The 57,003-nt window shown below is 52.7% G+C and carries 55 protein-coding genes, 1 tRNA gene and 1 pseudogene; 37 read left to right on the top strand and 20 right to left on the bottom strand.

Going from position 1 to position 57,003, the window contains the following annotated elements:
- Positions 1-45: 45 nt before the first annotated feature.
- The 4 genes from DUE52_RS25570 to DUE52_RS25555 all read right to left on the bottom strand — a co-directional run bounded on the left by DUE52_RS25570 (position 46) and on the right by DUE52_RS25555 (position 4,105).
- Entirely contained in the window at positions 46-804 is a 759-nt protein-coding gene (locus DUE52_RS25570) for a LytR/AlgR family response regulator transcription factor (RefSeq protein ID WP_229312304.1), read from the bottom strand.
- A complete protein-coding gene (locus DUE52_RS25565; protein WP_114408920.1) occupies positions 795-2,420 on the bottom strand; it encodes a sensor histidine kinase in 1,626 nt (541 codons plus the stop codon). Before DUE52_RS25565 ends, DUE52_RS25570 begins: the two co-directional genes overlap by 10 nt.
- A gap of 206 nt (positions 2,421-2,626) precedes the next feature.
- Positions 2,627-2,710, bottom strand: a tRNA-Leu gene (locus tag DUE52_RS25560).
- 156 nt (positions 2,711-2,866) lie between these two features.
- The gene (locus DUE52_RS25555) at positions 2,867-4,105 is read right to left on the bottom strand and encodes an ABC transporter permease (protein WP_114408919.1); all 1,239 of its coding nucleotides are present in this window, start codon (positions 4,103-4,105) and stop codon (positions 2,867-2,869) included.
- Between the two features lie 96 nt (positions 4,106-4,201).
- On the opposite strand from DUE52_RS25555, the gene DUE52_RS25550 reads away from it, so the two are divergent.
- The 7 genes from DUE52_RS25550 (at position 4,202) to DUE52_RS25520 (ending at position 11,344) form a co-directional block, all read left to right on the top strand.
- Positions 4,202-5,464, top strand: coding sequence for an asparagine synthetase B (locus DUE52_RS25550; protein WP_114408918.1), 1,263 nt, complete (start codon positions 4,202-4,204; stop codon positions 5,462-5,464).
- Between the two features lie 175 nt (positions 5,465-5,639).
- A complete protein-coding gene (locus DUE52_RS25545) occupies positions 5,640-6,020 on the top strand; it encodes a cupin domain-containing protein (protein ID WP_114408917.1) in 381 nt (126 codons plus the stop codon).
- 111 nt (positions 6,021-6,131) lie between these two features.
- Positions 6,132-6,890, top strand: a complete 759-nt coding sequence (locus DUE52_RS25540) for a hypothetical protein (RefSeq protein WP_114408916.1) — start codon at positions 6,132-6,134, stop codon at positions 6,888-6,890.
- 32 nt (positions 6,891-6,922) lie between these two features.
- Entirely contained in the window at positions 6,923-8,248 is a 1,326-nt protein-coding gene (locus tag DUE52_RS25535; RefSeq protein WP_114408915.1) for a glycosyltransferase, read from the top strand.
- A gap of 113 nt (positions 8,249-8,361) precedes the next feature.
- Positions 8,362-8,901, top strand: a complete 540-nt coding sequence (locus DUE52_RS25530) for a hypothetical protein (protein WP_114408914.1) — start codon at positions 8,362-8,364, stop codon at positions 8,899-8,901.
- A gap of 112 nt (positions 8,902-9,013) precedes the next feature.
- On the top strand, positions 9,014-9,967 hold the full coding sequence (locus tag DUE52_RS25525) for a hypothetical protein (protein WP_114408913.1): 954 nt from the start codon (positions 9,014-9,016) through the stop codon (positions 9,965-9,967).
- 117 nt (positions 9,968-10,084) lie between these two features.
- Positions 10,085-11,344 carry a glucuronyl esterase domain-containing protein gene (locus DUE52_RS25520; RefSeq protein WP_114408989.1) on the top strand — a complete coding sequence of 420 codons (1,260 nt, stop codon included), beginning with the start codon at positions 10,085-10,087 and terminating at the stop codon, positions 11,342-11,344.
- Here DUE52_RS25520 and DUE52_RS25515 read toward each other — a convergent pair.
- Complete coding sequence (locus DUE52_RS25515) at positions 11,341-11,790, bottom strand: helix-turn-helix transcriptional regulator (protein WP_165841032.1); 450 nt, start codon at positions 11,788-11,790, stop codon at positions 11,341-11,343. The genes DUE52_RS25520 and DUE52_RS25515 overlap by 4 nt on opposite strands.
- A gap of 174 nt (positions 11,791-11,964) precedes the next feature.
- Complete coding sequence (locus tag DUE52_RS25510; protein WP_114408911.1) at positions 11,965-13,032, bottom strand: DNA/RNA non-specific endonuclease; 1,068 nt, start codon at positions 13,030-13,032, stop codon at positions 11,965-11,967.
- 107 nt (positions 13,033-13,139) lie between these two features.
- Between DUE52_RS25510 and DUE52_RS25505 the strand changes: the two genes are divergently transcribed.
- From DUE52_RS25505 to DUE52_RS25495, 3 genes are all read left to right on the top strand, one after another.
- Positions 13,140-14,375 (top strand): BaiN/RdsA family NAD(P)/FAD-dependent oxidoreductase, encoded by a 1,236-nt coding sequence (locus DUE52_RS25505; protein ID WP_114408910.1) that lies wholly within the window; start codon positions 13,140-13,142, stop codon positions 14,373-14,375.
- 188 nt (positions 14,376-14,563) lie between these two features.
- Complete coding sequence (locus DUE52_RS25500; RefSeq protein WP_114408909.1) at positions 14,564-15,379, top strand: purine-nucleoside phosphorylase; 816 nt, start codon at positions 14,564-14,566, stop codon at positions 15,377-15,379.
- 99 nt (positions 15,380-15,478) lie between these two features.
- Positions 15,479-16,204: a peptidase M10 gene (locus DUE52_RS25495; RefSeq protein WP_114408908.1), complete on the top strand. Its 726-nt coding sequence runs from the start codon at positions 15,479-15,481 to the stop codon at positions 16,202-16,204.
- 94 nt (positions 16,205-16,298) lie between these two features.
- Here the strand turns inward: DUE52_RS25495 and glgP are convergent, their stop codons facing one another.
- Positions 16,299-17,957: an alpha-glucan family phosphorylase gene (gene glgP / locus DUE52_RS25490; protein WP_114408907.1), complete on the bottom strand. Its 1,659-nt coding sequence runs from the start codon at positions 17,955-17,957 to the stop codon at positions 16,299-16,301.
- Positions 17,958-18,110: 153 nt separating this feature from the next.
- Positions 18,111-18,437: a tetratricopeptide repeat protein gene (locus DUE52_RS25485; RefSeq protein ID WP_114408906.1), complete on the bottom strand. Its 327-nt coding sequence runs from the start codon at positions 18,435-18,437 to the stop codon at positions 18,111-18,113.
- Positions 18,438-18,614: 177 nt separating this feature from the next.
- Here DUE52_RS25485 and DUE52_RS25480 point away from each other — a divergent pair, with 177 nt between their 5' ends.
- The 5 genes from DUE52_RS25480 (at position 18,615) to DUE52_RS25460 (ending at position 23,201) form a co-directional block, all read left to right on the top strand.
- The gene (locus DUE52_RS25480) at positions 18,615-19,352 is read left to right on the top strand and encodes an electron transfer flavoprotein subunit beta/FixA family protein (RefSeq protein ID WP_114408905.1); all 738 of its coding nucleotides are present in this window, start codon (positions 18,615-18,617) and stop codon (positions 19,350-19,352) included.
- 135 nt (positions 19,353-19,487) lie between these two features.
- The gene (locus DUE52_RS25475; protein WP_114408904.1) at positions 19,488-20,450 is read left to right on the top strand and encodes an electron transfer flavoprotein subunit alpha/FixB family protein; all 963 of its coding nucleotides are present in this window, start codon (positions 19,488-19,490) and stop codon (positions 20,448-20,450) included.
- A gap of 113 nt (positions 20,451-20,563) precedes the next feature.
- Positions 20,564-21,160: a bifunctional nuclease family protein gene (locus tag DUE52_RS25470; RefSeq protein ID WP_114408903.1), complete on the top strand. Its 597-nt coding sequence runs from the start codon at positions 20,564-20,566 to the stop codon at positions 21,158-21,160.
- Positions 21,161-21,224: 64 nt separating this feature from the next.
- Positions 21,225-22,958 carry a glutamine--tRNA ligase/YqeY domain fusion protein gene (locus DUE52_RS25465; protein ID WP_114408902.1) on the top strand — a complete coding sequence of 578 codons (1,734 nt, stop codon included), beginning with the start codon at positions 21,225-21,227 and terminating at the stop codon, positions 22,956-22,958.
- 39 nt (positions 22,959-22,997) lie between these two features.
- Positions 22,998-23,201, top strand: a complete 204-nt coding sequence (locus DUE52_RS25460; protein ID WP_114408901.1) for a hypothetical protein — start codon at positions 22,998-23,000, stop codon at positions 23,199-23,201.
- Here the strand turns inward: DUE52_RS25460 and DUE52_RS25455 are convergent, their stop codons facing one another.
- Positions 23,202-24,170, bottom strand: coding sequence for a YihY/virulence factor BrkB family protein (locus DUE52_RS25455; RefSeq protein WP_114408900.1), 969 nt, complete (start codon positions 24,168-24,170; stop codon positions 23,202-23,204).
- A 209-nt stretch (positions 24,171-24,379) separates the two neighbouring features.
- Here DUE52_RS25455 and DUE52_RS25450 point away from each other — a divergent pair, with 209 nt between their 5' ends.
- From DUE52_RS25450 to DUE52_RS25430, 4 genes and pseudogenes are all read left to right on the top strand, one after another.
- Entirely contained in the window at positions 24,380-24,850 is a 471-nt protein-coding gene (locus DUE52_RS25450) for a Dps family protein (protein ID WP_114408988.1), read from the top strand.
- 129 nt (positions 24,851-24,979) lie between these two features.
- Complete coding sequence (locus DUE52_RS25445) at positions 24,980-25,276, top strand: nucleotidyltransferase family protein (protein WP_114408987.1); 297 nt, start codon at positions 24,980-24,982, stop codon at positions 25,274-25,276.
- Positions 25,266-25,628, top strand: a pseudogene (locus DUE52_RS32860) (HepT-like ribonuclease domain-containing protein). The gene DUE52_RS25445 and the pseudogene DUE52_RS32860 overlap by 11 nt, the downstream one beginning before the upstream one ends.
- A 214-nt stretch (positions 25,629-25,842) precedes the next feature.
- Positions 25,843-26,907 (top strand): hypothetical protein, encoded by a 1,065-nt coding sequence (locus DUE52_RS25430; protein ID WP_114408898.1) that lies wholly within the window; start codon positions 25,843-25,845, stop codon positions 26,905-26,907.
- Positions 26,908-26,912: 5 nt separating this feature from the next.
- Here the strand turns inward: DUE52_RS25430 and DUE52_RS25425 are convergent, their stop codons facing one another.
- The 5 genes from DUE52_RS25425 to DUE52_RS25405 form a co-directional block, all read right to left on the bottom strand.
- Positions 26,913-28,778: a CocE/NonD family hydrolase gene (locus tag DUE52_RS25425; protein ID WP_114408897.1), complete on the bottom strand. Its 1,866-nt coding sequence runs from the start codon at positions 28,776-28,778 to the stop codon at positions 26,913-26,915.
- 40 nt (positions 28,779-28,818) lie between these two features.
- Positions 28,819-31,239 carry an ABC transporter permease gene (locus DUE52_RS25420; protein ID WP_114408896.1) on the bottom strand — a complete coding sequence of 807 codons (2,421 nt, stop codon included), beginning with the start codon at positions 31,237-31,239 and terminating at the stop codon, positions 28,819-28,821.
- Between the two features lie 121 nt (positions 31,240-31,360).
- Positions 31,361-31,645, bottom strand: coding sequence for a winged helix-turn-helix domain-containing protein (locus DUE52_RS25415; protein ID WP_114408895.1), 285 nt, complete (start codon positions 31,643-31,645; stop codon positions 31,361-31,363).
- A gap of 1 nt (position 31,646) precedes the next feature.
- Entirely contained in the window at positions 31,647-32,225 is a 579-nt protein-coding gene (locus tag DUE52_RS25410; protein WP_114408894.1) for a hypothetical protein, read from the bottom strand.
- Positions 32,226-32,243: 18 nt separating this feature from the next.
- Positions 32,244-32,759 carry a hypothetical protein gene (locus DUE52_RS25405; protein WP_114408893.1) on the bottom strand — a complete coding sequence of 172 codons (516 nt, stop codon included), beginning with the start codon at positions 32,757-32,759 and terminating at the stop codon, positions 32,244-32,246.
- A 231-nt stretch (positions 32,760-32,990) separates the two neighbouring features.
- Between DUE52_RS25405 and DUE52_RS25400 the strand changes: the two genes are divergently transcribed.
- Complete coding sequence (locus DUE52_RS25400) at positions 32,991-33,317, top strand: ArsR/SmtB family transcription factor (protein WP_114408892.1); 327 nt, start codon at positions 32,991-32,993, stop codon at positions 33,315-33,317.
- Here the strand turns inward: DUE52_RS25400 and DUE52_RS25395 are convergent.
- The 4 genes from DUE52_RS25395 to DUE52_RS25380 all read right to left on the bottom strand — a co-directional run bounded on the left by DUE52_RS25395 (position 33,311) and on the right by DUE52_RS25380 (position 36,982).
- Positions 33,311-34,774 (bottom strand): leucine-rich repeat domain-containing protein, encoded by a 1,464-nt coding sequence (locus tag DUE52_RS25395; RefSeq protein WP_114408891.1) that lies wholly within the window; start codon positions 34,772-34,774, stop codon positions 33,311-33,313. The two genes, DUE52_RS25400 and DUE52_RS25395, sit on opposite strands and share 7 nt — an antisense overlap.
- A gap of 100 nt (positions 34,775-34,874) precedes the next feature.
- Positions 34,875-35,036 carry an ABC transporter permease gene (locus DUE52_RS25390; protein ID WP_229312303.1) on the bottom strand — a complete coding sequence of 54 codons (162 nt, stop codon included), beginning with the start codon at positions 35,034-35,036 and terminating at the stop codon, positions 34,875-34,877.
- The gene (locus tag DUE52_RS25385; RefSeq protein ID WP_229312310.1) at positions 35,033-35,524 is read right to left on the bottom strand and encodes an ABC transporter permease; all 492 of its coding nucleotides are present in this window, start codon (positions 35,522-35,524) and stop codon (positions 35,033-35,035) included. The genes DUE52_RS25390 and DUE52_RS25385 overlap by 4 nt, the downstream gene beginning before the upstream one ends.
- Before the next feature lie 441 nt (positions 35,525-35,965).
- Complete coding sequence (locus tag DUE52_RS25380; protein WP_114408888.1) at positions 35,966-36,982, bottom strand: IS110 family RNA-guided transposase; 1,017 nt, start codon at positions 36,980-36,982, stop codon at positions 35,966-35,968.
- A 479-nt stretch (positions 36,983-37,461) separates the two neighbouring features.
- On the opposite strand from DUE52_RS25380, the gene DUE52_RS25375 reads away from it, so the two are divergent.
- The 8 genes from DUE52_RS25375 to DUE52_RS25340 all read left to right on the top strand — a co-directional run bounded on the left by DUE52_RS25375 (position 37,462) and on the right by DUE52_RS25340 (position 47,143).
- On the top strand, positions 37,462-37,851 hold the full coding sequence (locus DUE52_RS25375) for a BlaI/MecI/CopY family transcriptional regulator (protein ID WP_114408887.1): 390 nt from the start codon (positions 37,462-37,464) through the stop codon (positions 37,849-37,851).
- Positions 37,838-39,742 carry a M56 family metallopeptidase gene (locus tag DUE52_RS25370; RefSeq protein ID WP_114408886.1) on the top strand — a complete coding sequence of 635 codons (1,905 nt, stop codon included), beginning with the start codon at positions 37,838-37,840 and terminating at the stop codon, positions 39,740-39,742. Before DUE52_RS25375 ends, DUE52_RS25370 begins: the two co-directional genes overlap by 14 nt.
- A 174-nt stretch (positions 39,743-39,916) precedes the next feature.
- Entirely contained in the window at positions 39,917-41,296 is a 1,380-nt protein-coding gene (locus tag DUE52_RS25365; RefSeq protein ID WP_114408885.1) for a glycoside hydrolase family 88 protein, read from the top strand.
- A complete protein-coding gene (locus DUE52_RS25360) occupies positions 41,296-42,156 on the top strand; it encodes a sugar phosphate isomerase/epimerase family protein (RefSeq protein WP_114408884.1) in 861 nt (286 codons plus the stop codon). Before DUE52_RS25365 ends, DUE52_RS25360 begins: the two co-directional genes overlap by 1 nt.
- A 153-nt stretch (positions 42,157-42,309) precedes the next feature.
- Positions 42,310-43,455 (top strand): Gfo/Idh/MocA family protein, encoded by a 1,146-nt coding sequence (locus tag DUE52_RS25355; protein WP_222930325.1) that lies wholly within the window; start codon positions 42,310-42,312, stop codon positions 43,453-43,455.
- 111 nt (positions 43,456-43,566) lie between these two features.
- Entirely contained in the window at positions 43,567-44,337 is a 771-nt protein-coding gene (locus DUE52_RS25350) for a 3-ketoacyl-ACP reductase (RefSeq protein ID WP_114408882.1), read from the top strand.
- Between the two features lie 135 nt (positions 44,338-44,472).
- Positions 44,473-45,777, top strand: a complete 1,305-nt coding sequence (locus tag DUE52_RS25345; RefSeq protein WP_114408881.1) for a Gfo/Idh/MocA family protein — start codon at positions 44,473-44,475, stop codon at positions 45,775-45,777.
- Between the two features lie 121 nt (positions 45,778-45,898).
- Positions 45,899-47,143 (top strand): MFS transporter, encoded by a 1,245-nt coding sequence (locus DUE52_RS25340; RefSeq protein ID WP_114408880.1) that lies wholly within the window; start codon positions 45,899-45,901, stop codon positions 47,141-47,143.
- A 147-nt stretch (positions 47,144-47,290) separates the two neighbouring features.
- Here the strand turns inward: DUE52_RS25340 and DUE52_RS25335 are convergent, their stop codons facing one another.
- The gene (locus DUE52_RS25335) at positions 47,291-47,836 is read right to left on the bottom strand and encodes an acyl-CoA thioesterase (protein ID WP_114408879.1); all 546 of its coding nucleotides are present in this window, start codon (positions 47,834-47,836) and stop codon (positions 47,291-47,293) included.
- Between the two features lie 200 nt (positions 47,837-48,036).
- Between DUE52_RS25335 and DUE52_RS25325 the strand changes: the two genes are divergently transcribed.
- The 5 genes from DUE52_RS25325 to DUE52_RS25305 all read left to right on the top strand — a co-directional run bounded on the left by DUE52_RS25325 (position 48,037) and on the right by DUE52_RS25305 (position 50,820).
- On the top strand, positions 48,037-48,486 hold the full coding sequence (locus DUE52_RS25325) for a DUF2147 domain-containing protein (RefSeq protein ID WP_114408877.1): 450 nt from the start codon (positions 48,037-48,039) through the stop codon (positions 48,484-48,486).
- A 130-nt stretch (positions 48,487-48,616) separates the two neighbouring features.
- Positions 48,617-48,802 (top strand): CsbD family protein, encoded by a 186-nt coding sequence (locus tag DUE52_RS25320; protein ID WP_114408876.1) that lies wholly within the window; start codon positions 48,617-48,619, stop codon positions 48,800-48,802.
- A 362-nt stretch (positions 48,803-49,164) separates the two neighbouring features.
- Entirely contained in the window at positions 49,165-49,551 is a 387-nt protein-coding gene (locus DUE52_RS25315; RefSeq protein WP_114408875.1) for a hypothetical protein, read from the top strand.
- 35 nt (positions 49,552-49,586) lie between these two features.
- Positions 49,587-49,772 carry a hypothetical protein gene (locus tag DUE52_RS25310; protein WP_114408874.1) on the top strand — a complete coding sequence of 62 codons (186 nt, stop codon included), beginning with the start codon at positions 49,587-49,589 and terminating at the stop codon, positions 49,770-49,772.
- Between the two features lie 133 nt (positions 49,773-49,905).
- Complete coding sequence (locus tag DUE52_RS25305) at positions 49,906-50,820, top strand: EamA family transporter (RefSeq protein ID WP_114408873.1); 915 nt, start codon at positions 49,906-49,908, stop codon at positions 50,818-50,820.
- An 83-nt stretch (positions 50,821-50,903) separates the two neighbouring features.
- On the opposite strand, the gene DUE52_RS25300 is transcribed toward DUE52_RS25305, so the two are convergent.
- Positions 50,904-51,665 (bottom strand): SDR family NAD(P)-dependent oxidoreductase, encoded by a 762-nt coding sequence (locus tag DUE52_RS25300; protein ID WP_114408872.1) that lies wholly within the window; start codon positions 51,663-51,665, stop codon positions 50,904-50,906.
- A 187-nt stretch (positions 51,666-51,852) separates the two neighbouring features.
- On the opposite strand from DUE52_RS25300, the gene DUE52_RS25295 reads away from it, so the two are divergent.
- From DUE52_RS25295 to DUE52_RS25280, 4 genes are all read left to right on the top strand, one after another.
- On the top strand, positions 51,853-52,929 hold the full coding sequence (locus tag DUE52_RS25295) for a sensor histidine kinase (RefSeq protein WP_229312302.1): 1,077 nt from the start codon (positions 51,853-51,855) through the stop codon (positions 52,927-52,929).
- Positions 52,930-53,057: 128 nt separating this feature from the next.
- A complete protein-coding gene (locus tag DUE52_RS25290) occupies positions 53,058-54,125 on the top strand; it encodes a sensor histidine kinase (RefSeq protein WP_114408871.1) in 1,068 nt (355 codons plus the stop codon).
- A gap of 173 nt (positions 54,126-54,298) precedes the next feature.
- On the top strand, positions 54,299-54,841 hold the full coding sequence (locus tag DUE52_RS25285; RefSeq protein WP_229312301.1) for a gluconate 2-dehydrogenase subunit 3 family protein: 543 nt from the start codon (positions 54,299-54,301) through the stop codon (positions 54,839-54,841).
- Positions 54,842-54,873: 32 nt separating this feature from the next.
- Positions 54,874-56,577 (top strand): GMC oxidoreductase, encoded by a 1,704-nt coding sequence (locus DUE52_RS25280; RefSeq protein WP_114408869.1) that lies wholly within the window; start codon positions 54,874-54,876, stop codon positions 56,575-56,577.
- The last annotated feature ends 426 nt before the right edge of the window (positions 56,578-57,003 follow it).

Below are 57,003 nucleotides of genomic sequence, written 5' to 3'. Positions count from 1 at the left end.
AAGACAACCCGATTCCCTGTCATTCGACACGGCGTACGCCCGGTTTTATGACAAACGCAGTGCTTTTTTCAGGTCTTCTTTTTTAGCCCTCGAAATGGGCACTTCGGAGCCATCGGTCAATACCAGGAAGTCGCCGAACTCTTTTTTCCAACTCCTGATAAACTGTTTATTCACCAGGTGCGATTGATGGCAGCGCACAAAACCGTAGTTCTTCAACAAATCATCATACCCGAAAATGGGTTTACACACCAGCAGGGCTTCCCCATCAAGCAGGTAAAACATCGTATAATTGTTGGACGATTCGCAGCGGATGATTTCACTGGTTTTCACAAACCGCGTCTCCTTTGCCGTCGCCAAAGCAATTCGCGGCTCTTCGGGCGGCTGACCGGCTTTCAGGAAGTGCATCAGGTTTTGCAGGAGTTGGTTCTGTTCTTTCAACTGCCGTTGTTGGCGGGCTCTTTCCACAGCCGACTGTAATTCGTCAATCGCAATGGGCTTCAACAGGTAATCCACCGCGGCAAACCGCAGGGCCTGGATGGCAAATTGATCATAGGCCGTGACGAAAATCACCTCAAAGTCGTAGGCAGGCAGACTGCGTAACCAGTCGAATCCGTTTTGTTGGGGCATCTGGATGTCCAGAAATACCAGATCGGGCTGGAGAACGTGCAGCCGGTTGGTAGCCGTCTCCGCGTTCAGGGCCGTGCCGCAGACTTCCACCTGCGGACAATACGCTGCCAGCAGGGCCTGCAGGTTCTCCAGATTCGGTTGCTCATCGTCGATCAGCAGTGCTTTCATCAAAACCATGACCCAAAGGTAAGGGTAATCTGCGTTCCCGACGGGGTGGCTTTCTGAATGGCCAGGGCAATTTGCCAGTCGGAATGGAGTTTGTTCAAGCGCTCAATTCGGTCGCGGGTAAGGCTCAATCCCAACCCATTACCGGCTTTATCCTCCGTAAAACCGCTGCCATTGTCGGTAATGGCCACCGTCATGGCCTGTGCCAACCGGTTGAAAACCACAGTAATAATCCCCTTTTCCTGTCGGGAAGCGACACCGTGTTTGACCGCGTTTTCAATCAAAGGCTGTAGAAGCATCACCGGGATAGCCGTTTCATATACATTGATCGCAGCATCGGTGCGGATGGAATATTGAAACCCAAACCGGAGTTGCTCCAGCTTCAAGTAGGTGTCCAGCATCTGGATTTCTTCGTGCAGGGAAAGCTCGTCTTTGTGGGCATGATGCAGCGACTCCCGCAGCAGCCGGGCAAAATCAGACAGGTACCGGTTGGCCCCTTCAATGTCCTCTTTGTTGATAAGGCCCTGAATCGAGCTGAGGGCGTTGAAGACAAAATGCGGATTGAGTTGGGCGTGAATCGCCTTCAATTCGAGCTGCAAGCGGGTTTTATCGGCTTGTTCCTGCCGGGTTTTTCGCCGTTGCCGGATGAACAACAGCAGGAACGAACCCGCGCCCAGAAAGGCCGTCACAAACATGCCCGCTACCAACCGAAACCGGTTTGTTTGATACCAGGCCGGCTCGACGGCAAAGCGGTATTCCGCAACATGCTGCGGCTGAGCCGAATACCGAATCCGGATCGTGTACGCTCCGGGCGGATGTTCCTTGAGCCAGACAAAACTGTTGTTGTAATCATTGTCTCGCCAGGGGGTGTAAACGCTGCCGTTTCGGATCAATTCATACTGAATCTGTTTTTTACTGAACTGACCCTTTTCGAGCGCAAAAATCAGGTTTTCGTTCGTGGATGGCACCGTAAAAACCGGGGAAAAATTGCCGGTTGATTGTCGGTCGGGCAGCCAGGGCGATTGCAACTTCTGAAAAAAATCACCGATCGTTTCGGACGTATACACACTGGTAATCACCGGCTTGACCGGCTCCCAGGCCACCAGCGAAGTCGCTACAATCTGGTTCTGTCCGGTGTTTCTGACATCCACGATCAGCATCTTCCCCAGCCGGGTTCTGTAACCGCCCAGGTAAGCCATCAGCGGCATGCCCGAATCGTGGATCAGCGTTGAATCGGTAAACCGGTCGATGCCCTGCCAGGGAACCAGCACCCGATGTCCCGGATATTCCAGCACCCGAAACTGGTATTGCCGGGCCATTTGCGGCCCCACGCCGTGCAGAAAGAATTGCGCCCGCGCCGTATCGAACGTGGTGCGGGCTACAAAACCACGGGGCCGTTCGCGCAGAAAAACCGGGTCTTTTTCCAGGGCAACCACATGGTGGCTCTTGTCCCGGATTTCCCAAAATGCGTTATTTTCTTTCCGGATGGCCAGGATTAAGCCCACCGCTGCGGGCTTGTTTCCGACCTCAGCCGGAAAACTTTGGGAGTAGTCGCCCCAGTTGATTTGCGCCTGTAGTGAAGTCAGGGTCAGGCTCCCTGCGATGATGGCGAAGATGGTCTTTTTCATGTTGTCGAATTTGAGACTTCAAAAAAAGGATCTTTTTTAACCATCGTATTGGGCAATGTGAATTCGGTCAGTCTTGGTGTGAATTCGAACCAGCGATCAGATTACGCTACAACTTTTCGTGTTTATCCGCGAACTGTAATACACAGCAATAAACCAAAAACACCTTACAAATCACTGAAAATCAGCTTTTTGTAAGGTGTTAATTGTACCGGGAGCCGGACTCGAACCGGCATGCCCTTGCAGACATTGGTGTTTGAGACCAACGCGTCTACCGATTCCGCCATCCCGGCATTCCTACGGCGCGTGTCGCTCAAGCGAACGTGGGTGCAAAAGTAGGATTAATACTGAATAAAGAACCATTTATACTGAATATTTTTTTAGGGCTAGTCGCTTTCAATCGCCCATTTGACGCGTATTTGAGGGTTTTTATCCTCATTGACAGCCCGTTACTCATACCGCAGGGCCTCGATGGGGTCGAGACGGGAAGCTTTGAAAGCCGGGTAAATGCCCGAAAATAAACCGACGCTCACACACACCAGAATACCAATGGCCATCCAGAACCACGGCACCACGAAGCTGCCATTGCCCTGACTCACCACCGTCGAAATCAAGTTGCCAATCCCGATGCCCAGGATTATCCCGCCAATACCGCCCATGATGCAGATGACCACGGCTTCGATCAGAAACTGCTCGCGGATGCGTTTCGGGGTGGCTCCCAGCGATTTCCGAATCCCGATTTCGCGGGTGCGCTCCGTCACCGACACCAGCATGATGTTCATGAGCGCAATGGCCGCGCCCAGCAGCGTGATAAAACCGATGCCGAAACCGCCGATCCGGAGGTAGCTGGTGATGTTTTCAAAATCCTTCGCCAGCTCATCCGCCCGCTTGATTTCAAAGGTGTCGGGTTTGCCCAGCGGGTCCCGGCGAATCTGACGCATCAGCCCCCGCGCTTCGTCCACGGCCGTTTCGGCATCCCCCATGTTGGGCACCGAGCCGGTGATGTCGAAGGTGAGTGTGCGCGTGCCGGCCATGGCCCGGGCATTTTCCAGCGGCACCAGCACCATGCGATCGTCTCCCCCACCCGAAAAACCGCCTTTCTTTTCCAGCACTCCAACGACTTTGTATTTGCCACCCAGCACACTAATCTCCTTGTTGAGTGGATTCTGGCCTTTATCAAACAGGGTGGTTGCCACTTCGTTGCCGATAATGGTCACGTTGAGCGAATTTTCGAGGTCATTCGGTGAGAAATTACGGCCCGACTGCATCTTCAGGGCTTTGATGCCCATAAAATTATCGTCGATGCCGATCAACTGCACATTGGGATTGGTCTTCTTGGATGCGTATTTGATCTGGGCGGCTCCGGTCACGGCGGCATACACCGCAATGTTTTCGCCCTGCTGAAACCGCCGTTTAAAGGTCATCGCCTGGTGGTAGTCGATCGGTGGCACCCGCTTTTCGGACCGGCCGCCAAACCGCCGGTACATCTGCGGCCCCTGAATGTCGAAGGTATTCGCCCCCAGTCCGGCAAAACTGTTGTCAACCGAGCTCTGAATGCCGTCGATGGCCGTTAAAATCCCAACCAGCGACGTGATTCCGATGGCGATGATGAGCGAGGTCAGAATGGTTCGCAGACGGTTGGAAATGATGGAGCGCAGTCCTTCGCGGATATTTTCGAGGAGATTCATAGCGTGTCAGGGTGAAGATTTAGCATAAAATTTGCTTATCTTCGTTGAATACGAGTACGTACAAAGCTACTCAAAACAGCTAAAAAACGATTACCGATGAAAAGGCTGCTATTACCGCTCATCCTGATTTTGGCATTGACGACCCCGGTTTGGGCGTCGAAAATCCTGATTCCAATGGATGAAAGTCAGAAGAATCACCTGAAGGCCTACGGCATAGCGTACTGGGTATTACGCCAGTACGATACGGAAGTGGACTGGTTACTGAATTACCGGGGGGGCAGTTTCATGATGCCGCACACCCAGAAATTTGTCAACGAACTGGTGATCCGGGGCGTGAGCTACGAGGTCATTTCCGACGCGCAGGGCGGGCAGATCATCGCCGAAGTGTCTTCACCCGACGCCAACATGGATGCCGTCAAATTGCAGAAAGCCCCGAAAGTGGCCGTCTATTCGCCCAAAACCAAGCAGCCCTGGGACGATGCCGTGACGCTGGTGATGACCTATGCCGAAATTCCATACGAAACGGTTTTTGACGAGGATGTGATGGATGGCAAACTGGCGCAATACGACTGGCTCCACCTTCACCACGAAGACTTTACGGGACAATACGGCAAGTTTTTCCAGTTTCGCGACCAGCCCTGGTACCAGGCCCAAAAGCGCGAATCGGAGCTGATTGCGAAGAAATACGGTTACACCAAAGTGTCGGAACTGAAACGCAACGTGGTCAAAAAAATCCGGGATTATTGCCTGGGGGGCGGTTATATGTTTGCCATGTGCAACGCCACTGATACCTACGACATCGCGCTGGCGACCCAGAACACCGACATTGCGGAGTCGATTTATGATGGCGATGCCGCCGATCCGGCAGCCAACAGCAAACTGGATTACAGCCAGACGCAGGCTTTTCGCAACTTTCAGGTCTACATCAACCCGTATCAGATCGAATTTTCAAACATCGACAACCAGCCCGAAGAACGCGGACTGATCGAGCAAAACGACTATTTTACGCTTTTCCAGTTTTCGGCCAAATGGGACCCCATCCCGACCATGTTGACCCAAAACCACATGAACATCATCAAGGGGTTCATGGGCCAGACAACCGCCTTCAAGAAAGGATTTATCAAACCGGAGGTGGTGATTCTGGCCGAAAACCGGGCCGCCAACGAAGCCCGCTACATCCATGCCCCCTACGGCAAGGGCTTCTTCACGTTCTACGGCGGGCATGATCCCGAAGATTACCGGCACGAGATCAACGAAGAACCCACCGATCTGAACCTGCACCCCAACTCCGCCGGTTACCGCCTTATTTTGAACAACATCCTCTTCCCTGCGGCTAAAAAGAAGAAGCAGAAGACGTAAAAATGGTTTTTTGAGGGAACGGTTTCACGCCTGAAAGTTTCCAGTTCAGGCGTGAAAGTTACGTGTTCATCGACACGGGTGTTGAATATACCTCGTTCGTTTTCCACCTTTGATTCGTGAAGTATACAACTTCAGATTATTGGTAAACAACAACGACATCCATACTCGGAAACTCATGAACCCTTTTGCCACCACACAGGCGACGCTGAACCTTTCGCACGTCGCCATCCGCGAGGCCGATCTTGATCTGTCTTCGACCTGCGGTATTAAATACTGGTTTTTGCCGACGCTACCGGATTCGAAAGTCGACACCGGCGTGGTCTGGCTGGCACCCGGAGCCAGCGGAACGGCCCTGCACACCCACTCCGAAGAAGATGAATATTTTTCGGTCGAATACGGCGAACTCGAAATCTATGCAGGCCACCGCTGGATTCGCCTGACCGCCGGCCAGTCGCTGACCATCCCCGCCGGCACCCAGCATACATTGCGGAATCAGTCGGGCCACGCCTGCCTCTACTTTTACAGCATTTCACCCCAATTCGCTTCGCTGATCTAGCGGTTTTCTATCCCGGCTTACCCAGCGGATTAGGTTCGCAGACCCACACTAAAAACCGGTGTGTCAGGACCGTATTGCTTCTGTTTTTTAACCATCCAACAACGTATACCCATGAACGCCAACACGACGACGCTGAATGCGTTAATACATTACCAAAAAACCGCCGGATGGCTGGCCATTCTTTCGGGAATGCTGGGCTTCGGTTCGCTCTACATCGGGAGTTGGGCAACACACTTCAATCCGGACGTATTCACGGATTTGGGTCTGGTTCTGAGCATTCCGAACGTCAGTATTGCCGGGGTGCGCTGGTCGATGATCTGCGATATGCTGGGCTATTACCTGCTCCTGATTCCGACGCTTTTTCACCTGCACAACGAGCTAAAGTCCCGGACACCCTGGGCCGCCGTAGCCACCTATTGCGGGGGTGCCTACATTCTCATCGGCGCCATTGGAGCGGCTATTCTGGCAACCGTCAACCCTTATATTCTGACCACGTATTCCCTTGCTTCCGAATCCGACCAGATCGTTCTAAAATACAATTACCTGATTATAAACGAACTGGTATACGGTGGCTTATGGAATTTGCTGGAAGAACTGCCCGCTGGTATCTGGTGGCTGATCGTCGGAATCTCTCTTCGTCAGGCGTCGGCATCGCTCGGCTGGGTGACGGTTGTCCTGGGCATCTGCTCCGTTGTCGATAGCGTCGGCGAGATTCTGGGCATCAAAGCCATCGCCACCATCGGCCTGAACGGTTATTTAGTGCTGGCTCCGGTCTGGGCCATCTGGATAGGCATTCTGCTGATCAAACGTCGTCAGGGATTATTTTCAACGAGCCAAATTCCGGGACGGAAGCAAATGGCTACGGCCTGATCGATTTACGCATACCAACCAAACAACAACTCATGAACGCCAAAAAAATCCTCTTTGCTACCATTCCAGCCGATGGCCACTTCAATCCGCTGACGGGCCTTGCCAAACACCTGCAGGAACGGGGTCACGACGTTCGCTGGTATACTGGCGGGTCGTATCTCACCAAAGCCGAAAAGATCGGTATACCGGTTTTTCCGTTTAAAACCGCCCGGGTAATCAACCAGGAAAATTTCGAAGCCCTGTTTCCTGAACGGCAGCAGATCAAAGGAACCATCGCCCGGCTTCGGTTCGACATCAACCAGATTTTTCTGAATCGTGCGCCCGAGTTTGTGGCAGACATCGTCGAACTCTATCAGGAATTTCCGTTTGAACTCCTCGTTTGCGACGCCCTCTTTGCGGGTGCGCCTTTCATCAAACAGTTGCTCCATGTGCCGGTGGTGACGATGGGCATCGTTCCCCTTTCCGAAACCTCCCGCGACCTGCCACCCGCCGGCATGGGCCTGGAGCCGGCCACCGGTTTCTGGGGAAAACGCAAACAGGATGTAATGCGATATGTAACCAAAAACTTCCTGTTTAAACCGTGTACGGACCTTTATAACCGCTACCTGATCCAGCACGGGCTGGCTCCTACCCAGGACTTTGTGTTCGATTCGTTCATTCGCAGTGCCGATGTATACCTGCAAAGTGGCGTTCCCGGTTTTGAATACACCCGGCGGGATATGAGTCCGAATGTCCGGTTTGTCGGCCCGCTCCTGCCCTACACCCGGGGCGCCCGGAAACCTTTCCAGCACTACGATACGCTCAAAAATTACCGCAAAGTGATTCTGGTAACCCAGGGAACCGTCGAACGCGACCCCGAAAAAATCATCGTTCCAACCCTCGAAGCGTTCAAGGATTCGTCGTACCTCGTGATTGCCACCACCGGCGGTTCACAAACGGAAGCACTCCGGGCGCGGTTTCCGCAGTCCAACCTCATCATCGAAGACTTTATCGATTTCAATGAAATCATGCCGTATTGCGACGTATACGTTACCAATGGCGGTTATGGCGGGGTGATGCTGAGTATTCAGAATGGTCTGCCGATGGTTGCTGCGGGCATTCACGAGGGGAAAAATGAGATCACGGCCCGGATCGGTTACTTCAAACTCGGTGTCAACCTGAAAACGGAAACACCCTCGCCCGACCAGATTCGCACACAGGTGGAAACCGTCCTGAACACCCCCGACTACCGCCAGCGCATCCTGAAAATGCGGGATGAATTTGCAGAATACAATCCGAATGAATTGTGCGAATACTACATCGCGGAGGTTCTGGGCGACTATAAAAGTACGGTTTCCCGTCACACCATGACCCACTGAGCGAGCGGTCGGGAAGTGTCGTGATTTGCGTGTTTTCTGCGTAAAATGACACGTCCCGCGCCGTTTTTCACCCGTACCTTTGCCTCCAACAAACAACAACTACAACGAACAAAATGAAAAAAATAACACTCCTCACCATTCTGGCGTGGCTGGTTGCCGTCGCCCTGATGCCTTCGGCCAAGGCACAAACCATCGAACAAGGCACAAAACTGATCAACGCCGGTATTGGTCTCGGCACGTATACCTACCGGGGTTTGCCCATCGGTGCCTCCTTCGAATACGCGGTAAAAGATAATTTTTCAGTCGGCGGTTCCTTCGATTTTTCCCGCTACGGGTACAACAGCGGGGGGTACAAATGGAATTATACGTTTCTGTTTTTTACGGCCCGTGGCACCTACCATTTCGGTGAACTTCTGAACATCGACGACTCCAATTTCGATCCTTACGCGGGCCTCTCGCTGGGCGTCCGGACGTCTTCCTACCGCGATTCCTACGGTTCTTCCAGCGATTATTACAGCCCTTATGGCAATTCCCTGTTCCTCGGTCTTCACCTGGGTTCCCGGTATATGTTCTCCGAAAAATTCGGTGGTTTTGCGGAAGTCGGTTATGGTGTGGCAGTTCTGCGTGTGGGTTTGACGGCTAAAATCAAGTAACAAATGCCCCCAACCCCCTAAAGGCCGGTGCCGGGCTTCTAAATCCGGAGTTTTAAGCCCCCTTTAGGGGGTTGGGAGTAACGAGAACCAATTCAAGTAAGACGGTTTTGAAATGAAAAAGAACTTTTTTGTAGTAGCGTTCATAGTGGTCGCCGGTGGGTGGTGGATAGCCGCCCGTCCCGGCGACATTGTGACCGACCTGGGTCTGACCATCGAACAGGTTCAGGAAACGACCTTTACCAATGTCACCTCCGCGGAGTTCAGCACGCCGTATACCCAGAAGGTTCGGCAACTGGCGAAGAAAATTCCCGAGGGCTCCCGGGCGGCCGCCGTTCAGGCGCTGGGGGCCGTGGTGCGGTCGTATGCCAGCTCCGCCGATTTTAAAAACCGCTATCAGGACTGGCTGAAAAATAAATACCAGATCAGCGACGACCAGACGCGCGAAGCCGCCCAGAACCAGAGCACGACGATGAACGATGTGAAGTCGGCCTACAACCAGCAGGCGGCTATGGTTCAGAATGCTTACAGCCAGATGCCGCCGTCGGCGCTGGCGATGATGATTCAAAGCCAGATTCAGGTGGCGCAACAGGAGCTTTCGGAAACCGAAGGAGCCGAAAAAGACGCCAAGACGCAGGAACTGACGGAGTTGAAACGGTTGCAGGCGATATCGAAAACCAAACCGGAGGAGTTCAAAAAACAATATGTGGCCCACTTCGACAAAATGCTTCAGCGGGAAATGGCGAAGAGCATGGGCAAGGCGGAGAACGACCTGAACGAATCGAAGCAGAAGGCGCAGGATTACCAGAAACGACTGGCCGACTACAAAGCCGCCCCGTCGGTCCATGCCGCCCTGAAACAACGCCTGACCGACTTCATTGCCCTGGCTGGCAGCGTCGACTTCGACGCCCAGCTTACCAAACAGGGGTACAAAATGGAGTTCGTCAATCCGCAATACCGCAACCAATCCCGCCAGTGGAAACTGTTGTTTCGGATGGGTAAAGAGCCGGTTCTGGCCGCGCGTTCGTTCGCTCAAAACTGGGTGAAAGAACTGGAAAGTAAAAAGTAAACGTTGGTAATTAATTTTTCAGGTAAACTGCAGAAATTCTGCTGACACTGTCGGCAGAATTTTCTCTTTTTAGCGAACGTCTTGAGCATGAGCCGGAAAATGAGTAAACTGCACGCCATGAAAACCGCTCTTTTCGCCTTTTTCCTGCTTGTCAACAGCTTTTTCCTTCAGGCTCAGACCGTTCCCCTGCCCGATCCGTTCACGCTGAAAGACGGGCGACGGGTCACGTCCGTCCACCAATGGAAAACCGTACGACGCCCCGAGTTGCTGGCGATGTTTGCCCGCGAGATGTACGGCCAATCGCCCGCCAAACCGTTGCAAATGACGTTCAAAGTGTTCGACACCGATCCGAAGGCACTGGGCGGAAAAGCAACCCGCAAACAGGTTGCCATCTTTCTGAACGGGCAAGCCGACGGTCCGCGAATCGACGTGTTGCTATACATCCCGAATCAGGCTAAAAAACCAGTTCCGGCCGTTCTGGGGCTCAACTTCTGGGGAAATCACAGCATCCATCCCGATCCCGGCATCCGGATTTCGACGAGCTGGATGGAGTCGAGCCGCCACAACCCGTACGTCGATGTTTCCTGCGTGGTCGATCACCGTTCCACCGAAGCCTGCCGGGGCATCAACGCCCGGCAGTGGCCCATCGACAGCATCCTGAACCGGGGGTATGCCCTCGTGACGGCCTATCGCGAAGACATTGCGTCCGACGAGCGAACCACCGGTTTTTCAACGGGCATTCACACGCTCTATCCCGAATTTCAGAAGCAGGGCGATAATTTTGGAACCATTGCCGCCTGGGCCTGGGGCCTGAGCCGGATCATGGATTATCTGCAAACCGACCCCGCCATCCAGGCCAAACGGGTGGCTTTGTTCGGCTGGTCGAGGTTGGGAAAAGCGGCTTTGTGGGCGGGCGCAACCGATGAACGGTTTGCGATGGTGCTCAGTAACGAGTCGGGAGCGGGTGGGGCCAAGCTGTTCCGCCGGGGCGTGGGCGAAAACATCCGGCGACTGAATACCGTCTTTCCGCACTGGTTCTGCGGCAATTTCCGGAAATTCATGGATCAGGACACACTTCTCCCCTTCGATCAGCACCTGGTGATTGGCCTGGTAGCCCCGCGACCGGTTTACATCGCCAGCGCCGAGGACGACAAAGGCTCCGATCCGGCGGGGGAATTTGCCTCGGCCAAAGCTGCCGACGCGGTCTACCGGTTTTTAGGAACCGACGGTTTACCAACCCAAACGATGCCCACCCTCCACGAGTCGGTTCAGGGCCGGATTGGCTACCACATCCGGTCGGGTGGTCACGATGTCTTATGGTACGACTGGGCTCAGTATCTACGGTTTATGGACAGGCATTTCAAAACCGTAAACTAGCAAGTCGCCAACTGATAAGCTTTCGGGTTGTGCCCCGTCCATTTTTTGAAGGCCCGGCGGAATGAACTCGGTTCGTCGTACCCCATAACAAAGGCAATCTCGTTGATATTGTGTTGATTGGTGCGGATCAAACGCAGGGCAATGTCCCGGCGGGCGAGGTCGATAATTTCGCGGAAGGTCACTTCCTCCGCCTGCAACCGGCGTTGCAGCGACCGAACCGACAGCCCCAGTTCGTCGGCTACATCCTCGATCTGGGCGGTTTGCTGGTTATCGAGTCGGCGCAACACGATGGCGCGGGACTGCTCGGCGAGGGGCTGGGTTTGCAGATACCCCGTTCCGTATTCCATCGCCTGACACACATGATCGTATAATTCGTTCGGATTGATGCCCATTCGCTGGCAAATGGCCTCGACGTGGTCTTTGTTGCCGTTCAGAGCAATATTCAAAATCGTTTTTAACGAGTTAAAAGGAGTCGGTCCTGCGTACATGTCGATAAACGGGATGGGTGAATTACTTAAATCGGTTACAAGTAATTCAACTTTTATCGTCAGGGAAACGCAGAAATCTTTAAAGTGCAGGAATCAGTATCTGAAATGGTATTTTAGGGTGCTCAACCGCTATTAGAAACTAAACCAGTTTGCCACCAGTTGGGAAGGCCGGGCGCTTTCCAGTTGCTGTTCCATTTTGTCGGGAATCTTGGGAAAGAAGTCGATCCCGGTTCGTTTTTCCACCTCATCGACCGTGACCACAAACTGTTTCAGGGAGCGATCCGACTCCTCGTTTTTCATCAGAAAAGCAATCATGCGGATGTCGGGGTTGTTACAGTACAGAATCACCTTGTAATAATATTCCGGAACGGCGATCTGGTTCTTCTTGCCAATGGTCGGCAATCCGGCACGTAAAACCGGACCCGTAACCACATACAGCCCTTTGTCGCGCAATGCCCAGACCCGCACCTGCTCTTCCAGTTTTTTCCAGATGCCCCGGTTAAAATCCGGCACCTGCGGACTGATGTTGCTCATGTAAAACGTTTGCTTCATCATTTCCTTCGAAAACTTGAAGTCGCCCGCCGGAGCCAGGTGCCCGCGGTCGTAGCCGGATCGGGTATAATCCGACGACAGCGCCGAGCCGGTTTCGACCAGCGGATCGGGCTGAAACTGCTCATTTTTCCGGTCGGCGTCCCCCAGAATCTCGTCTTCCAGCAACGGATACGACACCCAATCGGCCTGTTCGTATTCTTCCCGATAGCGCAGCGTGTAGCCGTCGTGCCGAATAATGGCGTCGGTGGGCTGGAAAGCCGGCAGCGTAAAATCAACGACTTTTTCAAAATCGAACAGCTTCTTCCGGTCACTTTTTTTCGGAGCGGTCCGCGTTGACCTCCCCTCCGACTTCGCTTTTTCCAGCATCGACCGGTCGTCACTCGCTTCGGTGTCGGTATTGTCCGTGACAACTTCCGGCGTGGGTTCGGGGGCTTTGTAAGGATTGCCCTGCGATTCGTGGCGGGGCGATTTGAGGCCCACCAGACTTTTGACATCGTTCCAGAAAGCCACAACGGGCTCAGTCCGACCGCCGTAGTGGAGAAACAGTCCAATCAGAAAAAAGACAAACAAAAGCAGCAGCGTATTGCCACGCAACCGAAATCCGCGCTGGTGATAGCGTCGGGCACGAAAAGACGAACGAAAAAACATGGTGCTAAGTTACGAATACAATCAATAGATGACCGACGATAATTGTTACCGAATACAAGATAAAGGTTATTAATTTTGTCTTTCTTGCCCACTCCCAGTTGAACCGCATGCCAACCTTAAAAATTGTCGTTATCGGTGGAGGTGCTGCCGGTTTTTTTGGTGCCATCACAGCCGCCGAAACTTTTCCGGATGCCGAAATCACCTTACTCGAAAAAAGTAAAGCCGTTCTGAACAAAGTCCGCGTTTCGGGCGGAGGACGCTGTAACGTCACCCACTCGTGTTTCGATAACCGCAAACTGGTCAAAAACTACCCACGCGGGGAGACTTTTCTGCGGCCGCTTCTCAAACAGTTCGATGCGACCTCCACCGTAAACTGGTTTGAAAGCCGGGGTGTCCGCCTGAAAACCGAAGCCGACGGCCGAATGTTTCCGGTTACCGATTCGTCCGAAACCATCATTTCGTGTTTACTCCAGGAAGCCGCCCGGTTAAAAATCCGGATTCGGACCAGTTGCGGAGTCAAAACAATCACTCGAGCGAATGACCAATGGCAGATCGAAACCCTAACCGACGAAACCCTGCTGGCCGACCGGATTCTGGTGGCCGTTGGCGGTTATCCGCAGGCGGTTTCCTACGGCTGGATTCCGGGAGTCGATGAACCGGTAAATGAAACACTGGTTCCGCCGGTGCCGTCGCTCTTTACGTTCAACACCCCCGACAATCCGTTGCTGACGTTGGCGGGGGTTGCCGTGCCGGACGCTGTCATCCGAATTTCCGGAACGAAGCAGGAACAACGCGGGCCGGTGCTGATCACCCACTGGGGGTTTAGCGGCCCGGCGGTGTTGCGGCTTTCGGCCTGGGCCGCCCGCGATCTGGCAGAGGTGCAATACCGGCACGAAATCCGCATCAACTGGCTCGGTGCCCTGAACGAAAACCAGGTTCGGGAACAGATGCAGGCGTTCCGGCAGCAACATCCGAAAAAGCAGGTAGCGACGCAATCGCTCTTTGGCTTGCCCGCCCGCTTGTGGTCGGCGCTGGCTACCGAAGCCGGTATTTCGCCAACCGAACGCTGGTCCGACCTGCCCGCCAAAGCCCAGAACCGGCTCATCAACCTGCTGACCAACAACACTTATGCGGTTTCCGGGAAAAGCACGTTCAAGGAAGAATTTGTGACCTGTGGCGGCATTCCCACCGATGCCGTCAAGCCCGAAACGCTCGAAAGCCGGACGCAAGCGGGACTGTTTTTTGCGGGCGAAGTCCTGAATGTCGACGGGATTACGGGCGGTTTTAACTTCCAAAATGCCTGGACCACGGGGTATGTCGTGGGGAAAAACATTGGCTTGTAAGCGTTATTTGGGTTAGAAATTATTCCTGATCATTTTGTTACACTTTCGCTTTTGCCCCGTTCCCCTAAAGGGGACTTGGACGCGGCAACACCCGGATTCAGAAAGTCCGGCAGCGGCCGACCGTCCTTTAGGGGAACGGGGCAAAAGCGAAAGTCTTTTTTCAATACCCATTCGAACCATAAACCCATATGATTGAACCGATACAGAAAGCCGTCGACCTCATCCGGTCTTTCCATCCTACGCAACCCACCATTGGCATCATTCTCGGCACCGGTTTGGGAGCGCTGGCCAACGAAGTGGAAATCGACGTGGTCATCCCGTATGCCACGATTCCGGGGTTTCCGCTCTCCACCGTCGAATCGCATTCCGGCCAGTTGATTTTCGGCACTTTGTCGGGAAAACCGGTCGTGGTGATGCAGGGACGGTTTCACTATTACGAGGGCTATTCGATGCAACAGGTGACGTTTCCGGTGCGGGTAATGAAGTGGCTGGGCGTCGAAACCCTGCTCATTTCCAACGCCAGCGGTGGGCTAAACCCTGCTTTCGACGTCAGTGATCTGATGATCATCGAAGACCACATCAGCCTATTTTTACCCGAAAGTCCGCTGCGGGGTCAGAATTCGCCCCAGCTTGGCGACCGGTTTCCCGACATGAGCGAACCGTATGGCAAGGATCTGGTCTGGCTGGCCCGGTCGATTGCGAAAAAACTGGGATTTCCGATTCAGACAGGTGTGTATGTCGGCGTAACCGGCCCCCAACTGGAAACCAAAGCTGAATACCGGCTGCTTCGCCAACTCGGTGCCGATGCCGTGGGAATGTCGACCGTCCCGGAGGTTATTGTTGCACACCAGATGGGCCTGAAGGTGTTTGCCTGCTCGGTCATCACGGATTTGTGCATTCCCGAAACACTCGAAAAAGCCAGCCTGCCGAAGATTCTGGCCGCTGCCGCCGTTGCCGAACCACGCCTGACCGCTTTGATGAAGGAACTAGTGGCAGGGCTGTGAAAATTTGTTATTTTTTGCAAATCCCGAAATTCAACACCATTGTGACCGCACCATCGTTACTATACCAGGTTTTAGTGTATCTCTGTCCGTCGCAGGAAAATGCCAACGCTGTCGCTCTCCCAGGTCCTGGGAAACTATAACGTTTATAAAAACGAATCCGAACAGACCCTAACGGTTTTCGCAGAACTGTATCTCTACGGGTCGGTTGCTTCAGACGATCTCGCCCAGCGAATTGCCTACAACGTCGGGCGGGTTTGGGATCGCCCCGAAATCATTCTGTCGCTGGATGAAACGGATTACCTCATCCGGTTTCAGGTAACCGGTTTTTACAGCGAAGATCCACGGCCTTTGCTGCACAAAAACCGCGACTACAAAAAAATGTTTTTCCGGATCGAAACCGAAACCGACAACCCGCTGGGTGGTATTTCCTACATGGATGGCCGCAACAGCAACACCGGTTTTTTCCGGCTCGACAATGTCGGTTTCGACGGCTCAACCACCGAAGCCCACGAAGTCGGCCACGGCTGGGGGCTGGTTCCGGGAACGCCCGACGGCCACCCGCTCGACCTCAACCTGATCGGAAAAGGCCAACCAGGCATCATGTATCCGCGCGGGACGCTGGTCGATCCGCAGTACCAGTGGAACCCCTCGGCCCGACCCGGCGAGTTTGGCGGCACGCTCAAACCGGACAAACGGATTGTCACCCTGGAAGACATTGCCATGCTGGGTCTCGACCAATTAGAGTACGATTGGCAGGGCCGCGCCCGGCTGGGCGGTTTAACGAATGTCTACCACGAAGGGAGTTCTCCGCTGCCCATTGCCTGATCGGATGCCCTACGAAACGGTTGGATGCCCTGTCAGGGTCTTTGACCGCTGACAGGGCATCCAACCGTTTCGTAGGGCCGGTACTGACAGCGCATCAATATACTTTTTCATAATACTCCGTTGCCATGCGGTTGGAGTTGAAAAACGCGTTGACGTCGTTCATGCTTTGCAGCGTCAGGCGATGCCAGTCAGCCGGTTTTTCGTAATAGAGCGGCATGATTTCGTGTTCCAGTTGATCGAAAAAGTGGTTTCGGTCGTTCATATCCCGTTCTTCGGGCGACAAACCGGGTTGGGCCACCGGCACGATGAACGCATTTTTCTGGTGCTCGGCAAACTCGCAGATCCAGCCGTCGAAGGTCGAGAAGTTGATTCCCGCATTCATGGCTGCCGTCATGCCGCTCGTGCCGGATGCCTCGCGGGTCACCACGGGCGTGTTCAGCCACAGATCAGCACCGTCTTTCAACTGCTTCGATAACGCCAGTTCGTAGCCCGTCAAAACCGCCATGTTCTTGTGGAGGTGGCTCCGATACACCAGCGAATTGAAGATGTGCGTGGCGCTTTCGTCGGTCGGATACGGTTTTCCGGCCCAAATGAATTGAATGGGGTATTTGGGATGATTCATCAGGTGGTGAAACCGTTCGCCGTCCTGCACCAGCAGATCCGGACGCTTGTACCCCGCAAACCGCCGGGCCCAGACGATGGTCAACACGTCCGGATCGAACAATTTGCCACACTGATCGGCCACGGTTTTGAACAGCGTTGCTTTCAGGCTTTTTTTGCGTTCCGCTATCACTTTCCCATCGCCCTTTTTTCGGGCTTGTTCCAGTTCTGTGTCAGCCCAATACCGCTGATTCTGGGCGTTGGTCACGTGCGTAATCTCGGGAATGCCACTGTACGAACCCCACAGATGCCGCGACACTTCGCCGTGCAGTTTCGAAACCGCGTTGGCCTTCCGGCTCAGTCGCAAAGCCGCCAGCGAGTGATTGAACACGTTGTCTTCGATACCGGTTATTTTCCGCACGGTTTCCAGGGGCACCTTCCCAAAGAAACTCATGACATTCAACTGGTTGATGTCGTGTTTTTCGTTGCCGGCTTCTTCGGGGGTGTGGGTCGTAAATACCATCCGTTTGCGAACTTCTTCCGCGCTGCCGTATTTCTGGTACAGGTGAAAAGCCGCCGACACCGCGTGGGCTTCGTTCAGGTGATAGACATCCGGTTCGTACATCAACTCATCGAGCAGTTTCGCTCCGCCCAGCCCCAACACCATACATTGCGCAATTTTAGCCGACGTAATGCTATCGTATAACCGGTGCGTGATGGAGCGGGCCATCCAGTCGTTGCCTTCGATGTCCGTGGTCAGAAAAAACATCGGAATTGTGTTGAAGTGCCTGGGGTTCAGGTAATAGGCCTTGACCCAAACCGGCGTATGGTGAACGTCGATGGTAAATTTGATGTCGGTATCTTCCAGAAAACTGTAGATTTTTTCCCTAAACAGCACATCCATCGCGTTGTCGGTTTTGCGGGTCTGGTCATAATACCCATACTTCCAGAGCATGCCGATGCCGATCACATTCTGCTTCAGTTCATAGGCACTCCGCATGTGCGATCCAGCCAGAAAACCCAGGCCACCGGAATAGGTTTTTAAAGCCTGGTCGATGGCAAATTCCATCGAAAAATACGCAACGGATTTCTTGAATTGGGGATCAAATTCGTAAGGGTGGCAAAACGCCTGGGGCAAGTTTGATTTGGTCATTCGGTTAGAATTTGGATAGGAACACGGATTGAACGGATGAAACGGATTTACACCGATTGTTACTTGTTCCGATCCGTTTCATCCGTTCAATCCGTGTTCCCATCCTCTTTAATTCGTTTTCAGCACAAAGATACTCAAACCATCAATGTGTCGTCAGGAATCGTCATCATCCTGAAACGCCCGGTAAGCCCGGCTCAATTCCTGAAACGCTTTTTCATTTTTTTGAGCACGGGCCAGTTCGATTCCCTGCCGGTAAATTTCCTCCGCTGCTGCCCGGTTTTCCTGTTCGGCATAGAGTGCAGCCGCGTGGTAATAGGTTGGCAAATAGGCCGGATGTTGATCGAGCAACTGCGTCAGATACAGCAGGGCCTGGTCAGGCTGCTCGTCCCGATATTCCATGGCCAGGGCGTAAACATTGAAAGGGTCTTCGGGTTGTTCTTCTATATAGTGAAGCAACAGTTGAATTCGATTGTCGTTCATTGGGGTACAGTTTACGGTTTTCAGTTTACGGTATAATCGGCGGACTTCTGGCAACGGTGTCTCCAAACCGGTATCGTAAACCCGAATAGCCCATTACCAAATATTAGTATGCACGCATACGTTTTATTTAAGACAAGTTTGTATTTTTGCCGCCATCACGTCTAAACCACAGTCATCATGAAGATTTTAGTGTGTGTCACCAGTGTTCCGGACACGATCACCAAAATTACCCTCACGGACAACAATACCAAACTGAATAAAGCCGGTGTGCAGTTTATTACCGGCCCTTACGACGATTATGCCCTTTCGCGGGCTGTCGAGTTGAAAGAACAACTGGGCGGCACCGTTACGGTTTTGAACGTGGGTGAATCCGACGCCGATCCGGTGATCCGGAAATGCCTTGCCATTGGTGCCGACGACGCCATCCGGGTCAATGCCGAGCCCACCGACGCCTATTTTGTGGCCGAACAAATTGCCGCTATTGCCAAAGAAAACAGCTATGACCTGATTCTGATGGGCCGTGAATCCATCGACTACAACGGCGGTCAGGTCCACGGCATTGTGGGCGAAATGCTGGGGCTACCATCCATCTCGCCGGTTATGAAGTTAGCCGTGGAAGGCACAACAGCGAAAATCACGCGGGAAATCGAAGGTGGTCACGAGGAACTGGAAGCCGGTTTGCCGTTGGTGCTGGGCTGTCAGGAACCCATTGCCGAATGGAAAATTCCGAACATGCGCGGCATCATGAGCGCCCGAACGAAACCGCTGAAGGTGGTGGAAGCCACGGGCAAAGACACCCTCACCCACATTACCAACTACGAACTCCCCCCCGCCCGCGGAGCCTGCAAAATGATCCCCGCTTCGGAAGCCGAAACGTTGATCAAGTTGCTGCGAACCGAAGCAAAAGTAATTTAAAGAGTTATTTCGCAGAGTTGAGCGGAGTAAAAGGGAGTTACGCAGAGATTTTATTAATAAACTCCGCTTAACTCTGCTGTTCTCCGCTCAACTCCGCGACACAACCCCTTCCATAACCTTATAATTCTCTCTAAAATGTCAGTCTTAATTTTTGCAGAACTCGATGAAGGCGCGTTGAAGAAATCATCGCTCGAAGCCATATACTACGGTTCAAAAGTAGCCGCACTCACCGGCACATCCACCACCGCCATTGTGCTGGGTGAAGGCAACGCCGACGAACTGGCGAAAGCCGGGCGGTTTGGCGCGACCAAAGTACTGCACGCCAGCGATGCCCAACTGAACGAAGGCAACGCGATGGCCTACGCCAGTGTGGTGGCCGAAGCCGCCAACCAGGAAGGAGCCGACGTGATTGTGCTGGCGAAATCGTCCCTGGCTGATTCGATGGCGGCCCGGCTGGCCGGAAAACTGAAAGCCGGCCTGGCAGCCAACGTGATCGAGTTGCCGGATGTGAGCAGCGGTTTTCGGGTTAAACGCAGCATTTTCACCGGAAAAGCGTTTGCCTTCACGGAATTGACGGCGGAGAAAAAAATTCTCGCGATCAAGAAAAATACCATTACACCGGAAGAAACCGAAGCCACTGCGACGGTTGAAGCGTTCAAACCGGCTTTGAATGACACCGATTTTGCCGTTAAAGTGACCAACGTAGAAAAAGCCACCGGCGACATTCTGCTGCCCGAAGCGGATCTGGTCGTTTCGGCAGGCCGTGGACTGAAAGGTCCGGAAAACTGGGGAATCGTCGAAGATCTGGCCAAAGCCCTGCACGCGGCCACGGCCTGTTCCAAACCGGTTTCGGATCTGGACTGGCGGCCCCACCACGAGCACGTCGGACAGACCGGGATCAAAATCAGCCCGAATCTCTACATTGCCTGCGGCATTTCCGGTGCCATCCAGCATTTGGCCGGTGTGAACTCATCGAAGGTCATTGTAGTTATCAACAAAGACCCTGAAGCACCGTTTTTCAAATCGGCGGACTACGGCATCGTCGGCGATGTGTTCGAAGTGCTGCCCCGGCTGACGAAAGCGGTACAGGAGTTGTAATTTGGGGCGTTTGGGCGGTTAGCGGTTGTCGAATTTGGGATTTTTTAGTTTCTGGTGAAAAAACTCCTAAACCCGCCAACCGCTAAACTCCCAAACTCTATTAACTTTGCGCCGTGGAGAAGATTAGACTTGAAATCTTAGGTTTGTCGCCCAGCCAATCGCAGTCGGGTTCATTTGCGTTGGTATTGGGAGAAGAATATGGGAACCGCCGGTTGCCAATCATCATCGGTATGTTTGAAGCTCAGGCCATTGCCATCGAGATCGAGAAGATTGTGCCCAACCGCCCGATGACCCACGACCTCTTCAAATCATTTGCTGACAAATTCGGCTTTACGGTTCGCGAAATCGTGATTTCCGACCTGCGGGAAGGGATTTTCTTCGCCCGGATCGTTTGCACCGACGGCACGCGGGAAACCGTAGTCGATGCCCGCCCGTCCGACGCCATCGCGATTGGCATCCGGTTTAACGTTCAGATTTACACCTACGAATCCATTCTTTCAGAAGCCGGCATCACGGCCAGCGTCACCGACGAAAGCGAGGAGCAGGAAGAACTGGTTCCCCAGCCCGCGTCGCGCTCGTCCCGTTCGTTGACCGAACAACTGAAGGATATGACGCACGACGAGTTGCAGCAATCGTTGGACGAAGCCCTGAAAAAGGAGGAATATGAAAAAGCCGCCAAGATTCGGGACGAAATGAGCCGTCGTAATTAGTCTTCCTTTTGCCAAAGCCAACCGAAGGCTGTAAATTAGTCCTTTCACCCCTGATTCAAGCGGTATGCCTGAAGTACCCAACGATACCAATAACCGTATTTCCAACGAATCGGAACGCCGGAGCGATGCCCCTGCGGAACGTTCGTTGAATTTCATCGAGCAAATTGTTGAAGAAGATATTGCCAACGGCAAAAACGGAGGCCGTGTTCACACACGCTTTCCGCCCGAGCCCAACGGCTATTTGCACATCGGTCACGCCAAATCCATTTGCCTGAATTTTGGGCTGGCGGATAAATACGGCGGAAAAACCAACCTCCGCTTCGACGATACCAACCCCGTTACCGAAGATACCGAGTACGTTGAGTCGATCAAAGCCGATGTTCGCTGGCTGGGCTTCGAATGGGAAAATGAGTTTTATGCGTCGGATTATTTCGATCAGCTCTACGCGTTTGCCGAGAATCTGATTCAGAAAGGATACGCCTACGTTGATGACTCGACGGCGGAAGTGATTGCTGCTCAGAAAGGTACGCCAACGGAGCCGGGAAAAGAAAGCCCGTATCGGACGCGGTCGGTGGAGGAAAACATGGATCTGTTTCGTCGGATGAAAGCCGGGGAATATCCCGACGGAGCCAAGGTATTGCGCGCCAAAATCGATATGGCGTCGCCCAACATGCACTTCCGCGATCCGATCATGTACCGGATCAAACACGCCCATCACCACCGGACGGGCGATGCCTGGTGCATTTATCCGATGTACGATTTTGCCCACGGTCAATCGGATTCCATCGAGCAGATTACACACTCGCTTTGCACCCTGGAGTTTGAAGTTCACCGGCCAGTTTACGACTGGTACATCGAGAAACTGGGAATTTTCCCGTCCCGGCAAATTGAGTTTGCGCGGCTGAACCTGACGTATACCGTCATGAGCAAGCGGAAATTGCTGCAACTGGTCAACGAAGGCCACGTTACGGGCTGGGATGATCCGCGGATGCCAACCATTGCCGGGATTCGCCGTCGTGGCTACACCTCGGCCAGCATTCGGGAGTTTGCCGACCGCATCGGGATTGCCAAGCGCGACAATCTGATCGACGTGGGCCTGCTCGAATTCTGCATTCGTGAAGAGCTGAACAAAACCACAACGCGGGTGATGGCGGTGGTCGACGAAAAACCGATCAAAGTGGTGTTGACCAATTATCCGGAAGGCCAGGTCGATGAGGTAGCGATTGAAAACAACCCCGAAGACCACGAAAGCGGCCACCGCAACGTGCCATTTTCGCGGGAACTTTACATTGAACGGGATGATTTTCTGGAAAATCCGCCCAAAAAATACTTCCGGTTGTCGCCCGGCGGTATGGTTCGGCTCAAGGGAGCTTACATTATCAAATGCGAGGAAGTCGTTAAGAATGAGGAGGGGGATATTGTAGAGCTGCGCTGCGTATACATTCCGGAAAGCCGGAGCGGTTCGGATACCTCGGGCATCAACGTGAAAGGTACGATTCACTGGGTTTCGGTGGCCCACGCCGTTGAAGCCGAAGTGCGGCTGTATGACCGGCTGCTGACAAGTGAAGATCCATCATCAGAAGACCGTGATTTCAAGGAGTTTATCAATCCCAAGTCGCTTGAAATTGTTCGGGCCTACGTGGAGCCTTCGCTAAAAACCGCCCAACCTGGCGATCGTTTTCAGTTTATTCGCAAAGGGTATTTCTGCATCGATCCGGACTCATCCAACGAAAAACTGGTTTTCAATCGGACGGTGACATTGAAGGACACCTGGGCGAAAGAGCAACGCAAATCATAACTTTTACGGTTTACTTAGCCCAACCAGATTTCTACCCCTATGACCCCACAGCAGGAAAAACTACAGCAGGACGCAGCCGAGGTGATGGAAAAACGGATGCCTTTTCTGAATAAAGAGAAAAAGCATACGATTACCGTTGAACCGGACGCATCAGATTTGACCATCGACGGTTTAGACGATGAGGAAGAAACGATTGTAAAGGAAATTCTTCGAAAAGAATACGGGTATACTGACCTGAACTAGTTAGTCTTTTTTGACGGGTTCGGTGTTTTTTTGCGGGGGCAACGTTCGAACTTCCCGCTCTTTTTCCTGTTGCTCGACATACACCGCATAATCCGCAGGCTCGATTTTGATGCCGTAATGTTCTGCATAAACCTGCGTGAATTCAGCACCGAAATACAGGATGGCGGCCGTATAATAAATCCAGACCAGAATGACGATGAGTGATCCAGCGGCCCCGTACGTCGACCCTGTACTGGTAGTTTCGATGTAAAGTCCAATCAAATAACGCCCCAGCATGAAGAGCAAGGCGGTGAAAATAGCCCCCCAGCGAATGTCTCTCCAGGCAATTTTAGCATCGGGCAGTACTTTAAAAATGACCCCGAAAAGCACAGCCACAACGCCCATGCTTATGATAAAGTTGAGCGCTTGAGCAAAAATTACAGCAATGTCCGGGAAATGGCGCGTCAAGATATCGCTCAATGCCAGAATAACGCCGTTGACGACCAGTGAGACCACCAGCAAAAAACCCAGGCTCACAATCAACGAAGAAGACAACAACCGGTCTTTCAGTATTTTAACCCAGCCCCGTTTGGGCTTGGCTTTCACGCGCCAGATCAGGTTGATCGAATCCTGAATTTCCACAAAAATGCTGGTAGCACCCAGAATCAGGGTGAAAATACCGGTAATCAGGGCAACGTTCGTTTTCCCGGATAGCTCCACACTTTTAATCATTTCCTGGATCTGAACGGCAGCCTGATTACCAACCAGGCCGTTGATCTGCGAGAAAACCTGCCCCCGAATAGCCTCTTCACCATAAAAAATGCTGGTGATCGAAATCAGTAAAACCAGCAGCGGTGCCAGGGAAAAAACCGTATAGTAGGCCAGCGCGGCACTGAGCTTTAGTCCCCGGTCGTCCATAAACCCATTGAAAGTCCCCATCAGCAGCGTCCATGCATCGGTGAAGAACTTCTTGTATTTTGATTGTGCCATACGTTGTTGGTGTTGCCCCCAACCCCCTGAAGGGGGCTTTTACTGAGTGCTGTTAGCCCCCTTCAGGGGGTTGGGGGCAAATTTGTTAAAATCTAAACCACAATGCTGGCGCGTTGTTTGGGCCTTCGGGTAAACAAACCGGCGTTTCGATGGTTTTAAATGAGGCTGCTGATGGAAAGCCGCCTTTTCATTTTAAGACATCACACAACATGAAACTCAACATTGGTCTTGATCAGGACACCCTTAAACAAGTCAACGAGCTGCTGAACGCTCTTCTGGCCGATCAGCATGTGTTATACATTAAAACCCGTAAATACCATTGGAATGTCAGCGGGCCGAGCTTTCTGGAATACCACGAGTTTTTCGAGAAACAATACACCCAGCTTGAAGCGGCCATCGACGAAGTGGCTGAACGAATCCGCACACTGGGCGGCCGTCCATTGTCGACGATGGAGGATTTCCTGAAACACACCAGTTTAAAGGAAGACAAGAGTAGCGAAGTGAAAACCGAAGATATGTTCAAACGGCTGCTGGACGATCACGAACAATCGATCCGCGAGCTGCGTGAAGACGTCAGCAAGTGCGAGGAACTGGAAGATGCCGGAACCGCCGACTTTCTGACGGCTTTGATGGAAGCCCACGAAAAAATGGCCTGGATGCTGCGGAAGTATTTATCGTAACGCCCCGGTTTTGGAGAAAAACCCCCGGTTTCCTGACGGATGCCGGGGGTTTTCGTTAGAGGAAACCTTTCTAATTGAGAAAACTATCCGTGTATTTTGTTATTTTTGGCAAATACGATTTCCATCAGTATGGTAACGACTGTTAAATCGACATTGGCCGAGGCCCTTCAACTTTACTTTTCTCAACAACCAGTTGTGCGTGTCTATTTATTTGGCTCTCTTGCCCGGGGAGAAGAAAACGAGGACAGTGACATCGATTTACTAGTTGAGTTTGCGAAAGGAGCTACTTTATTTGATCAAGCTCGAATTTCCTGGCAATTGGAAGAATTACTAACCCAGAAAGTTGACGTCATTTCCGAAAGCGGGGTTGCTCCCACAATCCGCCCTTTCATCGACCAGGATCGGATTCTAGTTTATGAAAAGTAGCCTTGGCGATCGACAACGAATTCAGCATATCCGTGAAGCCATTGACCATATCGAAAACTTCACCGATGGTATTGATTTTGAAAGTTATATGAACAACTTTCAACTTCGCCTGGCTTTGGTAAAATTATTAGAGATCGTTGGAGAGGCCGCAGCAGCCTTGAGCGAAGATCTAAAACAGGAGTTTTCGGAAATAGAATAGAGAACTCTAAAAGCTGTCCGAAACATTCTAGTTCATGAATATTTTGGCATCAGTTACGATATTATCTGGACTTCTATACAAAAAGATATTCCTCCATTAAAGGAAAAAATCGAATCTCTCATCGCTACAAAATTCAGTGATAGCATTGAGTGATAGCCTTTTCCTTTCCAGTTATGAATACAACCTGAATTAAGTACCTTGTTTTTTCATACCAATCATCCCCATCTGGACATCCCTTACTACCAGATACTTTACCATTTCATTAATCGTTTTACCGTTTCCTAATAAATTCCGTTACTCAAACGAAAAAGAAGGTAGTATTGTGCCGATCATACCGGTATGACTTCATCCTAACTCCTTCAAAGCCATGTGGAAACGTCTCGCCTTCGTCGCTTCGACTCTGCTGATTCTCTTGGTTATCCGTTGCACACCCACACCCCATCAGGTTCCGAATGACTCGCTAAAAGTCTGGCTGGTGGGACTGGATGGGAAAACCCTTCTGCTCGATCAGAAGGCGGCTGAGTTGGTTCCCCCACCACCGGTTAAACAGGATAAGAACGGGGGATATTACGGCACACGATTCGCCCTCACCCCGGAGCAATATTCACGATTAAAACAGGCCAAAAATCCGGCGGTTATCCGGGTTCTATACGGCGAAAAAGATCAATTCCTACAGGCTGAAGCCTTCCCGCTTTCGCAGCTTCTTAAAGAAGGCAACATCGATCTACCTGACGCCCAGCTTATTTCCCCCAAAGCCGTTCAGATTGATTACCAGGTACTGGACTACCCCACCCCTTTGACCTTGCCGATGATTATTCAGGAAGTGGATCTTCGAAAATATCCGTGGAGTATCTATGGAAGGCTCATTATCCGACTACCGAATAACATTTATTGCTACTTTACCACCACCTCCCCCTGCGAACTGGAACGCTGCCTGCGATACCCGCCGGAATTCAATTTTGAAAGCATCGAAATCCTGGCCAATGCCGGTCCGGCTGTCATCAAAACGCTGACGTCTGCCGATTGTGCCGTTACACTGGCAGCCGCTCAGGCCTTTAGGACGGCGGGGCCAAGCGCTACTTTTAAAATCCGGGCTACACTCAGACGGTTACGCGCGGCCCCGGCAAGCCCGGTGTATTCGTTCCGCTATTCCACCTCATCTTTGCCCTCGCGTATCGAAGCTTCGAACCTGGTAAGCGTCGATCTATCCAGTCTGGCAACCCTGGCGGTTGGGGACACCCAAACCATCGAGTTCCAACTAAGCTGGATTTTGCCCACGGGCATTGGGGCCAAAGATTTCTTTATCGTTAACAATGCCACGTACGACGCGATTGTGGCCAAAGGCGGCTGTACCACCCCCAACACCATGCAATATTACGCCGAAGACCGGTTTCGGTTTAACCTGAACGGAGCCGTTGGCGGCTGTTTGTAAAGGCGTTACTCCACCACCCTAACTTTCAAAAAGCTACTGCCGTACACCCGGTGGGTGGCTTTTTGAAAGTCGGCTTCGCTGGCGTTGTGAATGTTCGGCACAAACTTCTGCGGGTTGCGGTCGTAGAGCGGGAACATCGTGCTTTGCACTTGCACCATGATGCGGTGGCCTTTTTTGAAGGTATGCAGCACATCGATCAGCTCGTAGTTGACGGCGGTAATCTCGCCGGGCTTGAACGGTTTGGGCTTGGTCTTGTCTTCCCGGAACTTGCCCCGAAATGCGTCATGCCGGATCATCTGCTGAAAACTGCTCATCTTCTCATTTTTGGCGGTATTGGTGTTGTCCTTCGCATCCCCCGGATACACGTCGATCAGTTTCACCATCCAGTCGGCATCGGTGCCGGTGGTCGAGACCTTCAGATTGGCGAGCAGATTCCCAGCCAGGGTCACGTCTTTGTCCAGCACGTCGGTTTGGAACACCAGTACATCGGGTCGGCGGGCGGCAAACCGCTGGTCTTCTACCATATAGTCGCGGTTCATGTCGAGCGAGATGGTTTCGGTAAACGGCACCGGTTTCGCCGGATCGGAGATAAATTCTGAAAAACCGGTGTTTGCTGCCGGAGCCTCAAACGCTAGTTTTCCACCCGGCAACAGATACAAACTCTTTTCGACGGCGGTTTTGGGCGGCCAGGCATCGAAGCTGCGCCATTGGTTTGTTCCGGTTTCAAAGACCTGGGCTTCGGGAAATTTGGCGTCGCCCTCCCCTTTCAGGAAATAGGCAAAGAATTTCCGCTCAATGTTTTCCTGAAAATACGGCCCGGTTTTCTCACCAAAACTCACGCTTCCCAATTGCTCACCCGTGTCGTTCCACCCGCCATGCGTCCACGGACCAGCCACCAGAATGTTATAAATGCCGGGATTCTGTTTTTCAATGGCCGAATAGGTTTTGAAAATACCGTGTAAATCCTCGGCGTCGTACCAGCCCCCGACAATCATGACGGCGTGTTTGATGTCTTTCAAATGCGGCAAAATGTTCCGCGACTGCCAGAATTCGTCGTAATTCGGATGCGCCAGATTGCCGTTCCAGTACGGATCTTTTCCGCCGTACAATTCCGGTTTCTGCGAATTTTTCATCGGGCCGAGGTTCAGAAAGAACTCATAACCATCTTCGGTGCCGTAGTTGAATTCGGTCGTGGCTGCGGTTTTCGTCGGTTTTCCGTCCGTCCGGTTCGTAAAATAGGGGTAGAAATTGAAGTTGTGCGGAATCAGAAAAACGCCGTTGTGGTAGCTGTCGTCCCGCCAGAGATCGGCCATCGGGGCCTGCGGAGAGGACGCCACCAGCGCCGGATGCCCGCTTAAAGCCCCTACGGAGGCATAAAAACCGGGGTAACTAATGCCCCACTGCCCGACTTTCCCGTTGTTATTCGGGATGTTTTTAATTAGCCAATCCACCGTATCGTAGGTGTCCGTGCTTTCGTCCACATCGGTTTTGGCCTTTTTATTGGCAATCTGCGGGGTCATTTCCTGGAAAATGCCTTCACTCATCCAACGTCCCCGAACGTCCTGATACACAAAGATGTATTTGTCTTTCATGACAAACTCGGAAGGGCCAAACCGCCGGGTCGGAAATTGGTCGGCGCCGTAAGGCCGGCAGGAATACGGCGTCCGTTGCATCAGCACCGGGTACTTCTTTTCGGCCGAAATGTCTTTCGGTACATACACCGCCGTGAACAATCTGACCCCGTCGCGCATCGGAATTTGGTATTCAACCTTGGTGTAGTTTTCTTTGATGAAGGGATTGGCCGCCGGAGCCTGCGCGAAACTACGGACCGCAAGTACCACGAAATAAATAACCAAAAATCGTATTTTCATAAATGGATCTACGGACCTTCGCCCATGATTAGGTACTATTCTATTCATTCTGTAACGACTTCGTCGGATTCGCTAATGCTGCGTTAACCGTCAGGTAACTGATGGTTGCCAGAGCGATCACCACCAGAATCAGCATCGGCACCAGCCAATGAATCGGATTCAAGTCAATCCGAAAGGCATAAACCGACAGCCATTGGGTCATCAGATACCACGACACCGGAATCGCCAGCAAGCCCGCCAGCAGCAACAAGCGGACGGATTCCCACGCCAGCAACCGCAACACACTGGCCACCGATGCACCCAATACTTTCCGAACGCCAATTTCTTTGGTTCGACGGGCCGTGCTGTAGGACGTCATCCCGAACAAACCCATGCAGGCAATCAAAACAGCCAGCGACGAAAACAGAATAAAAGTACGGCCAAACTGCCGGTCCTGCCGGTATTGCTGGTTGAAAAAATCATCCAGAAAAAAGTAATCCATCGACGATTCCGGAAAAAACCGCCCCCACACGGTCTGCACTTTTTCGACCAATCCATCCACCTGATCGGTATTGATTTTCAGGGAGTAAAAATCTGTCGGCAACCAGCGGTAGTCGGGGTCCATGAACAAAATCAGGGGCGTGAATTGCTTCTGGAGCGACTGCTGGTGGTAATCTTTGACAACGCCAATGATCTCGTTCGGCCGGTCGTGGGTCGATTCCAGCAGCACTTTTTCGCCGATGGCCTGTTCGTTAGACTGAAAACCGAATTGCTTCACCGCCGATTCGTTCAGCACCAGCCCCAGCGAATCGGCGGGGCGACTGCGGTCGAACGAACGACCCGCGACCAGTTTGAGATCGAAGGTTTTGATAAAATCGAAGTCGATCATCAGCATTTCGTAGAGCCGATCGGCGCTGGGTTCTTCATGCAAACGACGGTTGGCCAGCATCTGCCCCACCTCCTTGCCCGGAACCGCCCCCGAACCCGTCACCTCCGTTATGCCCGGAATGGCTTTCAATTCATTTTTCAGCGTCTGGGTTTTCCGGCTATACTGCTCGGTTTTTACCGGGGCTTTCAACACCAAAACCTGATCGACCCGGACGCCCAGATTCTGGTTCATCATGAAGGAGAGTTGACGCCAGGCGACAAAGGTACCCACGATCAGAACCATCGATGCGGCAAACTGAAACACGACCAGTCCTTTGCGCAAAAACGCTCCGCTGCCCGTAAACCGGTATTGCCCTTTCAACGCCAGCGCCGGTTTGACCTGCGACAGCACCAGCGCCGGATAAATCCCGGAAATGGCTACGCCAAACCAGAAAATCAAGGCAAATAGACCATACTGGCCGGGTTCCGACCAGTCGAACGATGCGTTTTGCAGATCCAGAAAGACGGGCAAAACGAAGTGGGCAACAACGACAAGAATAACCGCCAGCAGCAACGCCAGCCCATTGAGCAGCAGCGATTCAAACAAAAACTGAAACACCAGCAGGGCCTTGTGCGAGCCAACGGTTTTCCGAATCCCGATTTCTTTGGCCCGATCCATCGCCCGGGCGGTCGAGAGGTTGATGTAATTGACCCAGCCGATGATGAGGATCACGAAGGCAATGGCCGACAGAAACTGAACCGCCCGCCGGTTTCCTTTCACCTCGATTTCATTCTGCGTAGCCGGGTTCAGGTGCATGTCGTGCAGGGGGACGAGGGCAATGGCCCAGACGTGATCGCGCAGGGCTTCGGCAGTTTTATACTTTTCGGACAAAGCCGGAAACTTGGCGATCACCCTGGCGGGATCGGTCTGTGGACGAAGCCGCACAAAGGAATAGCTTTCGTGCTGGTACCAGAAATCCCAGTTCCGCCGGTGCGAGGTGGTCCACGACAGCAACATGTCGAACTGCATGGTGGAGTTGGGTGGCAGATCGGCAAAAACGCCCGTCACCTGGCAATGGTACGAACTGGCGATGGTGCTGACATCCAGATATTTCCCCAACGGATCGGTGTTGCCAAAATACCGCCGGGCCGCCGACGCCGATATCACAATCGTGTTGGGTGACGCCAGAAAGGTGTTGCGATCGCCTTTGAGAACCGGATAGTTGAAAAACGTAAAAAAGTTGGAATCGGCAAAACAGACGTGGTTCTCCCGAAACTTGGTTTCTTCGTGCCGCACCACGCGGGTCGAACCGCGCCAGGCAATGCGGGTGTAGGTTTCAATTTCGGGGAAAGCCTGTTTCATGGCCGGCACGTAGCCGTTGGAGCTGGTAGCCCAGTGATCGGTTTCGACGCCATTTTTGAAAAACCGGCTTTCGACCCGGTAAATTCGCTCGCCGTCCGGGTGAATCCGGTCGTAGCTCTGTTCAAAGCGGACGTAGCCGGAAATGAGCAGGAATGCGGCCATACCAACCGCCAGGCCGGTTACGACTATGCCGGTATAGACTTTATGACGAAAAATATTTCTGAAAACAACGGTACAGTAATGTCGGAGCATTGGCCGGAACGGGAGGAAATGAGGATGAAAAGGATTCCAGAACGCTGGAATCGCCTGTTTGTTCCGTAAAGTACAAATTAAATGAGAGAAAAGACCGCTGGCTCCCGACAAAAGTTGAAGGTCACTTTTTGATGTATTTTTCCAGCGCGTTCACGTAATTTTCAAAAGCTGTAAGTCCCAAACTCGTAATTTTACACACGGTTTGGGGGAAATTATCTTTATAGCCTTTCGTCACTTCAATGTATCCCGCGTCTTTTAGTTTGGTAATCTGAACACTCAGATTACCCGCCGTGGCTCCGGTTTTTTCGCGCAGAAACGTAAACTCCGCTTCCTGAACGCTGATTAACAAGGACATCACGGCCAGACGCAACTGCTGGTGCAGCAAGGGATCAAGTTCATCAAACATCTCAGTTCCTGTAATTTAACCGCAGCAAATGCCCGGGAATGATGTAGCTGCAGGTGACGGCTAATCCAAGTAACAACAATTGGTATTCAAACGGCACGAAAAAAGCCACAACGGCAATTGGCCAGTTCAGCGCCCCCCCAATAATCAACGGTTTGAAACGCAGGGCGCCCCCCGAAACGAAGGTGCCGATGCCGTACAGAAGGATTAAAATCGGGTACGTTTTCTCCATCCCGAGTTTAGGCATGAAGGCCAGCAGGATGATGATCGAAACGATAAAAGCCGCCCATAAATAGGCCATAAATTCACCAATGTAGGTTTTGACCGGTTGCCGTTTCACCATCCGGCTGACTAGAACGGCGTTGATGATCCCCGCAATCGGCATCGTGGCCCAGGGGAGATACGGGTACGCAAAAGTAGTCATGGTCATCAAAAGGTAATGCGCCACACTGGCAAATAACACCAGCCATCCCCACATCAGATACAGGGTGCCGTCGTCCTGGATGGTTTTTTTGGCGGAATCGATCATGGCATGAATCACCCGAAGGCTTTCCTGTTCGTTCATTCGCGGTTCTGTTTCCATTCGTTTTCAGGGAGTTCGTTACTTCAGTTTGTCTAAGGTCATTTCAAAATTTTGGTACCATTTCTGGCCGTCCGGACTGTACTCGCCGATTTCGTGCCACTGTCCTTTTTCGTTCAATTTGATGGTATACCGGATTTTTCCGCGTTGAACATCAAACCCCCATTCCAGCCAGTTGTCGCCTTTCACGTCCAGATACGCGTCCGTGGCATTGCCTTCGGCGGTATAGGCTTTCATCGAATACTTCCGGTTTAGTGAATCATAAGCCGCAACCGCCAGTGCCTGGAACACCACCTTGTCCTGTTCCCGGCCGGTTCCTTCGATCAGCAGCACCCGTTTGTTGAGTTTAAATTGCACATTTTCAGACTGAACCAGGTTCAGCTCTTTTCCCCGGCCGATCATCGCCTTCGCCGGACCTCTCCACTGCCCTTCCAGAAAACTCAGTTTTTGCATTGCATCACTGGTTTGCGCATACGTCCGGAAGGTCATCATCACGACAAAGAACAGCCAGACTAGTGAAAGTACGATTTTTTTCATGATAAAGTAGTTTATATTGTAAACTAAACTGGTAAAAATAAATCCCGATGCGGGATAATGACACAAACATAAAGTAGTTTATAATATAAACCAAGTGGCTGCAATAAAAAATCATCCGGAATGAATATTCCTGACCAAAAGTGAATTAATTTTAGCTTTCCGATCGTTGTATTAGCAATTAGTGTATCTACACTTTTTTTGATTGATTGGTAAAATGAAAGGAAAAACCGCATGAAACAATACCAACATCCCACCATCGACCAGATTACCTTAACCGGCATTTTACACGCGCTGAGTGATCCGGTGCGGCTGAATTTTGTGCGAAGTCTGGATCAATACGCGACGGAGCAACGCTGCGGGGCCATTGCGACGCCCGTTGCCAAATCGACGATGTCGCACCATTTGCGGGTTTTACGCGAGGCTGGCATCATTCGCACCCGAACCGAAGGTACGCAGTGCCTGACTTCTCTCCGGCTGGACGAGTTGGAAACAAAATTTCCGGGTGTGGTGAAGTCCGTTCTGAGTGCTGTCGATCAGGCCGAGTCCGTTCCTCAATAAAATACCTCCGTTTTGTTCCCTTCCAACTGTTTGATCAGGTTGGCAGAAACGGTTTTTTGCTCGCTGACGGGATTGCCGCGGACGAAAAGTTTCTTAAGCGTTTGAATCCGGGTCAGGCTGGAAGGCAGGTCGGTCAGGCGATTGTGACTCAGGTCGAGTTCTTCCAGATAAGGGAGAGTTAAAACCGGGTCGGGAACCGTGACGAAAGCGTTGTGACTGACATCCAGAATCCGTAGATAATAGAGTTTTTGAAGGCTGGCGGGTAAACTGCCCAGAAAATTATGGTGCGTATACAGCACCTGAAGTTTCCGCAAACGACCCAGATTTTCCGGCAAAGTATTGAGTTTGTTGTTGGAAATGGCCAGTTGTTGGAGTCGTGGCAGGCGGCAAAGGCGCTCCGGCAGAACGCGTAAGTTGTTGTAATACAGATCAAGAACCTCCAGCCGTCGCAACCTTCGGATTTGATTGGGCAGCACATTCAACTTCGCCTTGTACAGATTCAGGTCTTTGAGTCGGCGCAACCGGCGGAAGGGTGCCGTATTAATTCCTCCCGAAAAATCATTCAAGCCCAGCCAGAGACTTTCCAGCCGCCGGTTGCGGGTGACGGCTTTCGGAATCGCCGTGATTTTGGTCGATTGAATATTCAGAATTTTCAAATGTTTGTTGCGGGCCACGTGCAGGCCCTCGTTGCCCAGCGGATTGCCGGAAACATTGAGTTGCTTCAGGGTCGGAATCAGAAACACTTTTTCCGGAATCACGCTGAGGCTGTTGACGCTCAGATCCAGAATTTCCAGATTGGGAAACCGGTAGATCACCTCGGGTACCTCCTTCAGTTCCAACGTATTCAATACCAGATTTTTGACGGTATCCGGACGGGCGGTTTTCTCAGCTTCTGCCAGGGTGGTCATAATTCCCGGTCCTTTTCGCAGTTTTCGTTTGGAAGGCAGTTTACCAATCGCCAGCGCGGAGGAAAACCGGTACGGTTTGTCGCCGGTAACGGGGAAACGATAGGTCGAAAACCAGGGACACAAAACCGGGTCGATGCGCTCTTTCAACCGGAGCGTGGCCAGGCTATCGGAGCGCATAACGGAGAAATTCCGGCCCACTTCATAAAAAACCCGGTTGAGGGAGCCATCGGGGTTGGCATACAGGTTGACGATCAGGTAACAGGTGGTGTCTTGCAAGACGTTGGCCTGTTTGAGCATTTGGTTGAGGGCTTTCCCAAACTGCTCACTCAACTCAAACCACTTTTTTTCACTTGGCTCCATTTCATCAACCGTCCGAAAACCGGGTTGACGCGTTCGGAAACCCGGATCAATGATCGTTTGCGCCAGAACGTATTCTTTCGCCAGTTTTTTAGCAACCGCATCGTGTTCCGGTTTGGTCAGGCAAATGGTTTGGGCCGACAGCGTCCCGGTGATCAGGATTCCGGCGAGTATTACGAGGTAATTGGGCATGAGGAAAAGCCTTTAACGTATCGTTTAGGTGAACAACGGTAAATATAGTTGAATAATTAATACCTTCCACTTTTTTTACCGTTGTCACCACCGAAAGCCGTTATTCCGACCGGAGGGATTTCACAGGGTTGGCCAGCGCAGCCCGCAACGATCGATACCCGACGGTCAGCACCGCAATGATAGAAGTGATGGCAATGGCGAGGACGAAAATACCGGCTCCCAGTTCAATCCGGTACACAAAATCATTCAGCCAGCGACTCATGACCCACCACGCCAGCATAGCCGCCACCAGTCTTTTTCCACCATCCAGGGCGTATGATCCTTCAAATTGTCGAAGGGAATAAACATTTCGGAGCGAAAATCCGTGTTGGGCGGAAGGTCCCGCAGAATGCCCGTGATTCGAACCACCAGGGAGTCATCGACGTGGACGAGTTTGCCGATGGGATCGTCGTCGCCAAAATATTTCCGGGCAACCCGGTCCGTCAGAATCGCCGTGTTCCGTTCGTGCAACACGGTTTTGGGGTTTCCCTGCACGAGTGGGAAATTGAAAATGTCCAGAAATTCGGGATCGGCAAAAGCAATGTCTTCTTCAAACTTTTTTGCTGGCGAAACCTCCACCACTCTTTTTTTCAAAAAAGCGATTCGCCCCACGTGTTCGACCACGGGATGTTCATTCCGAAAGACCGTTCCGAGCGGATTGGGAACGCCGGTATTGTACCGAACCTTGTCATCGTGAAATTCCGTGTAAATCCGGCAAATCCGATCCTGGTGCGCGTGGAAGGGTCAAAACTCAGGTGGTAGGTGATCAGGGTGAAAATCAGCATGACGCAGGCCATACCGAGGCTGAGACTTAACACAATATCTTTCTCTTTTGCATAGCAAATAGCAGACTAATCATTCAAAAGTGTAAATAGATTGAAATAAGGCCGTTTTTATAATGGAAAACAGAATGAACGTTGTCCGTTTCTGGACAGCGTTCTGTACAAAACTGGACAGTCGAGTCGGGTGATCCAATAAATGTTTATGCTAATCCAGCGCATGGTTTCCATGCCACCGCGACCTGCCCCGTCAGGGGCATAACAGCGAAGCGTCGGTAGCATGAAGCCAGGAATCATCCTCCAGCGTGCCGATAGGTACGCGACCCACCGCCGGGTTACTGCGAATTGTCGCGTACCTATGAACTGTCAAATTTTACAAGTTTGAAACCAAATTTTCTTCGGTTGGCAGGTTTAGTCGAGAATCAAACGGCTTCCCCGATTGTAAGACGGCTAAGGCCACCCGGATCCATTTATGCATGACGGCAATGATGGCTTCCTTGAAGGATTTACCCGCCTGTCGTAACCGAATGTACAAGCGCTGAAAAACCGTGTCGGTTTTGAGCCGCATGGCCAGCGTACAGGCCGGTAACCACAATTTCTGGCGCAACCAGGGGACGCCCGAGCGATTGATGTGGCTCCCACCCCGGACTGACCGGCCCGATTGGTGGAGCGTAGGAGCCAGGCCTATATATTTCACAAAGGCTTTACTGGAGCCTCGTTGTTGCCAGCCCTCAAAACTCGATAAGGCTTCCAAAAAAACGGCCGTGCTCACGGCTCCGAAGCCCGGTATGGAGGCTAGTAGCTGGCGAGACTGTTGGTAGTGGTCGGCCACCAGTTGGCTAATCTGAGCTTGTAAATCGGCAATTGCCTGCTCTACATAAAGCTGTTGCTGGTCGAGGATTTGTTGACTAAAAGCGTCAGGCTGGGGATGGACACTGAGGGCATGTTGCTGGTTGGCCAATGCCTGTCGTTGTTGTTGCAACTGGTTGAGTACCATTCGTCTTTGGCGCAGGTACTGTAGATGTTGATCGGGTTGCCGGTAGGTTGCCGGTTGCTGTTGCTGCCCATACCGCGCCAATAAAACCGCATCACGCTGATCCGTTTTGGTGATGGAGGCCAACATCTGTCCATAGCGCTTGACCGATAGCGGATTGACGACCGAAACCGAAATGCCCGCTTCGAGCAGCGCATAGGTCAACCGGAGATGGTAGTTACCAGTCGCTTCCAACACACAGTGATCGGTCTGTGGATTGAGACTGTCGACGAAGTGGGCAATCTGTTGGGGCGTCTGGTAGTCCCACTGTTGGACCTGATAGCTGGCAGCGGGCGTGGGGCGGGCTGAAACAAAGGAGCGGGCGGCAATGTCGATTCCGATGTAATTTGTTATCATTGTTATAGCGTTTAGGGCTAAGTGGGCTTTAACCGCACCATCATCATGCACACAGGCTCGAGGCCTAACAAACTGTCCGGTGTGGGTTAAAGCAGGGGGATGGGAACACACATAGGTAACGGTGTCAGGCACCTAAGGCACTGCTGTTTTTATCCATCCCCTACCGCTCAGCCGAGTGACTACCAAAGATAATTCGGTTAATGGTAATCAAAGAGGGTGTCGAACAAAGGTATGATCGGCACGCTGGCGCCCAAAATAACCCCATTTTCTACCGACGCTGCACTGCTCAATCCCTATGGGATAAATGACCCGGATCAAATACGGATTTGCCACTTTTAACATTTATTACGAAAACTTTCGTATCAAATACTTGACTTCTACGAAACGATTCGTATATCTTTGTTACGAAATAGTTCGTAGGTCTGAATTCGTTGTCGACAACAGCGCAAACTACCGCTTCGAACAGTAAACAAAAAATCATGAAACCAACCGAATCTGAACTGGAAATCTTGCAGGTGCTCTGGGCGAAAGGCCCCAGCACCGTGCGGCAGGTGAACGAACACCTGAGCCAAACGCGCGACATTGGGTATACCACGACCCTGAAACTGATGCAGATCATGCACGAAAAAGGACTCCTGAGCCGCACCGAAGAAGGCCGTTACCACATCTATCAGGCTTTGATTGGGGAAGAAGAAACGCAGCAGCATTTGCTCGACCGGTTTGTCGACACGGCTTTTCGGGGTTCGGCCATGAAACTCGTGATGCAGGCGTTGGGCAACAGCAAGGCAACGCCCCAGGAACTCGAAGAATTGCAAAAACTGATCAACCATCTGAACCCCGAAAACAACGAACCCGATGAACGCCTTTAACGTGTTTTCAGAACCCTTTACGAATGCGCTGGGCTGGGCTTTGGTGCATACGCTCTGGCAGGGAACCCTGCTCGTGGCTGCGGCCGCTCTGGCGTTGCGACTGACCCAAAACCGCCCGGCGTCGGTGCGCTACGGCATCGGCATCGGAACGCTGTCCCTGCAACTCCTGGCTTTTGTGGTAACCTTCTGGCTGGGTTACGAACCGGTCCGAACCACCCTGTCGATCCAGGGCGACCGGCAAACCGCCATCGTTCGGGATTTGTCTTTCACCAGCGATTGGTCGGATCAACTGATGAGCTGGCTTCATCCGCATTTGTCCCTGCTCGTGACGGTCTGGTTTTTGGGTGCAGTTTTGCTCATGGTGCGGTTGCTGGGAGGCTGGGTGTTCGTTCAGCGATTGACACGGAGGAATAACAGTCCGGCACCGGAAGCCTGGCAAACGTATGTGCAAAAGATAGCCGATCAACTTGGCATAACGAAAGCCGTTCGGCTGGTGGAGTCGGCGGAAATAGCGGTGCCGATGACGATTGGCTGGCTGAAACCCGTCATTTTAATTCCCATCGGTTTGCTGGCCGGTTTGTCTCCCCGGCAGGTCGAAGCCGTGCTGGCCCACGAACTGGCGCACATCCGGCGGTATGATTACCTGGTGAATCTGGTGCAGTCGGCGGTCGAGATTATTTTGTTTTTTCACCCCGCCATCTGGTGGCTCTCGGCCCGGGTTCGGGAAGAGCGGGAGCATTGCTGCGACGATGTGGCCATTCAGTTGCGCGGAGAACGCGCCAGTCTCGCTCAGGCCCTGGTTCATCTCGAAGAACGTCGGCAGGCTTTGGTAGTAACTCCCACGCTGGCGATGGCTTTTGGTGCCCGCAGGCAATCGTTTTTGCAGCGCGTTAAACGGGTCATCGGCGTGAGTGAACAACCGTCGTCCAAACCGAACGGGCTGCTGGCAGCGGGTTGTCTGGTGTTGCTCGCCGGTTTGGTAACGGGCCAGCGCGTCGACCGTCCGGCAATCACCAGCCGTCCGCATGGCGACGCCATGACGATCAATGCCTGGCATTCAGACACGAATAGCCAGCGGTCGGTTCCGGAAGAAATCAGCATCAAGGTCGTTGAAAAGCCGGAGCCACTTACCCTTTCAATCGATACGGACGCGGTTGACCCGGTGATGCGCATTCGGCTGGAAACAGAACTCGATCACCACCTGGAACAGGTGGAGCGGCTGGAGCGCGAAATGGAGAAGATCCACCTGCCCATGATCCAGCTTGAAAAGCAACTGGAGTTGCAAACGAAACTGGAGCATCTGACCGATCAGGAAATGGAAAAGGTAAACCAGCAAATGGCGAAGCTCCAGTCATTGACTACAGGACACCTGCGGCTTTTCACCGATTCAATGGGGACTTTTTCGGCGAAAATAGCGGGCTTGGCCGAGAAAGCGAGTTTACATGCCGTTGAAGTGCTCCGGTTGCAGGAGAAAGTACTCCAACTAGATTCAGTGCCAGCTATTGCGCCGGTTCCCGCTGCGCCCCCCCGCCCTGCCCGGATGCCCAAACCGGCGGGTGTAAAAGGGCTGTATTGGTACAATGGGAAACGCTATAACCGTCCGGAAGACATGCCGAAAGCGCCTAATCCACCGGTTCCACCTGCTCCCACACCCGATGTGCCAGCAGCAGCGATGGCTCCAGTCCCAGCTATTCCTCCGGCAGCACTAGCCCCAACTCCGCCAACTCCACCGGAGCCGCCCGCTCCGGCAGAAGGGGATGAGGTCTCCACCTGGTCAACGAAAAACGGGACCGTATTGCATATCAAAACGAAAAGCGCTCCCAAAGCAAAGGCCACGAAATCGGCCAAGCCGGCGAAAGCGAAAACCACTCCTAAAAAACAGAAAGAGTAGAAAAGAAGAGCAAATCAGTCACCTCAAGACCCCTGAAAAAGTAGACCCACACCCGTCAGTCTATTTTTTCAGGGGTCTTGTTTTAACTTATTTCTACCCAAACCGGTAATTCCCGGCCCATCCTGTCTTTTACCGGTAGTTCAATGGATTTCCTTCCGTTTCCAGTATCGACCAATGATTCAAATCAACTACGGCCTTCAACCGGCTGACTTCACCACCCGACTCAAGCAGTTCTGGGATTTATCCGCCCAAAAAATCAACCTGATCGACTCCCATTACGATACCGCCAAAGGGTCACCGGTTTTTACGGTGCAGGGACACTACACCACCCGCGGCTGGACCGAGTGGACGCAGGGCTTCCAGTTTGGCTCCTCCATCCTCCAGTTCGACGCCACCAGCGACCCGCATTTTCTGGAAACGGGGCGGCAAAAAACGCTCGAAGTGATGGCCCCCCACATCAGCCACATTGGCGTTCACGACCACGGTTTTAACAACGTGAGCACCTATGGCAGCCTCTTGCGGCTGATGCGGGAAGGCAAAGTGGAATTTGACGAGTGGGAAAAGAATTTCTACGAATTGGCGCTCAAAATTTCGGGAGCCGTGCAGGCCAGCCGGTGGACGACTGTCAAAACCGGCGGATTCATTCACTCCTTCAACGGGCCGCATTCGCTTTTTGTCGATACCATCCGTTCGTGCCGGGCCGTTGTGCTGAGCCACAGCCTCGGTCACGTTTTTCAGGGGGAAGGCGACGTGAAAATCAATCTGCTCGAGCGGGGGTTGGAACACATGAAAGCAACGGCCGAGTACTCGGTTTTTTACGGCGAAGGACGCGACATCTACGACCTTTGGGGCCGCACGGCGCACGAAAGCGTTTTCAATACCAAAGACGGCAATTTCCGTTGCCCCAACTCCCAACAAGGCTATACTGGTTTTACGACCTGGACGCGCGGACTGGCGTGGGCCATGTGCGGTTTTGCCGAACAACTGGAATACCTGAATACCCTCGAAGATGTTGATCTGGAACCGTTCGACGGACGTCAGGTGGTGGAAGCCTATCTGCTCAGAGCCGCCCGTGCCACCTGCGACTTTTACATCGAACACACGCCGATCGACGGCATTCCGTACTGGGATACCGGTGCCCCCGGTTTGTCGCAAATGGGAAATTACCTCGACCGGCCCTCCGATCCCTACAATGCTTTTGAGCCGGTAGACAGTTCCGCAGCGGCCATCGGGGCGCAGGGATTGCTTCGTCTGGGCAACTACCTGACCGAACGGGGCGAGACTGAAAACGGCTCACGCTACTGGCAGGCGGGATTAACGGTGTTAGATTCGCTCTTGAAGGAACCGTATCTAAGCACGGATCCCAACCATCAGGGACTGATTCTGCATTCAATCTACCACCGGCCCAACGGCTGGGATCATGTTCCGGCGGGGAGCAAAATTCCCTACGGCGAGTCGAGCATGTGGGGCGATTACCATGCCCGCGAAGTCGCGTTATACCTGCAACGCGTGGTCAATAACGAACCGTATTACACCTTTTTCGGAGCCCTGTGATGAGCACAACACCACTAGCGGAGTCGTTCGGGGAACCTGCCTTCCGGGATTTTTCAAGACTGTGCATTCACACCATCACCACGCGGCCCTGGGCCATTGAGGAAGCCGCAAAACACTATTCCCGCTCGGGGATTGGGGGAATTTCGGTCTGGCGGGATGCGCTGGCCAATCGCAACATTCGGGAAACCAGCCAATTGCTGCGGGATCATAACCTCTCGGTGGTTTCCCTGTGTCGGGGCGGTTTTTTTCCGCACCTCGAAGCCGCTGGCCGTCAGATCGCCCTGGATGACAACCGCCGGGCCATCGACGAAGCCGCCGAACTGGGCGCGCCCCACGTCGTGCTGGTGTGTGGTGCCACACCGGGTCAGTCCCTGACGGAATCCCGCAAGCAAATTCGGGACGGTATTGCCGCACTGCTGCCCCATGCCGAAGCCAATGGCGTTCGGCTGGCCATTGAACCTTTACATCCGATGTATGCCGATAACCGCTCGGCTATCAACACCTTAGGTCAGGCCAATGACATGGCCGAGGAGCTGAATTCACCCTACGTTGGCATCGCCATTGATGTCTATCATTTGTGGTGGGACCCCGATCTGGAAAAGGAAATCGCGCGCTGCGGTAAAAACGGGCATTTGTATGCTTTCCATATTTGTGACTGGAAAACCCCAACACTTGATCTACTCAACGACCGCGGACTGATGGGCGAAGGCTGCATCAACATCCGCCAGATCCGGTCGTGGGTCGAAGCCGCCGGTTTTTCGGGGTTCAACGAAGTTGAGATCTTCTCAAACCGGTATTGGGCGGAAGATCAGGCGGAATTCCTGGAAAAAATCAAACACGGGTATTTGCATCATTCGTAAAATAATTACCCCTAAATCCCCTAAAGGCCGGGCGGCCGGAGCCGGACTTTTTGCATCCTGGTAATTCTGGGTCCAAGTCCCCTTTAGGGCCGGGCCGACGCTTCGGATTTAGGGGCATAACCATTCAACCATCTTTTAGCCATTTATTGAAAAGTGAAAGAACACAAAGTAGGTATTATCATGAACGGCGTAACCGGCCGGATGGGTACCAATCAGCACCTGATGCGTTCCATTGTCGCCATCATCAAACAGGGGGGCGTGAAGGTCGGACCGGATGAGGTCATCATGCCAGAACCCATTCTGGTGGGTCGCGACGTCAATAAACTGGAGAAACTGTGCCAGCAGTCGGGGGTGCAGAAAATGACGACCAACGTCGATGAAGCCCTCGCCGATCCTCATAACATCATTTATTTCGATGCCCAGACGACGGGTCGCCGGGCTGAGGGCGTTCGCAAAGCCGTGGCCGCCGGGAAACACGTTTACTGTGAAAAACCGACCGCCGTCAGCACCGAAGTGGCCCTGGAACTGTATGAACTCTGCAAAGCCGCCGGCCTGAAGAACGGTGTCGTGCAGGACAAACTGTGGTTGCCCGGTTTATTGAAACTGAAACGCCTGATGCAGAACGATTTCTTCGGAAAAATCCTGTCGGTTCGGGGCGAATTTGGCTATTGGGTGTTTGAAGGACATTCCATTCCGGCGCAACGGCCTTCGTGGAATTACCGCAAGGAAGACGATGGCGGGATCATTGTCGATATGCTGTGCCACTGGCGGTATGTGCTTGACAACGTATTTGGTAAAGTAAAATCCGTATCTTGTCTGGGTGCGACTCACATTCCGGAGCGCATCGACGAGCAGGGCAAACCGTATGTCTGTACCTCCGATGATGCCGCCTATGCGACCTTTGAACTCGAAGGGGGCGTCATCGCTCAGTTTAACTCGTCCTGGACCACGCGCGTTCGTCGCGATGATCTGCTGACGTTGCATGTGGATGGCACCAAAGGCTCGGCGGTGGCGGGTTTGCGGGAGTGCTACATTCAGCATTACGGCAACACACCCAAACCGGTCTGGAATCCCGACATCGAGCAGCCCATCAAGTTTTTTGAAGGCTGGGCCAAAGTGCCGGAGCAGGAAGTGGCCGAAAATGCCTTTAAAGTGCAGTGGGAATTATTCCTGAAGCATGTCGTGAAGGATGAGCCATTTCCGTGGGATTTGCGGGAAGGTGCCAAAGGCGTTCAACTGGCCGAAAAAGGCATCGAAAGCTGGGAAAAACGCTGCTGGGTTGATATTCCTGAACTTTAATAGGAACACGGATTGGGCGGATTGAACGGATTTCCACGGATAAAATTTTATAAAAAAATCAGTGTAAATCCGTAAAAATCCGCCCAATCCGCGTTCCCATCCACTTTAAAAATGAAAAGAGTAGCATTTGTAACCGGTGGAAGCCGGGGAATCGGATACGGTATTGCGGAACACCTGGCCAAAGCCGGCTTCGATCTGGCCATCAACGGTGTACGGCCCGAAGAAGCAGTTGGGGAGGCCCTGGCTGGTCTTCAGGAATTGGGGGCTGAAGTGATGTATTGCCAGGGAGATATTGCGTCGAAAGAAGACCGCGTCCGGATGCTGGAACAAATCAAGGCCCGTTTTGGTCGGTTGAACGTATTAGTAAACAACGCGGGGGTTGCGCCGAAGGAACGCCGGGACATTCTGGAGGCAACCGAGGAAAGTTTCGAATACGTGATGTCGACCAATTTGCAGGGTGCTTACTTTCTGACCCAGGCAGTGGCCAACTGGATGATTGCACAAAAGGCTGATCAAGCGGACTTTACGGGGTGTATACTAACGATTTCCTCGATCTCATCGACGGTTATTTCGGTGAACCGGGGAGAATATTGCATTGCCAAAGCCGGACTCAGCATGGCCACGCAATTGTTTGCTGCCCGACTGGGTGAATTTGACATCCCGGTTTTTGAAGTACGACCGGGCATCATCCGCACCGACATGACGGCGGGGGTCGTCGGAAAATACGACAAACTGATCGACGAAGGGCTGACGGTTCAGAAACGCTGGGGTTTCCCCGACGATGTGGGCCGGGCCGTGGCGGCTTTAGCCCGTGGCGACTTTCCATATTCAACCGGGCAAGTCATCATGGTCGACGGGGGACTGACCTTGCCAAGACTTTAGAAAAAAGAGTTGTTTCGCAGAGTTGAGCGGAGTAAATCAGAGTTTAGCGGAGATTTTTTCTCTCTTTCTCTGCTGAACTCTGATTTACTCCGCTCAACTCTGCGAAATAACTCATTTTCCTAAACCGCTTAAATCATGAAAAACCAATCCGATTCCCGGAGGACTTTCCTCAAAACCGCTGCCACCGGCTCCCTGGCCGTGATGGGGTTGCCTACCCTGATTCCGGCCCACGCCTTTGGTGCCAACGACCGCATCCGCGTGGCCGTCATTGGCGTCAACGGCCGCGGGAAAGACCACATTGCCAATTTCTCCAAACTGCCGAACGTCGAGGTCGTCACGCTCTGCGATGTCGATAACGTGGTTTCAGCCCAGCGCGCGGCTGATTTTGAGAAAACGTACTCCCGGAAGGTGAAAACCGAGCAGGATCTCCGGAAGGTGTACGACGATAAAAACATCGACGCCGTCAGCATTGCTACCCCCAACCACTGGCACGCACTAGCGGCCATTTGGGCGTGTCAGGCCGGAAAAGATGTGTACGTCGAAAAACCGGGTACGCACAACCTGCGCGAAGGCAAAAAACTGGTGGAAGCTGCGGCCAAATACAACCGGATTGTGCAGCACGGCGTGCAGTTGCGCAGCTCGACCGCCATTCAGGAAGCCATCAAACACCTCCGCGACGGGTTGATCGGGAAAGTTTACATGGCACGCGGATTGGTCTACAAATGGCGCCCCGACATTGGCAATCAGGGCCCTAGCGCCGTTCCGGCGGGTTTGAACTGGGATTTGTGGCAGGGACCCGCCAAAGCGCGCGAGTTCTCCAAAAACTACGTTCACTACAACTGGCACTGGTTCTGGGACTACGGCAATGGTGACATTGGCAACCAGGGTATCCACGAAACGGATTTGGCCATGTGGGGGCTGGACGTCGGTTTTCCGGAAGAGGTGACGTCGGCGGGTGGCAAATACCTCTGGAAAGACTGCAAGGAAACGCCGGAATTGCTGACATCTACCTATAATTATCCCTCGCAAGGCAAAGTCATTCAGTTCGAAGTGCGTCCGTGGATGACCAACCGGGAGGACGGCGTGGAAGTGGGTAACCTCTTTTACGGCGACAAAGGCTACATGGTCATCAACGGCTACAACGATTACAAAACGTTTCTGGGCAAAGAGCGGACGCCGGGACCGGCGGGTCATGCCGGGGGCGACCACTACCTGAACTTCATCGAAGCGGTTCGGGCGCGGGACAAATCGAAGCTGAACGGCCCGGTCGAAACCGCCCACCTGGCGTCGGGACTGGCCCACATCGGTAACATTGCATACCGCCTGGGTCGCACCCTGAAATTTGATCCGAAAAAAGAAGAATTCATTAGCGACTCGGAAGCCAATTCGCACCTGAGCCGTCAATACCGCGCACCTTTCGCGCTGCCGAAGCAAGTATAATTGTTTGGTTTAAGGTTTGACGTTTAAGGTTTAAAGGTGTTCGGCATCCAATCGGGTGCCCGGTCAATCTCAAACTTCAGATTTCAAACCTTAAACCTTAAACGTCAAACCTTAAACAATAATGATTGAGCAACCGAAACCCCAACAAAGCCTGAGTAAACAATTGCTTCAAATTCCGGTGCTGGTGGCCGCGCTGGGCTATCTGGTGGACATGTACGACCTGTTTCTGTTTAGCGTCGTGCGGGTTCCGAGCCTGAAAGCCATCGGTGTGCCTGACGACCGGCTGCTTCCCGACGGCATCATGTTGTTAAACTGGCAAATGGCCGGGATGCTGCTGGGCGGAATTTTCTGGGGCATTCTGGGTGATAAACGGGGGCGGCTTTCCGTGCTCTTCGGGTCGATTTTGATTTATTCACTGGCGAACATCGCCAACGGATTTGTCGATAGTCTGCCGATGTACGCAGCTCTGCGATTTGTGGCGGGTGTGGGTCTGGCCGGTGAGTTGGGTGCCGGTGTCACGCTGGTAACCGAAGTGTTGCCGAAGCAGATTCGCGGGTATGGAACCACGATTGTGGCCACTATGGGTGTGCTGGGAGCCATCATGGCCTATTTCGTGGCCGATTTGTTTGCCTGGCGGATCTCGTATTTTGTGGGGGGCGGACTTGGTTTGATGCTGCTGGTGCTGCGAATGAACGTGTTCGAATCCAAGATTTTTGAAGTGGTGAAAGAGCGTCAGGTGAAGCGCGGTGATTTGATGATGCTGTTCAACAACCGGGAGCGGTTTCTAAAGTATATTCAGTGTATTCTGGTCGGTTTGCCCATCTGGTTTGTCGTCGGAATTCTGGTGACGTTTTCGCCGGAATTTGGTCAGGCGATGGGATTGACCGAACCGGTGGTGGCCGGAAAAGCCGTTATGCTGACGTTTACGGGACAGGTTTTTGGCGACATTGCCAGCGGATTGCTGAGTCAGTATTTCAAAAGCCGCAAAAAAGTCATCGGCAGTTTCATCGCCCTTTCGCTGATTTTCGTGCTGATTTATCTGCTGGCGCCCATGAAAGACCTCTCGGTTTTCTACCTGGTTTGTGTATTCCTCGGCGTTGCCAACGGCTATTGGGCGCTGTTCGTGACGATTGCCGCCGAGCTTTTCGGAACCAACCTGCGGGCTACGGTGGCCACCACGGTTCCCAACTTTGTGCGGGGAGCGGTGATTCCGTTAACGTCCTTGTTTGTTTACGGAAAAGGCCAGGTTGGAACGCTGAATAGTGCGCTCGGTGTCGGGTTGTTGACGGCAACACTGGCGTTCATTGCGTTGTACTTTATGGAGGAAACCTTCAAAAAGGACATGAATTATGTGGAAACGGACTAGAGACTAGACCCCCCGTTTTTTGGGGGGCAGTCTTTCTGGTTTTTTCTACCGCATGGGGTTTGGCGCAAACCACCGGACCCTTGTGAATGGTCGGCTGGCCGTGCCGGATGGAGCGAATGATAAAGTCGTTATCATCCGGAATTACCCCTAATCACCTCCGCTCTCTCCTTCCATTTTTTCCTGCACCAGTTCCTCTTTGATCTGCCGGATCCGGTCGTTGAAATTCAGGTTATGGAAATCAATGTCGCGCACGCAAATGGCCGCGAGGAACGCCATGACGTCGGGATCATGGGGAATTCGGCGACCCGTAACAACGCTGACATACTTTGAGGTCATCCACAATACATTCTTCAACTGCCGGCCGGAATCGTCGGTCATGTAATACTCCGTGACAATCGTATCGTCGCTGACGTAGATGATGCGGGATACAATCCGGAGCCACTCATTCACCATTGCGGGTCTTACGTAAGCAATCTGGTGCTGGTAAACGACCCAACTCGTCTTGTATTCACGAAACAACTGTGCCGGACTGAAGTTATACTGGGTAGCAACCTGGTCTTCGCGCGCGTTGAAATAGTAGTCGAAATACTTCGCGTTGTTGAGGTGTTGCAACGGGTCACAATCCTGAAAACGGACAATGGTGCGCGATTCCGTTTCGTGCGGGTAAGTTCTGGTTGGATCAAGTTTGATCATAGCGTGGTTGTCACTGATGGACTTTTTGGCAAGTTAGAATGCAAAATCCAGTCGGAACGCAGAAGCGGTCGCCGGATTCTGGCCTGCAAAAATCAGTGTAATTCCGCAAACCAGCGTAATCCGGTAACATACATTTTTAATTATTTTTACGTTTTAGTCAGCACACTGGTCAACGTTTCCATCAACATCTTAAAAATCGAATGAAGTCGTTTTCTTTTCTCGTTCCCCTTCTCCTGCTCGCCCACTCGCTAACCGCATTGACGCCCCAGTTTCATCCGGATGCGGTGGTAGGCACCTGGCTCAACGGCACCAAACAGGGGCAGATCCAGATTTACAAAAAAGGCAACCAGTACTACGGGAAGCTGGTGTGGCTGCGGGAACCCAACAATCCCTCGACCGGAAAACCAAAAACTGACCTGAAAAACAGCCAGGCAACGCTGCGTTCCCGACCACTGATGGGGCTGGATGTGATGCAGGGATTTGTACACGATGGCGGTAAAGTCTGGGAAGATGGTCACATCTACAACCCCGAAGACGGCAAAGAGTACAGTTGCAAAATGACGCTGAAAAATCCCAATACGCTCGACGTGCGGGGGTATGTCGGCATATCGTTGCTGGGCAAAACCCAGACCTGGACCCGCGTAAACTAATGATCCCGGTGATGGTGCGGCTTATTTTTTTGCTCCGAAACCTCAAACATTTTCCGCTCGTCGCCGGTTTATACCGTATGATTCTTCCGAATCATGTACCAGATCACTCACGTTATAACGATTATCAATCATGAACGAGACAACCCTTAAAGGCGGATGGAATGAGTTGAAAGGCAAAATCAAACAAGCCTATGGCGATTTGACCGACGACGATCTGACGTATGCAGAAGGCAAGGAAGACGAAATGTGGGGCAAACTCCAGCAAAAAACCGGGAAGACGAAAGACGAAATCCGGAAGGCTGCTGCCGACCTGTAATTCATACGAGTGTCCGAATTGAAAACGCCGACAGCCACAAGCTGCCGGCGTTTTCGGTTGGTAAGGGGCTCTATATTCTTTGGCTAAGCGGTTTTCCGCAGGAAGCGAACCGGTAAAAACGATAGTCAATTTGTGGTAGACCGAACGAAATACCGTGTTTGTGTTTTGGTCGGGGCTTCCTATTTTCCAGACAATGAGTACACTACTTCCGGATGACGGGCCGCCCCCGGAATTTTATTTAAAAAGGCCACCAAAATGCGTGTTACTTTTTCGGGGATGTGACATCTAAATGGGTGACGAAGCGGCACAAAGGAATTCCCGGCCCTTCGTTACCTGTCACAAACCAAAACTCCGTCCACTGAATGAGTACCTATCAAAGCCCTAATCCACTGATTCATTTTAACAACCTGCTGCCCGAATGGGGTCAGGCGGCTGACGAAATCTACCACAATTATCACTTTCTAAACCACGCACTCAGCCAAACCGACCGCCTGCTCATCCCGGAAGAAGCATTGACCAAACTAGCGGGGCTCAAAGCGGCTCTGGTCATGACCCTGGCCCGACTGATTCAGGATTTACCGCCTTCCACGCACCGCATTTCCAACGAACCTATTGATTCCATAAGCCGATTTAACGCACACATCAACACATTAAAAACCGTTAATTTACAGACAGACACGTCGTTTGATGACTTGCTTCAACAGCACCCGCCTTTAAAGAACTGGTTTGAGTCAACCGTTCACGACTAAAATTGCTGATTTCCTCCCTCTAAATCCACGAAACGATGAACGATACCGTCTACGTAACTGAATTGCTCCGGCGTCTGAAAACCACCGACGATCCTACCCTCTTCGACACGCTGTTCACCTTATATGTTTACCGGTACCGCCAGGTCCTCAGCAACAGCGTCCAGTTTACGGTGGTCGAGAAAGCCCCTTTATCGCTGTATACGACCGGAAGCGACAACTAAACCATTCGTTAATCCCGTTTTCATTCTGACTATTATTAAAATTAATCACTTCCATTAAAAAAATTTGCGGTTCATCTCTGGAAATATTTCTATTCCTTTGGTGTTGTAAAAACAACCAAGAGAAAAGTGAGTAATGAATCCGGTCTACGTTAATAAAGTACAGCCTCCGCGCCTGACGCTTTGGATGGCCCTGATCTCCGTGTATGTTTTGTGGGGGTCGACCTACCTTTTTGTTCATTTCATGACCGAGAAGATGCCGCCCCTGTATATGGCATCTTTGCGGCTCAGTACGGCGGGGCTGATTTTATTCCTGTATGCCCGGCTTACCGGCACCCCCGTTCCGGCTCCGAAACAATGGCTGTCGGCGGGAATCATCGGGGTCTTGCTGCTCACGATTGCCAACGGCAGCATGTCGGTTGCGTTGCAATACGTGCCGTCGAGCATTGCCGCACTGCTGGCCGCACTGGTTCCGCTGTTCATTATTCTGTTTAACTGGGTGGGTTTCGGCCACATCCGGCCCACCAACTTATCGCTGGCGGGTCTGGTGCTCGGACTGATGGGGGTTTCGCTGCTGGTGCAACCCTCCGGTTCCGGAATGGTGTCGACGAACAATACCTGGATAGGCGTTGCCCTGATCATGGTGGCGAACGTTTCGTGGGCGGTCGGCACGCTGCTTTCTTCCCGGCTTACGCTTCCTTCGCAACTGATTTCCAGTGCCATCCAGATGCTGGTGGGCGGTCTGGTGCTGTTTCTGCTTAGCATGATTACGGAGAACGTCACACTGACGAGCATCGGACATGCGCCGGTAAAAGCCATTGGATCACTGGTTTACCTCATCATTTTCGGCTCCATCATCGGTTTTTCGTCCTTTGCGTGGCTGGCTCGGAACGCCCCCCCGCAACTGGTTTCGACCTATGCCTACGTCAATCCGGTGGTTGCCATGCTGCTGGGCTGGGCCTTCGCCGGTGAAACCCTGAACGCGTATTCCATCCTGGCCGCCCTGGTTATTTTATCGGGTGTGGTCTTGATTACCCTGGGCCGGAAATAAATCATTGCTTCGCCCTCAACCCCCTGAAGGACGCTTGAATCCGCCGTTTTTCAAGCCCCTTCAGGGGGTTGAGGGCGAAGCAATCATTCAACCGGCGGAGGACTCACTGCTGTCCAGCCGCCATCGACCACCAGGCTCTGGCCTGTGATGTGGCGCGATTGGGGCGAAACCAGAAACAGGGCAGCATTGGCAATATCGTCGACGGTGGCGGGTCGGCCCATCGGCGTAATCCGCGACCAAATCGGCACATAGGTCGGATCATCGAGCGTCCGCTCGGTTTGGGTCGCCCCCGGAGCCACGGCATTGATGTTGATTCCGCAGGGCGACAGATCGAGCACGAGGTTTTTGGCCAGCATCTCCAGCGCGGCTTTGGTCATGCTGTAGGCGGCCAGTCCCGGATGCGCCTGATGGCCCGTAACGGACGACATCAGCAAAATGCTGCCTCCTTCGTTCTGACTCCGCATCTGGCGGGCAGCCCGTTGGGTCAGGAAAAAGCTTCCCCGCAGGTTCAGATCAACCACTTTTTGAAAGGCTTCGGGCTGGTAATCGAAGAAATCGCCGAAGATGGTAATGCCGGCATTGGCAACGACGATGGTCAGTTTGCCGAATTCCGCAACGGCTTTATCGACCATGCCCTGAATGAAGGCGACGTCGGAAGCATCGCCGGGATACGCCAAACAGCGGCCACCTTCCTGCTGAATGCGGTCGGCTGCCTGCTGAGCCGCTACCTCATCGAGGTCATTGAGTAAAACGGAAGCACCCTGGCGGGTAAGCTGGCGGGCAATGGCAAAACCGATGCCGATGCCTGCGCCCGTTACGATGGCAGTCTGGGTTTGGAAAGTCATGAAAAAATGCTGGTGGCAAAAGGTTGCTGCAAAGATGCCCCAAATTTGAAAAAAAAGGCAACCTTCCGGTCGAATACTGTTCAAATCAGGCAACCATTCGCTTTTTCTCCGGATTGAAGCATCCTGTAAAAAACTGTACCTTTGGACGAAAAATCAGCAAAACCGATAGCCCCGACGGCTTTTTCGAATGATTCAAAGGTCTTCCCGCCGATTGACTCCTTTTTTCTCCCGCTGGGAGCTTTGGTACCACATCCTGATGATGCCGGTGTTGTTTCCCGTCGGCAATTATTATTTCGTTGGCCCCCGATATTTCAGCGACGTTCGGGTGTTTTTGTTGGGTACAACGGTGGTTTTCGGGCTCTACTGGTTTTCGGTCATCACCCTCACGCTGGCCGTTCGCGGAGTCATTCGCCGGTATCCCGACGTGCTCCGGGCCACGCACCGCACGCTGGTGATGCTGGCGGTTGTGGGTCTGATCACCATCGGATTGGCGGTTTTGGATGTGTTCATCTACAGTCTTTTCCCCCTCCTGAATGTCCCGTTTACGTGGGATGCCATTCGTCCCATTCTGATTTTGGGGCTCATTTTTGATCTCTGTTTCTGTGTGGCACTGAATGTTTTTTACACCTACAACCAGTGGCACCGCGACCAGACCGAAAACGAGCATCTCCGGCAGGCCACCCTTCAACACCAGCTCGACTCGCTGAAGATGAAAATCAATCCGCATTTTCTCTTCAACAGCCTTACCTCGCTGTCGTCGCTGATTGGGGAAGACCAGAAACAGGCTGAGCAATTTGTTGACCAACTCTCGAAAGTGTACCGGTATTTGCTCCAGGCCAATACCCACGAACTGGTCAGTTTACAAACCGAACTGGACTTTGTGGGACAGTATTCGGCCTTATTGCAAACCCGCTACGGCCCGGCCCTGCGCATCGCCCTGCCGACCGATCCGACTTTCCCCGACACCCAGCTTCCTCCGCTGACGCTCCAGCTTTTGATCGACAACGCGATTAAACACAACGTCATGAGTGTCACGAAACCGCTGTCGATCCACATCGAAATGCTCCCAAACAGGCGTCTGCTGGTTCGGAATACGCTCCAGCGAAAATCGGTTAAAATGGATCTTTCGCAGGCCAGGCTGGCTACCCTGATGGCTAAATACCGGCAATTGGGTCTGGAAGAGATCCGGGTAGAAGAAACCGGAACGCATTTTGAAGTATCGCTGCCGCTGCTGCGTTTTACGCCCCCCCACAACGCTCCCTGATATCTACGAAATTCTTCGCAATTCATCCCGTTTTTTTCGCAATTCAGACAGCCAATCAACCAATTTACGCACTATCTTCGGGTTCCGTTCATTCAAAATCAGTAGATTAAGATGAACACGGTCGGTTTATGAAGTCATTTATTTTCAGCTTGTTTCGTCATTTTCCGCGTCTTCGGAAACAGAGCCAGTGGCACTTTTTGCTGCTGTTTCCCTGGTTCATCCCGCTTATTTCTTACTGGGTGGTAGGTGATCGCTATCTCACTCACCTGGGGACTTTTCTGTGGGCCACCCTCCTGAACCTGACCATTGGCAGTCTCTGTTTGTTCACCCTCGACCAGTTGACCCAGTGGGTGATTCAGCGGTATCCGAACCTGGGCCAGACCTGGCAGCGGGTCTGGCGTTTGCTGCTGGTGTTTGTGCTCGTAACACCCTGCTTCGTTCTGGGGGGAATTTTCATCTATGAAACGTTCCACTTGTTTGGGTATCACCATAATCCGGCGGCCACCGGACAGATCCTGCTGCTCAATCTGGCGGCCAATCTGGTGTCGGTCGGTATCGATGAAAGCGTTTACTCGCTGAATAAATGGCGCGAGAATACGCTGGAAAAGGAGCAGTTGAAGAAGGTCAATCTGCAAAGTCAGTACGAGAGCCTGAAAAGTCAGGTCAATCCGCACTTTTTGTTCAACAGCCTCAATTCGCTGTCGTCGCTGATTGCCGACGAACCTGACCGGGCCGAGGAGTTTGTCGATGAAATGTCGAAGGTGTACCGGTATCTGCTCCAGACAAACGAAGGCGAACTGACTACCCTGGAAACCGAAATGACCTTCATCCAGTCGTATTTTCATTTGCTTAAAACCCGCTATGGTGCCGGTATTCGCCTGGAAATAGTGATTGCCGAGCCATTTCTTGCCTACCAGCTTCCTCCATTGACGTTGCAGATGCTCGTTGAAAACGCCGTCAAACACAACGTGATCCACGCCAGCAAACCACTGTTGATCGAAATTAAAACCACACAGGTTGGTCGCCTGGTGGTTCGGAACAACCTCCAGCGGAAAACCGGGCGAGTGGCTTCCAACCAGGTAGGGCTTTCCAACATTTTAGCCAAATACCGCCTGCTGGCCCAAAGCGACCCGATTGTCACCTCCGACAGTTCGCATTTTACCGTAGCGCTGCCGCTGATGGCTCCACAACCCTGACAACGGGCTTCGTCCCCCAAAATGTGGCCTGACAGCGGTGAAAAAATGGAATCCCTGGCTGCTTTACTCCTTCTTTTAAACCCCGGTGAGTAAACCGGAAGCATTCCCCGCTTTCCCCCAATAGTAGCTCCAATCTTGCTTTTTACCAACTCTCTATTAAATTGATCCAAGTAATGTCTACTCCTTTCATGCCTCGCCGGGAGGCTTTGCAACGACTGGCTCTACTGGTAGGAGCCACCTTATCGCTTCCGGTTCAGGCCGCCCTCCGGGGCGAACCCACCGCCGGGGTTCCCCTGATCTTTTCGGACGCCCAGCAAAAACTCATGGCCGATCTGGCGGACATTATCCTTCCGACCACGGATACACCCGGCGCGAAAGCCGCGGGAGTTCATCTGTTTATCGGGCATGTCATCGGCCATTGCACCGCCCCGGCCCAGCAGGATTTGTTTCTAAACGGATTGCAACAGACCGACGCCCTGAGTCAGGCGGCTTTCCAAAAACCGTTTTCACAACTCGGCATCCCGGAACGAACGGAGATTGTCAAACAGCTAACCCAGCGCGAAAAGCCCTTTTTCCTCATCCTTCGCGAACTCACCATCGTCGGTTATTTTACCTCGGAAACCGGGGCTACCCAAACCCTGGCCTACCTCCCCGTACCGGGCCGGTTCCAGGGCGACGTTCCTTTGAAACCGGGTCAGAAGGTTTGGGCCTTGTAAACGAACAAATTGCTCCCTATCAGTAAACTACTATGAATCTCAACATCGATGCGGTAAAAGCCCAAACCTACGACGCCATTGTGATTGGGTCGGGGGTCAGTGGTGGCTGGGCCGCCAAGGAATTGACGGAGAAAGGATTACGGGTCCTGATGCTGGAGCGGGGACGTCCGCTCGAACACGTAACAGGCTATACCGAAGCCCTGAAAGCGCCCTGGGAAATGCCGGAAATGACCCGGTTGGGCGATCTGGCCCTAAAATACCCGCAGGCCCCGCCGGATGCCGCGAAAACCGTTCCGACCTACTGGATGCCCGGTGCCGATGCGTCGTACCGGCAGGAAAAACCGTTTCGCTGGCTGCGCCCGGACATCGTGGGCGGCAAATCCATCATGTGGGGGCGGCAGTCCTACCGGTTCAGTGACATCGACTTTGAAGCCAACGCCAAAGAAGGCATCGGCATCGACTGGCCGATCCGCTACAAAGACATTGCCCCCTGGTATTCCTACGTGGAAAAATTTGCAGGAATCTCGGGCGAAAAACTGGGGTTGCCGCAACTTCCCGACAGTGAGTTCATTGCTCCAATGGATATGTTTCTGGTGGAAAAAGAGGTCCGGAAAAGCATCGAGAAAAACTATCCGGGCCGGGTAATGACCATCGGACGCACCGCCAATTTGTCGGAAGCGCAGAAAGTCCACGTCGACAATGGCCGGTCGCCCTGTCAATACCGAAACCAGTGCATTCGGGGGTGTCCGTATGGCGCGTATTTCAGCACCCAATCCTGCACACTCCCCCCCGCCGTCAAAACCGGTAGACTCACCCTCCGCCCCCATTCTGTGGTGACGGAGGTGATCTACGACGCCCAGAAACAACGGGCCTCGGGCGTTCGGGTAAAAGACGCGCAGACGCTGGAAAGCCAGGAGTATTTTGCGAAGGTCATCTTTGTATGTGCCAGCGCCATGGCCTCCACGGCCCTGCTCATGAACTCGGTTTCTGACCGGTTTCCGAACGGTCTGGGCAACGATTCGGGTCAACTGGGCCACAATCTGATGGACCACCACTTCCGGATCGGGGCCAATGGGCAGTGGGAAGGCGGACAGGATCGGTATTATTACGGGCGACGGGCCAACGGCATTTACATTCCCCGCTACCGCAACATCGGGTCGGACAAGCGCGATTACCTGCGCGGTTTTGGCTACCAGGGCGGTGGTGGTCGGCAGGGCTGGCAGCATCAGGTGGCCGAACTGGCCTTTGGAGCGTCGCTGAAGGAGGAACTTACCAAACCGGGGCTTTGGAACATGGGCCTGATCGGGTTTGGCGAGCAACTGCCCGAATACAAAAACCGGATGTATCTGGATAAAAGCAAACTCGATAAATGGGGAATGCCGATGCTGGTCTTTGACGCGGAAATTGGCGAAAATGAGAAGAAAATGCGGGTCGATATGCTCAACGATGCGCAGGAAATGCTCGAAAAAGCTGGGTTGATCAACGTGAAAACCTACGATCAGGGTTCGGTTCTCGGCCAGGCCGTTCACGAAATGGGAACCGCCCGCATGGGCCGGGACCCCAAAACCTCGGTGCTTAACGGCAACAACCAGATTCATGCCGTCAAAAACGTCTTCGTTACCGACGGTGCCTGCATGACCTCATCGGCCTGCGTCAATCCGTCGCTGACCTACATGGCACTCTCGGCCCGCGCAGCGAACTTTGCCGTTCAGGAGTTGAAAGCGATGCGGATTTAAAAAAGCCGTTGAGCCGATTTTTTGCCCCGTCAGGGGCTCAACAGCGCAGCGTCGGTAGACGAATGTTATTTACGTAAGGTACGCGACCGATGCGGTGAAGGGTTACGTACCTTACGGCACGTTACGCGAGAAACATTGCCCGGATTGCTACCGACGCTACGCTGTTGAACCCCTAACGGGGCAAACAATTAGGCTACAACTCCTGTAAAACCGGGCTACAAATGTAAAATGGTGAATGAAAAATGTAAAAGTGTTGGAATGTGCCAGCCTACTTTTCCATTTTTCATTCATCATTTTACATCAGTACTGTACGAAGGATTGGTTTAACTCCTTCGGGCTTGGTGTGCTAAGTATTTTCTGAGTAGCTCAACGCCGTTGGGTAAGTCGAGGACTTCCAGAATGACGTTGGCTTGTAGTTCTTTGAAA

Source organism: Larkinella punicea (assembly GCF_003334855.1).
Classification (GTDB): Bacteria; Bacteroidota; Bacteroidia; order Cytophagales; family Spirosomataceae; genus Larkinella; species Larkinella punicea.
This window is presented reverse-complemented; position numbering and strand designations above follow the sequence as displayed.

What these genes read in the sequence shown, in the direction of transcription:
- DUE52_RS25340 (WP_114408880.1), top strand. Translation starts at nt 45,899, where the DNA reads ATGATTGAGCAACCGAAACCCCAACAAAGCCTGAGTAAACAATTGCTT.
- DUE52_RS25280 (WP_114408869.1), top strand. Translation starts at nt 54,874, where the DNA reads ATGAATCTCAACATCGATGCGGTAAAAGCCCAAACCTACGACGCCATT.
- DUE52_RS25570 (WP_229312304.1), bottom strand. Translation starts at nt 804, where the DNA reads ATGGTTTTGATGAAAGCACTGCTGATCGACGATGAGCAACCGAATCTG.
- DUE52_RS25500 (WP_114408909.1), top strand. Translation starts at nt 14,564, where the DNA reads ATGATTGAACCGATACAGAAAGCCGTCGACCTCATCCGGTCTTTCCAT.
- DUE52_RS25445 (WP_114408987.1), top strand. Translation starts at nt 24,980, where the DNA reads ATGGTAACGACTGTTAAATCGACATTGGCCGAGGCCCTTCAACTTTAC.
- DUE52_RS25510 (WP_114408911.1), bottom strand. Translation starts at nt 13,032, where the DNA reads ATGTTTTTTCGTTCGTCTTTTCGTGCCCGACGCTATCACCAGCGCGGA.
- DUE52_RS25530 (WP_114408914.1), top strand. Translation starts at nt 8,362, where the DNA reads ATGAAAAAAATAACACTCCTCACCATTCTGGCGTGGCTGGTTGCCGTC.
- DUE52_RS25315 (WP_114408875.1), top strand. Translation starts at nt 49,165, where the DNA reads ATGAGTACCTATCAAAGCCCTAATCCACTGATTCATTTTAACAACCTG.
- DUE52_RS25285 (WP_229312301.1), top strand. Translation starts at nt 54,299, where the DNA reads ATGTCTACTCCTTTCATGCCTCGCCGGGAGGCTTTGCAACGACTGGCT.
- DUE52_RS25540 (WP_114408916.1), top strand. Translation starts at nt 6,132, where the DNA reads ATGAACGCCAACACGACGACGCTGAATGCGTTAATACATTACCAAAAA.
- DUE52_RS25520 (WP_114408989.1), top strand. Translation starts at nt 10,085, where the DNA reads ATGAAAACCGCTCTTTTCGCCTTTTTCCTGCTTGTCAACAGCTTTTTC.
- DUE52_RS25555 (WP_114408919.1), bottom strand. Translation starts at nt 4,105, where the DNA reads ATGAATCTCCTCGAAAATATCCGCGAAGGACTGCGCTCCATCATTTCC.
- DUE52_RS25465 (WP_114408902.1), top strand. Translation starts at nt 21,225, where the DNA reads ATGCCTGAAGTACCCAACGATACCAATAACCGTATTTCCAACGAATCG.
- DUE52_RS25525 (WP_114408913.1), top strand. Translation starts at nt 9,014, where the DNA reads ATGAAAAAGAACTTTTTTGTAGTAGCGTTCATAGTGGTCGCCGGTGGG.
- DUE52_RS25400 (WP_114408892.1), top strand. Translation starts at nt 32,991, where the DNA reads ATGAAACAATACCAACATCCCACCATCGACCAGATTACCTTAACCGGC.
- DUE52_RS25410 (WP_114408894.1), bottom strand. Translation starts at nt 32,225, where the DNA reads ATGGAAACAGAACCGCGAATGAACGAACAGGAAAGCCTTCGGGTGATT.
- DUE52_RS25350 (WP_114408882.1), top strand. Translation starts at nt 43,567, where the DNA reads ATGAAAAGAGTAGCATTTGTAACCGGTGGAAGCCGGGGAATCGGATAC.
- DUE52_RS25550 (WP_114408918.1), top strand. Translation starts at nt 4,202, where the DNA reads ATGAAAAGGCTGCTATTACCGCTCATCCTGATTTTGGCATTGACGACC.
- DUE52_RS25450 (WP_114408988.1), top strand. Translation starts at nt 24,380, where the DNA reads ATGAAACTCAACATTGGTCTTGATCAGGACACCCTTAAACAAGTCAAC.
- DUE52_RS25335 (WP_114408879.1), bottom strand. Translation starts at nt 47,836, where the DNA reads ATGATCAAACTTGATCCAACCAGAACTTACCCGCACGAAACGGAATCG.
- DUE52_RS25310 (WP_114408874.1), top strand. Translation starts at nt 49,587, where the DNA reads ATGAACGATACCGTCTACGTAACTGAATTGCTCCGGCGTCTGAAAACC.
- DUE52_RS25565 (WP_114408920.1), bottom strand. Translation starts at nt 2,420, where the DNA reads ATGAAAAAGACCATCTTCGCCATCATCGCAGGGAGCCTGACCCTGACT.
- DUE52_RS25320 (WP_114408876.1), top strand. Translation starts at nt 48,617, where the DNA reads ATGAACGAGACAACCCTTAAAGGCGGATGGAATGAGTTGAAAGGCAAA.
- DUE52_RS25475 (WP_114408904.1), top strand. Translation starts at nt 19,488, where the DNA reads ATGTCAGTCTTAATTTTTGCAGAACTCGATGAAGGCGCGTTGAAGAAA.
- DUE52_RS25345 (WP_114408881.1), top strand. Translation starts at nt 44,473, where the DNA reads ATGAAAAACCAATCCGATTCCCGGAGGACTTTCCTCAAAACCGCTGCC.
- DUE52_RS25455 (WP_114408900.1), bottom strand. Translation starts at nt 24,170, where the DNA reads ATGGCACAATCAAAATACAAGAAGTTCTTCACCGATGCATGGACGCTG.
- DUE52_RS25365 (WP_114408885.1), top strand. Translation starts at nt 39,917, where the DNA reads ATGATTCAAATCAACTACGGCCTTCAACCGGCTGACTTCACCACCCGA.
- DUE52_RS25405 (WP_114408893.1), bottom strand. Translation starts at nt 32,759, where the DNA reads ATGAAAAAAATCGTACTTTCACTAGTCTGGCTGTTCTTTGTCGTGATG.
- DUE52_RS25360 (WP_114408884.1), top strand. Translation starts at nt 41,296, where the DNA reads ATGAGCACAACACCACTAGCGGAGTCGTTCGGGGAACCTGCCTTCCGG.
- DUE52_RS25390 (WP_229312303.1), bottom strand. Translation starts at nt 35,036, where the DNA reads ATGAGTCGCTGGCTGAATGATTTTGTGTACCGGATTGAACTGGGAGCC.
- DUE52_RS25295 (WP_229312302.1), top strand. Translation starts at nt 51,853, where the DNA reads ATGATTCAAAGGTCTTCCCGCCGATTGACTCCTTTTTTCTCCCGCTGG.
- DUE52_RS25535 (WP_114408915.1), top strand. Translation starts at nt 6,923, where the DNA reads ATGAACGCCAAAAAAATCCTCTTTGCTACCATTCCAGCCGATGGCCAC.
- DUE52_RS25430 (WP_114408898.1), top strand. Translation starts at nt 25,843, where the DNA reads ATGTGGAAACGTCTCGCCTTCGTCGCTTCGACTCTGCTGATTCTCTTG.
- DUE52_RS25485 (WP_114408906.1), bottom strand. Translation starts at nt 18,437, where the DNA reads ATGAACGACAATCGAATTCAACTGTTGCTTCACTATATAGAAGAACAA.
- DUE52_RS25290 (WP_114408871.1), top strand. Translation starts at nt 53,058, where the DNA reads ATGAAGTCATTTATTTTCAGCTTGTTTCGTCATTTTCCGCGTCTTCGG.
- DUE52_RS25395 (WP_114408891.1), bottom strand. Translation starts at nt 34,774, where the DNA reads ATGCCCAATTACCTCGTAATACTCGCCGGAATCCTGATCACCGGGACG.
- DUE52_RS25300 (WP_114408872.1), bottom strand. Translation starts at nt 51,665, where the DNA reads ATGACTTTCCAAACCCAGACTGCCATCGTAACGGGCGCAGGCATCGGC.
- DUE52_RS25495 (WP_114408908.1), top strand. Translation starts at nt 15,479, where the DNA reads ATGCCAACGCTGTCGCTCTCCCAGGTCCTGGGAAACTATAACGTTTAT.
- DUE52_RS25375 (WP_114408887.1), top strand. Translation starts at nt 37,462, where the DNA reads ATGAAACCAACCGAATCTGAACTGGAAATCTTGCAGGTGCTCTGGGCG.
- DUE52_RS25425 (WP_114408897.1), bottom strand. Translation starts at nt 28,778, where the DNA reads ATGAAAATACGATTTTTGGTTATTTATTTCGTGGTACTTGCGGTCCGT.
- DUE52_RS25415 (WP_114408895.1), bottom strand. Translation starts at nt 31,645, where the DNA reads ATGTTTGATGAACTTGATCCCTTGCTGCACCAGCAGTTGCGTCTGGCC.
- DUE52_RS25545 (WP_114408917.1), top strand. Translation starts at nt 5,640, where the DNA reads ATGAACCCTTTTGCCACCACACAGGCGACGCTGAACCTTTCGCACGTC.
- DUE52_RS25480 (WP_114408905.1), top strand. Translation starts at nt 18,615, where the DNA reads ATGAAGATTTTAGTGTGTGTCACCAGTGTTCCGGACACGATCACCAAA.
- DUE52_RS25380 (WP_114408888.1), bottom strand. Translation starts at nt 36,982, where the DNA reads ATGATAACAAATTACATCGGAATCGACATTGCCGCCCGCTCCTTTGTT.
- glgP (WP_114408907.1), bottom strand. Translation starts at nt 17,957, where the DNA reads ATGACCAAATCAAACTTGCCCCAGGCGTTTTGCCACCCTTACGAATTT.
- DUE52_RS25420 (WP_114408896.1), bottom strand. Translation starts at nt 31,239, where the DNA reads ATGCTCCGACATTACTGTACCGTTGTTTTCAGAAATATTTTTCGTCAT.
- DUE52_RS25505 (WP_114408910.1), top strand. Translation starts at nt 13,140, where the DNA reads ATGCCAACCTTAAAAATTGTCGTTATCGGTGGAGGTGCTGCCGGTTTT.
- DUE52_RS25370 (WP_114408886.1), top strand. Translation starts at nt 37,838, where the DNA reads ATGAACGCCTTTAACGTGTTTTCAGAACCCTTTACGAATGCGCTGGGC.
- DUE52_RS25325 (WP_114408877.1), top strand. Translation starts at nt 48,037, where the DNA reads ATGAAGTCGTTTTCTTTTCTCGTTCCCCTTCTCCTGCTCGCCCACTCG.
- DUE52_RS25305 (WP_114408873.1), top strand. Translation starts at nt 49,906, where the DNA reads ATGAATCCGGTCTACGTTAATAAAGTACAGCCTCCGCGCCTGACGCTT.
- DUE52_RS25460 (WP_114408901.1), top strand. Translation starts at nt 22,998, where the DNA reads ATGACCCCACAGCAGGAAAAACTACAGCAGGACGCAGCCGAGGTGATG.